This is a genomic window from Paenibacillus sp. NPDC056933 (assembly GCF_042674385.1).
Taxonomy (GTDB): domain Bacteria; phylum Bacillota; class Bacilli; order Paenibacillales; family Paenibacillaceae; genus Paenibacillus.
Genome location: NZ_JBHUQN010000006.1, coordinates 115,054 through 172,724, shown reverse-complemented (window position 1 = coordinate 172,724; position 57,671 = coordinate 115,054). Strand labels below are relative to the sequence as shown.

Below are 57,671 nucleotides of genomic sequence, written 5' to 3'. Positions count from 1 at the left end.
AGAACGTTTGATATTCCAGCCTCTTCCCGAGATCAAGCAGTATAGAATGGAAGGCATTCAGCGTAACCATATTCGTATGGTTGGCGGTGAATACGATCTTGGGGTGAGTGGGGATCGTTATGAGTTGCATGCTGTATTTAAAGCCGAAGAGGCTAGGCAATTCGGGTTGAAGCTTCGAATCGGTGAAGGGGAAGAAACGGTTATCTCCTATGATGTGGAGCAGCGCCGACTGTGCCTGGATCGGGAGCATGCCGGGCAAGGACCTGGGGGCGAACGGGCTGCGGCAGTGGAACTTCGTGATGGGAAGCTGGAACTTCATATTTTTGTTGACATCAGCTCGATCGAAGTGTTCATCCAGCAGGGAGAGCAGGTCATGACTGCTCGCATATACCCTGGGCCGAATTCAACTGGCATCAAGGCGTTCTCTTCAGGAGTCTGTACACTGGTCGAACTTTGCAAATGGGATTTGCGAGTCCAAGATTAAACTAAAAATAACCTTGACCTTGAAGTATACTTCAAGGTTTATTCTGTGTTTATCACAGAGATAGTGGAGGTTGACTCATGAGAATTTTGGAATGGATGTTGGTACTTGTAAGTTTGGCAACTGCGTTATTTATGTGGGTAGCCCCCAGAAATCGGACGTCTGTAATCAGTTCGTTGATGGCACTGGTGTTGGCGGTTCTTTTACATGGTCTCATAGATCATTTTCGGGTACAGATGTTACCGACCTATATCGTTGCATCTTTGCTTTTCATTGTCGGGATTGTTCGATACATGAAGTTGAGCCGCAGAGGAGGTTATGTTCGGGATACGCATCTGAATATGAACAAGCAGATTCCCCGGTATCGTTCATGGAAGAAAGCGGCTTTGGCATCCATTCCGGTGCTCGCTCTCAGTGCAGGTACAATCGTGCTGACGTCATATTTTCCTGCATTCACAATGCCTGAACCGACAGGTTCATACGCCATAGGAACTTTTTCGCAGCAGCTAACGGATGATTCCCGGGAAGAGACCAAAACGGCTGAAGCAGGAGATAAGCGGGAACTCATGATCAACGTCTGGTATCCTGTAGATCAGGACACAGCCAAAGGAATGCCAGTAGATCATTATCCTGCCGAATTGGGAGAGGCCATTAGCCTGGTATTTGGCATTCCACCGATGGTGTTCAGTTACCTGGATACGATTCCCACGCATGTGGTTAAAGGCGCTGAGCTGTCTGCCGCACAGAGCAAATATCCAGTATTACTGTTCTCGCCTGGAGTGCGCTCAGCACGTTTTCAAAGTATGACCACCATTGAAGAATTGGTAAGCCACGGCTACATTGTTGTTGGGATTGACCATCCTTATACGTCTGCTCAAGTGAAATTTCTGGATGGACATGCTGCTTCATATGAGCCAGATCCTGACTATCCAACGTCAGAGGAACTATATCAACATAATATAGAAGGTGTTGGCATTCGTGCAGCTGACGCAAGTTTTGTACTGGATACGCTCACCCAGTGGAATAAACATGATCCGAATCAACTGCTCGAAGGCAAGCTTGATCTGAATCATGTTGGTATCTTTGGTCACTCCTACGGCGGAGCGACAACAGCGGAAGCGCTGGCGCAGGATGGCCGTTTCAAAGCAGGACTCAGTTTGGAAGGCGGATTCTGGGGGACCGTATCCACGACAGCCATGAAACAGCCGTTTATGTACATCATGTCGGGTGGAACAGCCAAAAGTCTGGACCCAAACGTCACTTCCAAGGATAAAGTGTTCTATCCCGAGTTTGAACCCGATCTGGATCGGGTGATGACAAGCAGTCTCAATGATACCTATTACTTGACCGTGGATGGTTTCTTCCATCAGAGTTTCACGGATATTTCATTAATTTCACCTCAATTGTTTGCAAAGGGCATGACGCCGGAGCATAATGTGGACATTACAAGATCGTATACATTGGCATTCTTTGACCGTTACTTGAAGGGGGAAGAGGAGCAGCCTTTACTGGAAGGGCCGTCAGCCCGTTTCCCAGAGGCCACCTATGATACCAAGTATACGAAGCTGCGAGGCAATCAGGCGAAATAATGTGTAGAAGGATGGAGGAGTAGGCATGAAAACCATGACAAGAGGAGAGTTGGCCAAATGTACGGGTGTAAGTATGGCAACCCTTCGTTATTATGAGGACAGCGGGATTTTGCCTGCTCCCCGTCGTTCGTCCAACGGATACCGTTTGTATACTGAGGATTACCTGGTCAAAATCAAATTTATTAAGGATGCCCAATCCTTGGGTTACTCCTTAAAGGAAATACAGGATACATTGCAGCTGCTCAGTCAGGAGGACATGGAGAGTGAAGCACTAAAGACACTCGTACGTGACCGAATCGCTGAGATTCAGCTGCATATCGATAACCTGCAGCAGATGCAGACGCTTCTTGCCGGCTTGCTCCAGACACCAGAGCACGATATTCACAATTACATTCAATCTTTTCGGATCAACAAGGAAGATGGGAATGCATGATGTAACCTGTAACCAATAAACACCTTCAAAGATTTTCTCTGACACGCCTGGCGTGAGAGATATCCTTGAAGGTGTTTTTTTTCAACCATCCCAAAAATGATTCAAAACAAGCCTGCTTCACGCAGAAATTGTTGCACAATATCCGTCTGATACCTGATCCGGTCCGAACGGCTCAGACTCCAGCAGGTCTCTACTGTAACCGAGCGTACTTGAAGCAGGCGAGCTGCGGCTGTTCGTGCTGAACCGGGCAACTCGTGCTGCTTCAGGGTGAAGTGCCTGTCACGAATGGGAATCGACCGATTCATTCGCGCTATGATTCGTTTGCATACCGGAACAGCCCGGCTGCCTGGATTGGTAATCAAGGTTTGTCCCAATACCCGTGAACTGCGTTGGGATAATCCATTCGCTTCATGCAGGTCCAGCCACCAGGCAGGTCCATATTGACGGGCAAGCCGAAAGACAGCGGAAGCAAGCGGATGTTTGGCTTTGCCAGAGAGATGCCGCGGGAACGTGCGGTTTAAATCAGGTTTACCTCGACTGTTGTTACGATAAGCCTTCTGATTCACCCGTGGAACAATAATGAGTAGTCCGCGTACCACGTGTCGTCGCCCTGCCATGCAGTCATTAACCAGCTTCTGCGCAGCGGCCATGCTTGCGGTTTCATTTCCGTGAATTCCGGATGTAATCATAATGACGGGTCCGGGCTTCGTGCCTCGAACGAGGTAATAGGGAGTTGCGTGTGCACTGGATGCTGCAAGTGTGTGTTTGGTAACAAGCATGACACTTCACCTCCAATATTACAGTACGTCCTGTCCTTTCTGCATGTAACGGCATTCGAACAGGCCCTCATCCAGATCTGAAGAAAATAGGCCAGTCAATATACCCGATGAATAATATCCTCGAAATCCGGTTCTTTCATCTCAACATCTTCAATCTCGCCCCATTGCTCGAGCTGCTTCAGAATGTCCATCGTGCTCCACTCTTTTCGGTTCACTTCGACGGTGACGACTTGGCCTTCGGTACCTGTAATTTGAATTGCGGATGATATGGCATCCGGTATATTAAACGAACCGCGATATGTCACCCGGATAAACGTTGGCAGACCGATCGTGTCGCGCAGGGAGGGGATTGAGCCGTCATATGTAAGTTGACCGTGATTGATCACCATCACCCGGCTGCATAACTGCTCAATGTCGTCCATGTCATGAGTGGTCAGCAAAATCGTTTTGCCAAACTCTTCATTTAAAGTACGAAGGAATTGACGAATGTTTCGCTTCGCGTTCACATCCAGTCCAATGGTCGGTTCATCGAGAAAAAGCAGTTCCGGGTCATGCAGCATGGAAGCTGCAAGATCGGCACGCATCCGCTGTCCAAGCGAGAGCTTGCGGACAGGCGTAGCCCAGAATGATTCCAGATCCAGCAGCTCTGCGAACTGGTCCAGTCGTTTCTTTTTATCCTCGGCACGTACGCCGTACATCTCGGCCAAAATATCATACGAATCCTTCACGGGCAGATCCCACCAGAGCTGACTGCGCTGTCCGAACACTACCCCCAGGCGCCCAACTGTACGTCTCCTTTCCTGATGTGGATTCATGCCACCGAGCAATACCTCACCCGAGGTGGGATGAAGGATACCCGTCAGCATTTTGATCGTGGTGGATTTGCCAGCCCCATTCGGGCCGATATATCCAACAAACTCTCCTTTGCCAATATCAAAGCTGATGTCTTGAACCGCTTTCTTGGATAGATACTCACGGGAGAACAAGGTGCGAATCCCGGAGAACCGGCCCTCACGTACCACAGGGGTTTTGAATTCCTTTTGCAGATGCCGCGCAGTAATCATAGTCATGACGATATTTTCCTCCTTAGCTACCTGTACTTTGATATTTGGTTAAACCGAATTTCCAGAAACGCAGACTTGCGGCCAGACTCAGAACGGCTACAACAACAATCACAATAAGAACCCATGCACCTAATTCGCCGCGAAGCAGATAGAGTGACGGAACATAGTTAACGAAACCCACCGGGATGACGGTCAGCAGAATGCCAGACATCCATTTGGGATATAACGTCAGCGGATATTGAGCAGCCGTACGCGCCGCATCCTCGGTAATCGTCTGCAGCTCTTCAATGCGTGTGGTCCAGAATCCAAGCGTTGCCGTGGCAAGCCCAATCGAAAAAAGAATAATGGCACCGGTCAGGATGACGAGCAGAGATAAGGGGATGACAGTCCAGCCGATCTGTCCGCTATGCATCATGCCTGCCAGAGACCAACAGAGAATAAACCCGCCTTGTAACACTTCACCAACCATGATGCGGAAATTTTGGGGCAGTAAGGCCAGCAATACGGGCATAGGACGGGTTAACAGTTGATCGAGTTCGCCGTCGACCAAATATTTTTCCAAATGATGCACTTCGTTGCCAAACGTTCGATATAACGTCTTGGATAGGGTCATGATCGCGAAGAGGTAACCAATTTCATGAAGGGACCAGCCTTTAATGGCTCCGAATTTATGCAGCACCAGGGCAACCATCAGAAACTCGGAGATTTGAATCAATGCGGCCAGAACGGAGGCCATGATGAAATTGAACTTGTATTGCATCCGACTGCGGATGCTAGTTCGAATGAGCATTTTATATAAAGTAAACCAGGAAGTGATTTTCATCCGCCCTGCACCTCCACTTTACGGCGCAGTACCTGGGTGATCGCCAGACAGACGAACGTCATGAGGACGCACCAAATCAAGGTTCCCCATAACAAGGAGCCGTTTTCGTAACCCAGATAGATGCGGGTCGGGACATAGAGCAGGAAGGGATAGGGCGATAGCCAGGCAATTCGCTCCAGCCAGTTCGGCAGCCATTCCAGCGGGATGAAGAAACCAGCGAGCAGATTCATCATGGCGTGATTGCCCCAATGCAGCCAGGAGGACTCCGTGGTCCACATCGCGGTGGCGCCAATAATGTAATTCATACAGATGGATAAATAGGATGCGCCGGCAAGACCAAGTGCGGCAAATAGCAGGGTTGAAGCTTCTGAGGGCCATTGCAGAGAGAATACGATGGAGAATAGCAGGTAAATCGGAATGCTTTTGTACACGAACTGGTAGGCGATCTGGCCCCATTCACGTGCCATCAGGTGGGTGAACAAATGAACCGGCCTCATGAGATCAAGCGCGATCTGTCCTGTCCTGACCGTGAGTGGAATGCCAAGTCCATTGGTGAGAAATCCCGAGATCCAGAGAGAGGATTGCGTAAACGCAATGTAACTGACCATCCCCTGTGTCCCGTATTCTCCGAGAGAGTGGTCGGCCCCGATGCCGATCCAGAGACAGGCATACATGTAACCGAACATGGCGCTTGCCAGGTTATGTACCATGTGGGCCCCGCGGTATTGCAGGTTCCGGGAATAGGCTTTGGAAGCCAGAGTGAAATAAAGCATGTGACACCTCCGATAAGTTGGTTGAACGGCGGTCCCGTTCACTTCAGTCAAGGCGAAAAAGAGAGAAGGACAACAGCATACCAATTTATTCCTTCACAGGCAAGACATTTTTTTGGGATATACCGGAAGAAATACAGCTGTTCAACAATGCGCCACAAGACAGCGGTTTGTCCGTTCCTTTATAATTGGGGAGAAGAACGCAAACGTTTACAATATGAACTATTCAAATTTTAAATAATCCGCCGGGCATGTGCCTGACGATTGAGGATACAGCTTCAACAATCCGGCAAGAGAGAAGGTTGGAATGAGGAAAATTGCATGGGTCACGGACAGTACGAGCACACTCGATCCCCTATTTGCTGAGCAGAATCATGTTTACATCGTACCTTTGCGCATCGTATTTGGTGAGGAATGTTACCGGGAGACGGAAGACATTTCGTCGGAATTGTTCTATGCGAAACTGAGTGAGGCTTCACGCGCAAGCAGTTCACAGCCGCCGATTGGTGAGTTTATTGAATTGTATGAGTCGTTGAAAGGCCAGTACGATGAGATCATTGCCATTCATTGCTCCACTGCACTTAGCGGAACGCTGCACACATCGATGCAGGCGGCAGAAATTGCAGGTGTGACCGTTACTGCCATTGATTCCAGAGCAGGCGCTTATCCGCTGCGGGAGATGATTTTGCAAGGGCTGGAATGGCAGAAGCAAGGCTATACTGCATCCGAAATCAAACTTCATATCGAACAGATGATTGATAACATGTCCTTTTACCTCATTCCGGCCAGTCTCCAGCATCTTCATCGTAGTGGTCGTGTGTCGGGTACGCAGCTTATCCTTAGTCAATTGTTGAAAATTCATCTGCTCTTGCGATTTGAAGAGGGCAAAGTGGTCGTGAATGAGAAAATTCGTACGTTCAAACGGGCTAAACAGCGCATGCTGGATGTGCTCAAGGTGGATATGGGGAAAGTAAAGCAAGTATGCATCATGCATGCCAACAATCAGGAAGAAGCTGTTACAATTAAACAGCAGATTGCAGATTTGCTTCCCCGCCTGAAGACGGAAATTATGCCTTTTATCCCTGTGGTAGGCATTCATGCAGGTGCGGGGACGATTGGACTGTGCTGGATACGAAGCGAGACGGTATAAGGTTGTAAATAAGACCTGACAGGAGGTTCACTTTGAAACATGAAGTGGCTCATCCTGCCGGGTTTTTCGTATTTCATTGCCAATTGATGCAAACTGTGAGGTAATAAAGGAAAACATTCATGTTGGAGGGAATCTGGTGTCAAGTTATCGCTTGCTGCTTGTTGAAGATGATCGCTCAATTAGTGAAATGATCGGTCCTTATTTGGAAAAAGAGGGTTATGACATCTCTTATGCATATGACGGATTGGAGGCGGAACGTCAATTCAGTCAATCACACTCTGAGTATGACTTGGTCATTCTCGATCTGATGCTGCCACACAAAAATGGTATGGAAGTGCTCCAGACGATCCGTGCCACCAGTCTGGTGCCTGTGCTCATCCTGTCCGCAAAGGACGGAGAGGTGGATAAAGCCCTTGGACTTGGGTTCGGCGCGGATGATTACTTAAGCAAACCCTTCTCGTTGATCGAGCTGACCGCTCGGATCAAGGCGGCTATTCGTCGTGCCAACTATACCGCACAGCCTGCAACTACAGCCGCTCCCAAGGCGCAGCGCATTCACATTGGTGGACTTGTGGTCGATACGGAAACGTATGAGGTTGAGCGTGATGGCATACCTGTAAAGCTTACTTCCAAGGAATTTGGTATTCTCAAAATGTTTGTCACCCACCCTGGCAAAGTATTTACCAAGGCTCAAATCTACGCTTCTGTCTGGAACGATCATTATTACGGAGACGAGAATATCATTAATGTTCATATGCGCCGTCTGCGCGAAAAGCTGGAAGTTGACCCATCCAACCCACGGTATATCAAGACATTGTGGGGCATCGGTTATAAGCTGGAGGTGGACCCGGCGTGACGCTGATCTTGGCCTTTTCTACCGGAATATTGGCTCTTGTCGTCATATTATTAAGCGTAAGGCTGCATAAACGGAGTATCCATCTAACCTACATACACGAGAAACTGAACGCTATCATAGATAAAGGAACGTTTGAACGCCTGCTCGTATTTAACAGTGATCCCCAAATTAGCAAGCTACTTAAAGACATGAATCAGCTGCTGGATCATGCCCATCGGGCTGAGGCGGGTTATGCCAATCAGGAGAAGGAGATGCGCAACATGCTCTCCAACATCTCACATGATCTGAAGACGCCGCTTACGGTCGTGCTGGGTTATAGTGAAACGCTACTGCACAGCACTTCCCTAACAGATCAGGAACGGATAATCATGACTGGAAAAATCCAGGATAAGGCGCAGGAGGTAATGCGTCTGATTCACTCCTTTTTTGACTTGGCGAAACTGGAGTCTGGGGATACTGAGCTTGCACTGACCAAGGTCAATGTAAGCGAATTGTGTCGCATAAAGATGCTCTCTTTTTATGACATGTTAACGAATCTGGGTCTGCAAGTGGAACTGTCGATTCCGGAAAATGATGTCTTCGTGAAAGGTAATGAGGAAGCACTGGATCGTGTGTTGGATAATCTGATCACCAATGCCATGAAATATGGAGCAGATGGCAAGGTACTTGGTCTTTCACTGGATTATTCAATAGGGGAGCAGGTGACACTTAGCATCTGGGACCGAGGCAAGGGCATTCCTGAACAGGAGCACAGCCGTGTATTTGAACGCATGTATACACTGGAGGATTCCCGTAATCGTCTCTATCAGGGCAGTGGTCTCGGGCTGACTATTACCAAGCGGCTGGTGGAGCGGATGAATGGAAGTATTGAGTTACATAGTGTACCTTACGAACGGACTGTTTTCAAAGTTGCGCTAAACGCTTGTTAGGTCAATTGTATACCTTCACCTGATAAGCTTAAGGTTTTTGTAAGATTTGATTAATAAAAAAGAAGACTTTTCTCTTTACAATACAGATATAAGAACCCGTCAGGGATGAACGTAAAGGAGAATAAAGAACATGACATATATTGCGCGGACGATAGATGTGACCAAGACATATGCAGGGACAGAGGTTGTATCGAACGTCAATATGAGTATCAAGCAAGGGGAGATTTACGGGTTTCTTGGTCCGAATGGAGCGGGGAAAACGACCATGATGAAAATGCTGACCAACCTGGTCAAACCGACCGTAGGCGAGATTGAATTGTTCGGAGAAAAGCTCACCCCTACTTCTTATGAATTGCTGAAACGAATGGGCAGCATCATTGAATATCCTTTCTTCTACGATAAGTTGTCCGCCAGGGAAAATCTGGAGCTTCATTGTGAATACATGGGATTCTATAACAAAAAGATCATTGATAACATGATGGAAAATGTAGGTCTCAAGGACACAGGCAAGAAGCCAGTCCGCGACTTTTCGCTGGGGATGAAACAGCGTCTAGGCATTGCTCGTGCGCTTATCACAACACCGGAACTGCTTATTTTGGATGAACCGATCAATGGACTCGATCCCGTAGGCATCAAGGAGATGCGTGATTTGTTCAAACGTCTCAGTTCTGAATATCGGATTACCCTGTTAATCTCCAGTCATATCCTTGGCGAGATTGAACAGGTTGCGGACACCGTTGGGGTTATTCGGGGGGGACGTCTGGTCGAGGAGGTATCCATGGACAGCATCCGCGGGAGCCACAGCGAGTACATTGAGCTGCAAGCACTGGATCCACGTAAAGCGGCCTATGTGATTGAACATCAGCTGGGGTTGAAAAATTATAAAATGGTCGATGACCACACGGTACGCATCTATGATCAGGGTCTCGCTCCATCGCAATTGACAGGCAAACTAATCCAGCATGGTGTTGAGATCGAATCCATTTTCAAGCGGGCACATTCATTGGAAGAACACTTCATGACCTTAATGAAAGGGGATGGAGACGTTGCTTAAACTGATCAAGTTGGAATTGCGCAAACATCGGTTTGCCGGTTATATAGGAGGCGCGGCTATCGCCAATATTGCCATCCTGCTGTTTCTGATCATGATCGGGGTGGAGGACTTCGGAGCAGAGGACTACGCTTTCTTGAATTATTCGGTGTCCTTCATTCTGATTGATACGTTTGCCCGGGCTACCTTTATTATCTTTGGAGGCGCTCTGATATCGAAGCTGATCATTAGCGAGTATCGAAACAAAACGATGAATGTCATGTTTACCTATCCCATCAAACGTCACAAAATTATCGCGGCCAAATTGATCATTATTTTTTTGTTCATCTTTTTCAATATTCTGTTTACCGATTTGTTAATGGGGGCGATCCTGCTGACGACAGATCACTTCTATTCTTTTATTTCTGACACATTAACGGTGAATGAAGCGCTCACGCTGTTGGTAAAATACACGAGTAGTTCTCTCTCGGCTGCTGCCATGGCTCTCATTCCTCTATTGTTCGGGATGCGTAAGCACTCTGCCACGGCAACACTGGTATCGTCCATTTTTCTTGTGCTCGTGGTGTGTTCCGGCGTCAATGGACCCAGCGTTTCAATTAATTCCATTATCGTGATTCCATTAACTCTCGGTGCCATTGGACTGTGGATTGCTTCGATGTCCATGATCAATCTGGAGACGAAAGACGTGAACTGAATTCTCCTGCAAACCATACTCCGTATGGCTTCAGATGACATTGACATCCGCTCGTACAAGGGATAGGATAATGTCAACTGAAGGATGAAGGAGAATGCAACTACCATGACGATTCCAAAAACATTAACAATCGCAGGTTCAGATACGAGTGGCGGTGCTGGGATTCAAGCAGATTTGAAAACTTTTCAGGAGCTTGGTGTGTATGGCATGACTGTGCTGACTACCGTTGTGGCGATGGAGCCTGACACGTGGGATCACCAGGTCTTTCCTGTAGAATTAAATGTTGTAGAGGCTCAGCTGCGCACCGTTCTTGATGGTATCGGTTTTGATGCAATGAAGACGGGCATGCTGGGTTCTGTAGACATCATTGAATTGGTTGCGAAGCATATCCGTCGCAGTGGATTGCCACAGATCGTTATTGATCCGGTCATGGTCTGCAAAGGTACGGACGAAGTGCTGCAACCTGAAAATACGGAAGCAATGATCGAATTCCTGTTGCCAGGTGCCGATCTTGTTACACCAAATTTGTTTGAAGCATCACAGCTCGCGAAAAGTGGACCGATTCGCTCCAAGGAGCAGATGGAATCGGCGGCAGCTGCCATTCATGATCACGGGGCGAAGCATGTCCTGATCAAGGACAGAGGTGTTATTAACCCTGGCAAAGCGATGGATCTTCTCTATGACGGAACAAACTACGAATGGTTTGAAGCCGATGTTGTTGGCTCCGGATATACACATGGTGCGGGCTGCACCACATCTGCAGCAATTACTGCAGGTTTGGCGCGTGGTCTTACTGTGAAAGAGGCTGTTCGTGAAGGCAAGGCCTTCGTGACCAAAGCGATTGCCGGCGGATTTCCGCTGAACCGCTTTGTAGGCCCAACGTTGCATGTGGCACACCGCCTGGAGCAATTACGCTAAGCGGTGGTGCGTAATTGCAGCGTGTAATCGCGGAGAAAAACGTGGTTTCAACCGGAAGAAGTCGTCAATGAGCAGGGGATTGCTCATTGACGACTTCTTTTTTTGTGCGAAAATGTATGGGATTTAGTAACTTTTGGTATATATTAATCGTATATAAGATGGAGTTCATTCCAGAACATGGATGGACACATGGACGACACATGGAATCGGTATGTTAACATCAGGATGCTAAAAGGAGAGTCGGCCATGGTCAGAACAGTGCTTTTGGTGGAAGACGAAAGCCGCATTCGTGAGATTGTGGCCGATTATTTCATAAAAGAACAATGGAACGTGATTGAAGCAGAACATGGGATAGAGGCACTGGAACTGTTGGCCCTGCATGAAGTGGATCTGGTCATTCTGGATGTGTTGATGCCGGAAATGGATGGGTGGACGCTATGTGGGCATATTCGTTCCCAGTCGACCGTACCTATTATAATGCTGACTGCCCGATCGGAAGATGATGACAAGATTCATGGCTTTCAGCTCGGTGTGGATGATTATGTGACGAAGCCGTTCAGCCCTCGCGTGCTGGTGGCACGTGCAGAGACATTAATGAAGCGGGTAGAAGGTGCAGTTAGCAAGGAGCAGAGCGTGATCCGATTTGGTTGCGTAACGCTTGATCCTTGGGCACGGCGGCTTGAGAAGGATGGAGCTGAAGTGGAGCTTGCCCCCAAAGAATATGATCTGCTGCTGTATTTAACGCGAAATCAAGGCATTGTATTGTCCCGCGAGGCCATTCTCAACCGGGTCTGGGGATACGACTTTGAGGGGGATTCACGCGTGGTGGATACCCATATCAAGAAACTTCGGAGCAAGCTTGGGGAAGAAGCCAAGTGTATCCGAACCGTTATCGGTACCGGTTACCGATTCGAGGCTGAGGCATGAGACGTAACGGTGTAACGATGAAACTGTTTCTGGTCATGGCCGGATTCCTGCTTCTTCTCTATGGAACAACGGTGATTGCCCAACTGGTATGGTTCCCGGACTTCTATCAGCATCAGAAGATTAGCAGTATTAAGAAAAAATTGACGAAATTTGAACAACAATATTCGAATGGACATTGGAATGATGTGCAGCTGGCCAAGGAGACTGGGAAGTTCATGCGGCAGAATCAGTCGCATCTGGTCATCCTGACGAACACGGGCAAGCTGGTCAACGACCCGTTTCACATTACATTGCTCCGGGAGGATGGCACACAGGTGAAAGTATCCCTGTCGCTGTTCATCAATAGTGAGAACGCTGGCTGGATCGCTTCTCATCTGAAGTATGGGAAGGAGTTGACTGTGACGGGTCCAGCCAGTGGCCTGAAGGAACCCATGGTATATCCATTCAAAATCAAAGATGCCCAATCCTCTGTTTGGGGAACAGAAGGTTTCCAAGAATGGGCTGAACCGGCTCAGGAATGGTCTGGAGTTTTGACTGAAGTTGTCCTCCCCAATTTGGCAACATGGAGCCAAAGACAGGGACTGCTTGTGCAGGCACTGGACAGCCGTTTTCCCTTGTCTACGGAAGACCAGCTGAGTCTCGCTAATGGGAAAATGATCAATGAAGAATGGACCGATAGCTGGAGTGGTGTACGAAATGTGCTCACCATTGCCCCGGTGCACAGCACCGGACCCCAGCAGCAACTTATTTTTTCACTGACGTCCTTACAGGAAATGAGGGAGGCAAGTGAAGCCACCCAATTATTCTATGCCTATTTCGGTATTGCTGCATGTGTATTAATTGTATTTCTTTCACTGCTTTTATCTCGAATTGTCACCAAACCGTTGCTTGCACTGAACCATGTTGCCAAAAAGATGTCTACCCTCGATTTCACGGTGAAATCGCCCATACGCCGCAATGACGAGATAGGCAGTCTGTCCAATAGCCTCAATGCGCTGTCAACAACATTGGGTCAGACACTGGAAGAGCTTAGACAGGCGAACAGTCAGATGCGCACCGATATGGAAATGAAGCAGCGGATTGAACAGCGGCAGCGGGAGTTCTTTGCCGATGCATCCCATGAGCTCAAAACGCCAATCAGTATCATCAAAGGGTACTCCGAGGGGTTGAAAGATGGGGTTAGTGAGGGCAAACGTGAGCGTTACATCGAGATTATTGCCGATGAAGCGGTCAAAATGGAGACGATGGTCGAAGAGATGCTGGATCTGGTACGGCTGGAATCCCAAGCGATTAAGCTGAACACGGATGCAGTGGCTCTTGGAGATATGATTGAAGATATTGCCGGACGTCTGGGTCCACAACTGAAGGAAAAGGAACTGGATGTCGTATTGGTCTCCACTACGGAACAGACCGTTGAGGGAGACCGTAGCAAGTTAGAGCAAGTCATCTATAATATGATGATGAATGCTATACGTCATGCCATTCCTAAGACCGATATTATGATTGAGATCAGCAGGCCCGAAGGGCAGGTTCGAATCTCCATTGAGAATCAGGGTGAGCAAATTTCGGAAGCGGAGCGCCAGTACATCTGGGAAAGATTTTACCGTGTGGAACGCTCACGCAATCGCAAAATGGGAGGGACCGGACTCGGCCTGGCCATCGCGAAGCAGATTCTCGATTTGCATGGATGCAGTTATGGCGTGGAGAACACGCCGGACGGAGTCCGTTTTTATATTATTTTTCCTAATGAATAGTACGAAAGGGAGTCAAGTCTATGAAATCTTTACCGTCCATATTAACGTTGGGCAATCTAACTTCAGGCATGTTGGCTGTCATAATGGCTATTCATGGCGAGTTTGCTCTGGCTGTTACGATGATCTGGGTTGCCATGTTCTTTGATTTGTTTGACGGGTTTGCTGCCCGTAAATTGCATTGTGAGGGTGAATTCGGCAAAGCACTGGATTCGCTGGCTGATGTCGTTTCGTTCGGGACCGCACCCGTGCTGATCCTTTATTTGAACTCCATGAACGAAGTAAATGCGCTGGGTATGGCGCTGACCGCATTATTCCCGGTATGTGGTGCATTGCGTCTTGCACGATACAATTGCCAGAAGACGGCAAGCCATGGGTTTGTTGGCATGCCGATTACGTTTGCAGGTGGTCTTATGTCCTTTTTCGCGCTCTGGAGTCCTTATTTCACTCATGGTGTAGCCTATCTTGTCATTGTTGTATTATCCGGTCTAATGGTTAGCCAAATCCGATTCCCATCTCTAAAACAAGTGCTAGCCCCCCATGAGAAGGATATTGTGGAACCGAAATAAGGAGCGAGTCAGTATGGAATTTGCTAGAGAATTTATTGGTCAATATGGTTATTTCGCAATCTACGGACTGTTGGCTCTTGGCGTGATTGGCATGCCTATTCCGGATGAGGTGATGATGACCTTTGTCGGTTATCTCGCCTCCATCTCGGTGCTTAACTATTCGGTGTCTATCGTTGTCAGTTTTGGCGGAGCGTTTACTGGAGGACTTCTGAGTTACACGATTGGCAAGAAGGCCGGCCGGCCACTGGTGGAGAAGTATGGTAAATGGGTCGGGGTCAATGCCAAACGGTTGGGAAGGGTGGAGTCCTGGTTTTTGAAATATGGGTATTGGTCCATCATACTGGGATATTTCATTCCAGGCATTCGACATCTAATGTGTTGCTTCTCCGGGATCAGCCGCATGGCTATAGGACGATACGTTCTTGTCTCCAGCATTGGGGCGTTTATATGGTGTGTTGTGTTTATATCGATCGGTTTTTACGTAGGTGTGTTAACTTAAAATGGGACAGCCTGTTATGAACAGGCGAGGATAAAGACCTCTTTTTAATGGAGTGGTCTTTTTTTGTTGGTGTTTGTGTAGGTCCTTAAAGAATACCGACTTTAACGGACATCAACGAAAATCAACCAACCAACCAACCAACCAACCAACCTGAAACAGCTTTTAGAAGAACTGTAACGAATTCATCCTATGAGAGACAGCTATAACGTTCTTTTTAATGGACTACAGATGATAACCCACCTGAACGAATTTTTAACGAACTGGAATGTGCTTATTAATGAGTTATTGGCGATGTTAAAATTCTAACGAACCACATCATTCTTATTTCAGGAAAAGTTGGATATATAGTCGCAAAAGATTCGATTTCTTAGAAATAACGTGTCTTGAATTCGTTAGAAAACGGGCGTGACGAATTTCGGTGAAATAGAGTGTCCTAGGTTCGTAACGCATATGTTCGATATCTTTGTTTGCCACTTGCGACGTGTAGTACCTGTTGATTGACCAAGCTGTGCAGAATTCTTCGAGCATGCTGATCTGTGATCCGCAGGTGGGTTGCTAGTTCTGATGGGGTAAAGGGACGCATGATGCGTCTGGTATAACGAATACACTCTGCTTCGAGCCAATTGAAGGATGACGGTGTATCTGTGGCAACGAATTTCCCCATAAAAGAAAGCACAAGTTGTTGGCAACGTTTAGGTTCCTCCTTTATGGAAAGATAATCTATCGGTAAAAATGTCCAATCATCAAGTGTCAGCAAACAATGCCGCCAGCATAGATCTTTAAAGTGACGTACATCGAGATCGCGGGCGTGCGGCCCATATCCTTGTATTTCAATTGCTCCCTTAACGCCGTTACCTGGAAAATAAGCCAGATCAAGATATCGATAGCCGTTATGAAAATCCTGAACCTCCCATTCTGGTTGCAAATGGTTGAAGTTCCTGACAACCGGAAACCAAATCGAACGTAGAAATTCCAAAGTACCATGTTCGAGTCCATTTTCTATTCTTGAACGCACTCTAAGGTTAGTTTCCTTCTCCAGAAGCGAGTGCATCCACTCCTCATAAGCCTGTTCAAATCCAATATTCATCGTAATCAGTTCCTCCCTATGGTCGAACGAATATTATAAAAAGCAAAAAGCCGCTCTGAACATTTACGACCTTCTTGAATTGAAGGTGAAAAATGTGCCAAAGCGGCGTGTGCTTCACGACCTGAAATTATTCTCTAAGGACAAGTATAACGTTAAAGGAAGATTAATTTCAATACCGTTTAAAGCTTGGACTCTTCAATACCTCATGGTTTGAGTACAGTATTATATCGATATTTCATGTGGTACTTTCAGTTTCTGGTTATTCAGGCATATCTCAAACATCTTAAACAATTCGGGATACTGTGAACTGCGTTGTACTACATCTGCACCTACATCTGCATTAATAACCCGTACCCTGTATTCTTAACGTTCTTACTAGTTAATGACGTTACCTATTCAAATGAGCTTCCTCAATGCCTTTTTCAACCTGAGGTTCCCCTTTTTTGCGTGCAAAAGTGATTTTGAGTAGTGGTGGCGTAACTAGCGTTGTAACGATAACCATAATGACCACACTGGTGAAATACTCAGGGTCGAGTAATCCGGAAGCAAGTCCGGTGGAGGCGATAATGAGAGCCACTTCCCCTCGGGAAATCATGCCTGCACCAATGGCGAGGGAGGATGAGCGATCAAATCCGGTCAGACGCGCACCTGCTCCTCCGCCCAGAAGCTTGGTTACAATGGCGATGAGACTGATGACGATAATGAACCAGATTTGTGAACCCACGCCGTCAAAAGTTACGTTCAAACCGATGCTTACAAAGAATACCGGAACAAAAATGCTGTAAGCGATCGGTTCAACTTTGGTTTCGACCTCATGTTTGAAGTTCGTCTGGGAGATGGCGATACCTGCCGCAAAGGCCCCGATAATACCTGCAACACCCATCCATTCCGCAAAGTACGAAAAGCCAAAACAGATGATTAATCCGGCTGTAATAACGGTTTCCGTCACCTTCAGCGGAGCCATCCACTTCATGATGCGTGGAACAAGGAACCAGCTTGCAGCGATAATAATAACAAAGAATAGCAGTTTCTTGCCGATGAGCAGCGAGATTGAAGTATCGGTTGCCCCTGTTCCGAGCAAACTCATCATGACAGCGAGGATGACAACAACCAGTACATCATCGACGACAGCTGCTCCAAGAATCGTTGTACCCTCACGAGAGCTGAGCTGATTCATGTCTTTTAACGTTTGAACCGAGATGCTGACCGAAGTGGCACAGAACAACAGTCCAAAGAACAAAGCATGTGTCTGCGACATGCCGAATGCAGCGGCAGCTCCATAACCTCCGATGAATGGCAGAATGATACCACCCACGGCAACAGCAAAAGCTGCCTTCCAATTTTTCTTCAATTGCTCCAGATCCGTTTCGAGTCCAGCAATGAACATGAGCAGTAATACCCCAATTTCGGACATATAGTGGATGAAATCATTCGGTTGAACCCAGCCGAGCAGGGCAGGTCCAAGAATAACACCGACGATCAATTTGCCCAATACCGATGGCTGACCGAGTCTTACCGATAAATCCCCAGCCAACTTGGTGAAAATAAGAATAAGTGCAAGTACCAAAACAAATTCCATAATTGTTCTCCCTTCCAGTAATAGCGTTTATAGGGTAACCAGCCCAAGGGAAGATCATTCCAGCCTTAAACACAGAAAAAGGCATAAAGCGGCGCTTGTTATTGTGCCGCTTTATGCCTTAAAAAAAGACAAGGAGGGCCCTTGGTGACAGGCTCCTCCAGTTCAACGCGTATGTGATTAATTGCATTAATTATACCACATATACAGGATGGGGTAAACCAGGTGGGGTGAGCTTTTAATGAAAATGGCCTCAAAGGGGCATTTTAAGGGTACTTGGCGAGGCTTTTTGTTCAGAGTGTTGTCACTTAACAGTCGAGAAATGGCAAGATATAATGAGATAGAACATAGAAGTTAGGATATGAGGAGGATTTTTCATTGGGCAAACATGACAAAGGGGACCCAAACATTCAATCCAATCAGATTGCCCCGACTAGTAATAAAAATTTTGCAGGTATCATTATTACCATTTCCATTCTCGCCAATGTCATTATTTTATTGTTGTTCTTTGCACCGTCTATCGGATACAAAGGCGATGTGGCCTTTGACATTACCGTGTTGCCACGGTTTAATGCCGTGTTCAACAGCTTCACTTTCATTTTCCTGCTTGCGGCCTTGATTGCCATTATCAAGCGGAATGTGAAACTGCACAAACGTTTCATCCTTGCTGCATTTACGACGACCCTGTTATTCCTTGTTACGTATTTATCGTTTCACTATCTGTCTCCGGAAACGTCCAAATACGGTGGAGAAGGCATCATTCGTTCCATCTATTTCTTTATTCTGATTACGCATAGCATTTTGGCAGCCATCATTGTGCCACTCGCTCTGTTCACTCTGGTATGGGGCTGGACAAATCAATTGAAGAAACACCGGAAAATTGCCCGTTGGACGATGCCGATTTGGCTGTATGTTAGCTCCACGGGTGTAGTTGTATATCTGATGATGGCACCATACTATTAATTTCACATATCATGGGCATATCCGGCTCGCCTTGCGGGTAATGGTTTCATGGAAGGAGGGTTCACGTTTATGTACAGAGTCGTATTAATTCGCCATGGACAGAGTATGTGGAATGTAGAGAACCGTTTTACCGGTTGGACGGATGTGGATCTGACGACCGATGGATACGGAGAGGCGCGTAAAGCGGGAAAAATCCTGAAGGAACAGGGTTTTGATTTTGATTATGCTTATGCTTCGGTACTCAAACGCTCGATTCGAACACTGGATATTGCACTCGATGAGATGGACCGGATGTGGATTCCTATTACGAAGACGTGGAAGCTGAACGAGCGCCACTATGGTGCCTTGCAAGGACTGAACAAACAGCAGACTGCCCTGAAGTATGGCGAGGAGCAAGTGATGGAGTGGAGACGCTCCATTAGCGTATCTCCCCCGGCGCTGGACGAAACAGATGATCGTTATGTACAGGACCAGGACAAGTATCAACGGCTAGGCTGTACCATTCCGCGTACGGAGAATTTGATGGATACATCCAAGCGGGTACTGGAATATTGGAACACAGAGATCAAACCGATGGTATCGGCAGGCAAAAGAGTACTGATCTCCGCGCACGGTAATACGCTCCGTTCACTCGTCATGCATTTGGACCAGATGTCCGAAGCGGACGTAATGGCGCTTAATATCCCTACAGGCATTCCGCTGGTCTATGAACTGGATGAAGATCTGCACCCGATCGGACATTTTTACCTCACTGCGGACGGCTCCACGTACAAACATGAGGAAATGACTCATGTTGCACCACCGTCCGATTAATCGAACATTTTTCTGACCGAACAGGGTTGAGCATGGGTCAGCAGTAGTAACAATGGGTTCAACGTATACAACACGTTAGAAGATGGCTCCTGAATTCTCAGGTGGCCATTTTTTATGTTGTAATAGCCATTCTTTAATTTTTGCGATTGCATCTGACGTTTCGTTTCTCTCCTACAGGGTAATCTCAAGCAAGACACGATGTACATTAATCCTGAAGGAGGAACAACATATGTCTAAAAAAAGTGGAATTATTGTAACAGCCATTGGAGCAGGTGTGACTTATTTGATGAGGAACAAACAAGCAAGGGATAAGCTGTTCAGTACTGTATCGGGAATCATGAAAAGCTCAAGTTCATCTTCAAGCCCGTCTTATGGAAGCCAAAAAGGTTCACGAGTGGATTTAAAATAGATATTGGCTTAGGAGTCACTTTGCATAGAAGCCCGGAACTGGAAAGGTCCCGGGTTTTTGTGTGCGCTCATATGACATGCGATTTTTGCCTGCAAGAATGATACAATGGAAACTTGCAGAACGTATGGAAGGGGATGTACAACCTATGAAGAAAAATCGACTGGGTTCGTCCGAACTCATGGTTGGCGAGATTGGACTCGGCTGTATGTCGCTTGGAACCGAAGAAAAGCCTGCTGTAGCCTTGATCCATGAAGCATTGGATCACGGTGTTAATCTCCTGGATACCGCTGATCTGTATGATGCAGGACGCAATGAGGAAATCGTGGGCCAGGCCATTCAGGGACGCCGGGATCAGGTGATTGTGGCTACGAAGGTCGGCAATCGTCGCATACCCGGGAAAGAAGGCTGGTCATGGGACCCGTCCAAAGCCTATATCAAACAAGCTGTCCGTGACAGTCTGAAACGGCTGCAGACGGATTATATTGATCTGTATCAGCTGCATGGCGGCACAATGGATGATCCAATCGAAGAGACGATCGAAGCCTTTGAGGAACTGAAGCAGGAAGGTCTTATCCGTTATTATGGCATATCCTCCATTCGTCCCAATGTGATTCGGGAATATGTACGGAGGGCATCCATTGTCAGCGTGATGAATCAATACAGCGTAGCAGATCGCCGGGCCGAGGAAGAAGTATTGCCTCTATTGGAGCAAAAGGGCATTAGTGTTATCGCTCGTGGACCCGTGGCAAGTGGGGTTCTCGCCGATTCGGGTGCTGCCAAGGCAGATAAAGGCTATCTGGATTATGCGCCAGAGGAATTGCACACCATCCGCCAAGGATTGAGCCGTCTGGTTACAGATCATCGCAGCATGGCTCAAACGGCCATTCGTTATGCACTGGCACATCCGGCTGTTGCTGCTGTCGTGCCAGGGGCCAGTTCGAAGGAACAGTTGTTGCATAATATTGCGGCCTCGGAAACAACAGTGCTTACGGCTGAGGAAATTAACGAAATACGGGAGCTCATTCCCGCCAATGTCTACAAGCAGCACCGTTAAACGTTTGTCAGCCTATTTTCAATTGTAACTATAAGAGGTACAATGAAGATCAATCATAAAGAAATCATTAAGGGAGAGAAGACATATGGAAAGAATTCAAAGTGAACAACAATATCGCGATACAATCAATTCTGACGGTCTTACCGTCATTAAATTTGATACAACCTGGTGTTCGGATTGCAAAAACCTGGATCGTTTTATCGGGGACGTTATCGACCAGCATGCGGATAAAACCTTCTATGCCCTGGATGCAGAAGAATTCCTGCCATTTGCTGAAGAGAACGGCGTACGTGGTATTCCAAGTCTGCTGGTATTCCAGCATGGCAAAAAAATCGCACATTTGCACAGCAAATGGGCTAAAACGCCTACTCAAATCTCCGAGTACCTGGAGACACTTGAGTCCAAGGTATAAACTCTAATATCTGCATAGGCTAGATCTATTTGAACACCTTCCATCCATGCATGTGAAGGTGTTTTTTGCTGTTAATTTGAAAAAAACTCGTTAGAAGGCTTGTTTAGAATTTGTTCAGTCCATCTCAGTATAATGTATATTACAATCTGAATATTGGAGTGAAAGAGATCATTATGAGTAAAACGATTTTTGAAGAAATGCATCAACTCAGCCACAATGACGACCAGAGATACCGATTGTTAATGAGAGGAGTGAAAAAACGGCTGGAGGAGCAAAAACAAAGAAGATGCAATCTGATTGAAAAGATTAAATATTATCAGAGTTATAGAAATCAGTATAGAAACATTCAAGTTAAAGAGTGGTTCTGAGTCAGGTATACTTTTATAGAGTAAAAAAAGCTAGTCTGTCGTACATAATTCATATTGCTTATTCCAAAGCACAAGAAAAAACCAAAGCCGATGGCAATTCAGTTCCAAAAGGAACTTGAGATTACCATCGGCTTTGGTTTACATGTCTTAAAGATCTGACTACATCATTAAAATGATAAAGAATACGGCTGCCAGCACAAAGCGATAGACTGCAAAGACGGTCAGACTCAGTTTTTTCAAAATGGACAGGAACGTCTTGATGGCAAGCATGGCTACGATAAATGCAGCTATAAATCCAATGGCGAAGATGGGGAAGTCACTGGTGTTCAGGTGATCGATACTTTTGTACAGATCATATCCTGTGGCTCCAATCATAATCGGCACAGATACCAGGAATGTAAATTCCGCCGCAGCAACCCGGCTTACCCCTGCAAACAGTCCACCGGAGATCGTCGAACCGGAACGGGAGAAGCCTGGCCATAATGCGAGAATCTGAAAAAGACCCACAACAAATGCCTGTTTATACGTAATATCGTCTACATCATGGGTTGTGATGCGCTCACTACGGTGGCTCCATCGTTCAGCGACAATCATTAGAATACCACCAATGACAAGACTGTACAGCACCGTCTGTGCACCAAAAAGATGCGCCTTGATCCAATCACGGAATACAAGTCCAATGACTACGGCTGGAACCATCGCCAAAAAGATATGAATGAGGTTCAGACGGGAGGTGTAGCTCCTTTTGCCTCCGGTGAAGCGGAACATATCAATGAATTTGTTCCAGTACAGCACCACGACAGCAAGTACAGCTCCGAGTTGCACAACCACCTCAAACGTTTTGACTGACTCGTTGTCCTCTGATAATCCCAGCAAGTGAGCGGTCAGAATCATGTGTCCAGTCGAGGACACGGGCAAAAACTCAGTCAAACCTTCGATGATGCCCATAATAATTGATGATATAAAGTCCAATTCTCTTCCTCCTTGAAATGCAGATGACAGCATACAGGCTGTCCTGCGTGACAATGCCCGTTCGTTTGAACAAGGCTATCACCTATTATGATATCAAATGCGTACAACTTCAACTTATGCTTGTAATGGATTGTTTAAAACCATATTGACAAAAACCTAGTTATCCCATAGGATATATATTAACTGACTGACTGATCAATCGGGAGGGTAAGCAGATGTCCAAAATCAACCATTTGGAACCCGGAGAAGAACGCCGGGACCAAATTATACGTATAGCGATGGAGCGTTTCGCGACCCAAGGCTATCATCAGACGAAAATTTCCGATATCGTCCGCGAAGCCGGCGTAGCACAAGGCACCTTTTACTGGCATTTCAAGAGTAAAGAGGCCATTGCCTCGGAGATTGTATTAACCGGCAGGGAGAAGCTGCTTGAAGCGATTGGACAAGGTTACCGCAAGGATGCCGGGTCGGTTGAGGATATGGTGAGAGCTTCGGAACGGCTGTTTACCGACTTATTCTCCTTTGCAGAGGACAATCGTTATTTTATGGAATTGTTGCTTAAAGGTATTGTGTCGGAGGATTCGGTACGCCGTCTGGTCGAGGAGACACGGGGGGCGGTGGAGCAGGCGTTTCGCCACAACATGCAGCGGGCTATTGAGCTGGGCATGCTGCCGAAGTCCATGGATGTACCACTTCGCGCTGCGCTGCTGGTTAGCATGATTGAAGGCATGATTACCCGCTGGCTGTTTGGCTCGGAGGAGCTTCACAGCGAGTTCTCATCAATGTCAGCGACAACACTCGCTGCGGAGGCGGCAAGCTTTGAGTTTTACGGACTGCTCGGTACATAGAGGAGGTGCTGGCTCCGCAGGTTTATTTTCAGATAACAGGATTAAATATTCACATGATTAAGCCAGCAGCAGGGAATAATGGATACAACTGCAGCTTAAGGACGCAAGACACAAGAAACGGAAGTTTCAACAAGACATGACTACATGCATGAGAGGAAGTTAACGACATGAACAAAACATATGGAATGAAATCTCGCAAAGGCTGGACTTTAACAGCCCTGCTGCTAATGACGGTACTGGTACTGAGCGCTTGTGGCAGTAAAGCGACGGACAATGGAAGCAGTAATGGAGCACAGGCAAACAATGAACTGGAACAGATTAAATCCGCTGGTACCATGAAAGTCGGCATGATGGGAACCTATCCTCCATACAACTTCCTGAATGACAAGAAAGAAATGGACGGCTTCGATGCCGATATCGCGCGCGAGGTTGCCAAGCGTCTTGGTGTAAAGGTTGAGTTTGTATCTCAGGAGTTCTCCGGGCTCACACCAAGTCTGCAATCCAAAAAGCTGGATGCGATTATCAGCCAGATGACGATTACCGATGACCGCAAAAAAGTATTGGATTTCAGCGATCCCTATATTACGAACGACGTAAAAATCATCGTGAAAAAAGAAAATAATAATATCACCAAGCTGGAAGACTTCAAAGGAAAAACGATCGGTGTAGGCCTCGGCACGAATGATGAGACATATCTGCGTAACGAAGTGCTGCCAAAAGTCGGTGATTTCACCATCAAGACCTATGACGATGTCATCACATCATTGAAAGATCTGGACGCTGGACGGATCGACGCAACAATCAACAACCTGTATGCACTGAAACCGATTGTAGATGCGAACGGCTTCAACATCAAAGCAGTCGGCGAACCCATCAAGAGTGACCAAGCGGGCATCGCTGTTCGCAAAAACAACCCGGAACTTGTGGCTGCACTGAATGATGCACTGAAAGGCATGAAGGACGACGGTACGTACAATACCATCTTCAAAAAATGGTTTGGTGAAGAGCCTGCGCAATAATGAACCGGCAGGGCGAAGGGAAGTTTGATGTATGGAACTTGTATTTGAAAATATCCCCTTCTTTCTGAAGGGGGCTTACTATACGCTATATGTAACTGTGATCTCCATGTTTTTTGCCTTTATCATCGGAGTGCTCGTCGCTATCGCTCGTCTGAAAGGACCGATTTGGCTAAGGTTGATCGCCCGATTCTATGTATCCATCATGCGGGGGACCCCGCTGTTGGTGCAATTATTCGTTATTTATTATGGGTTGGTCGATTATGGAGTGACCTTGGGCTCGCTCACGGCGGCCTGTCTCGGTCTTAGTCTTAATGCGGGTGCATTTCTGTCTGAAACGTTCCGGGGAGCCATTCAGGCTGTACCGAAAGGGCAGACGGAGGCTGCTTATGCTACAGGCATGACACCGGCTCAGACCATGAGAAGGATTGTATTCCCTCAAGCAGTGCGCATTGCGATTCCGCCGATGGGCAACACGTTTATCGGGATGCTGAAAGAGACATCACTTGTGGCAGCCCTCGGGGTTACGGAGTTGCTGCGCTCGGCACAGCTGCTGGTAGCGCAATATTATGTTAACATGCCGTTTTATCTGGCGATTGGCGTGATCTACTGGATCATGAGTATCGGCTTCTCGGCCATTCTGGAACAAGTGGAGCGCCGGCTGGCCCGGGCTTACTGATAGGAGGGGAGAACCGATGATTACAACAACAGGATTGACCAAACGTTTTGGGGAAAATGAAGTTCTCACAAATATAGATCTGCATGTCGATGCGAAGGATATCGTTGTTCTACTGGGACCCAGTGGTTCAGGCAAGAGTACGTTGCTGCGCTGTCTGAACGGACTGGAAGAGCTATCCGGCGGGAAGATCGAAGTGAACGGTGTTGTCGTAGACAGTGCCGATGCACAGCGAGTTCAGCGGGCACGGGTGCTGGAGATCCGTCGCCAGACGGGCATGGTATTCCAGCAGTTCAACCTGTACCCGCACAAGACAGTGCTGGGCAATGTGATGGAAGGTCTCATGACAGTGAAAAAAATCAAGCGGGATGAAGCAGCCGAACGCGGCCGGATTCTGTTGGATCGGGTCGGCCTGTCAGACAAGCAGGATGCATATCCATCCCGTTTGTCTGGTGGACAGCAGCAGCGCGTAGCGATCGCCCGCGCGCTTGCCATGGAGCCTGAAGTGATGCTGTTTGACGAACCTACCTCAGCCCTTGATCCCGAACTGGTGGGGGAAGTGCTCTCCGTAATGAAGGAGCTGGCACAGGAAGGGATGACGATGCTGGTCGTTACACATGAGTTGAAGTTTGCCCGGAATGTGGCTAATAAAATTGTCTTTATGGCGGATGGATCGATCGTGGAAGAAGCAAGTCCGCAGGCCTTTTTTGAACACCCGACCCAGGAGCGGACACGCAAATTTTTGCAGCAAATTACTGAATTCTAAGAAAGAAGGATAAACATCATGAATGTAACAACCGTATGGAAAGGCAAACGCGCGTTTACTTCCGAAGGACCCTCCGGTTACGCAGTTGGCATGGATGCCACAGCTGCCTATGGCGGTGACAGCAAGGGTGCTACACCCATGGAATTGTTATTGGCAGGTCTCGGAGGCTGCATGGGGATCGATATCACAATGATTCTGGACGCCTTCCTGGACAAAATTACAGGAATCGAGATTGAAGCACAAGGTACACGTAGTGAAGGTATGCCGAAAGGTTTTACTGCCATTGACCTGATCTTCAAGGTGGACGGCGATATCCCGGACTACCGGATCTGGAAAGCCATCCAGATGGCAGAAGAGAAGTATTGTGCAGTTTCCGCTTCACTTAGCGCAGATATACATCCCAAGTTGATTTTGAATGGGGTAGACACACCACGTCCATAACGGCACATGAGTAAATGGTATACTGAAGAGGCACTTCCAATCGCGGGAGTGCCTTTTTTGGCTTTTTTAACACCTTAACGGGTAACAGTCAGTGAGTAACAGTCAGTAAACAGGTCAGGCTGGATGTTGAGCAACGTCCCAGATGCCCATAACTTCCGTGATGGCCTGATCAAGCGTTGCAAAAGGGACGCCGTCCCGCGCTTGTGTAGAAATGCCTTGCATAAAGGTATCAAATACAGTGGTCAGCATGGCGACATTCGTGGAAGCAGGAATTTCACCTAGATCCACAGCACGTTGGATGCAATCCTGCAGGCGATTGCGAGTCAGCTTTCTTTTCTCGGCGGCAATGTCACGGATATGCTGGTTCCTGGAAGAACATGTGCTGGCTGACAGCACAATTAAACAGCCCGTTGGATGTGCATTGTCTGTTTGCATTTTGGCGGTACTTCTTAAAGTTGTTTCAATCGCTTCTCTTGGAGACAGCGTGAGATCCGAGAAGCTTTCCGTGACACGTCCAAACGTACCCATATATCGTTCTACCGCTTCTTTATACAGAGCTTCTTTGGATTCAAAGGCTGCATAGAAGCTGGCTGCTGAAATCCCCCCCATCGCTGCTCGAAGCTGAAGTAATGAGGTGGCCTCAAACCCTTGCTCCCAAAAGAGCATCATCGCCTGCAACAGGGCTTCATCCCGATCAAAAATACGCGGGCGTCCAGTTCTTGCCATAAGAGATTCCCCCCTTGTTTTTCTTAATTATATACTAATCGATCCAAAAGTCATTGACAAGGTTAGGCGAGCTGAATAATATAAGGAATGATCGATCCATAATTCGTTTGCTTGTTCTATTCTACCTTAAAAGGAGCTGCACAGATGTCTGATACATCTTCTCATCGTTTTCCGTGGTTAGGGCTGCTGGCTTTGGCCATGGCAGGTTTCATTGCTATTATGACCGAAACTCTTCCTGCGGGATTGCTGCCGCAAATCAAAGAAGGGCTGCAGGTCTCTGAGGCAGGGGCTGGGCAACTTGTCACCTTTTATGCTGTTGGGTCGCTGGTTGCCGCCATACCTGTGGCAGTGATGACAGGGGGCTGGCGAAGACGTCCGCTTTTACTTTTGTCGATTATCGGCTTTCTTGTTTTCAACACCATTACAGCCCTCTCGTCCAACTATGTACTGACACTTGCCGCTCGCTTTTTCGCAGGTGTCGCTGCCGGTGTCTCCTGGGGCCTGATTGGCAGTTATGCACTGCGCATGGTGCCTGAACATCTCAAGGGCAGGGGCATGGCTGTGGCTATGATTGGAACACCGATTGCTTTATCGTTCGGTGTTCCGGCGGGTACGCTGCTGGGTTCTTTTATGGGCTGGCGCTCGGTATTCTGGCTGATGTCATTGCTGGCATTTGTACTGATTTTCTGGGTGCTCTGGAAAGTCCCCGATTATCCAGGGCAGTCAGCTGATAAGCGCGTCTCTGCAATACAGGTGCTGTTCACCCCTGGTGTAATTTCCATTTTGGCTGTCGTTTTGGCTTGGATGCTAGCTCATAATATTCTGTACACCTATATTGCTCCTTTCCTCGCCGATGTCGGTCTGGAATCAAAGGTTGGACTCATGTTACTTCTATTTGGCCTGATGGCATTGGTGGGCATTTGGATTACAGGTATCCTCATTGATCGGTGGTTGCGTATGCTGGTTCTCATCAGTCTTGCGGGCTTTGCGCTGATCTCGCTTGTATTGGGTCTTTGGAGTGAGCACGCTGCCGTTGTCTTTGGTTCTGTTGCGTTGTGGGGTCTGACATTTGGTGGCGCTGCTACACTGTTGCAGACCGCACTTGCCCAAGCTGCCGGGGAGCAGGGAGTGGATATCGTTATGCCGATTAATACCACCGTTTGGAATCTGGCTATTGCGATTGGCGGAATGGCGGGAGGTGTTCTTCTGAATCAATGGGGGACATCTTCCTTTAGCTGGGCCATTTTGGTTTTATCACTGGCGGCACTAATTGTTGCATGGCGTGCCAAAGGATATGGATTTCGCCCATTCCGGAGCCGTTAAGCTTCTTGTTTAAGCTTCTGCACATACAGCCTTTTTTGGAGCCCTCTTGCAGGGCTTTTGCTGTTATGTGGTATGATAAATTGGAAGCACAGGAACAGAATATCCTGCTCCCTATATGTAAGCGCTTATAAGAGACGGAAGGTGCAGATATGTTAAAAAGGCTGATACGAACATCCAACAACCTCAAAATAAAGCATAAATTGCTCATATCCTATGTACTTGTCGTCATGATTCCTGTACTGATTATCGGACTTGCCGTGACTGGATACTTTCGTAAGCAGGCGCTCGATAACGCGATTGGCCAGACAATCAATAACGTGGACAGAATCAAGAGTCAGACCGCCACACTGCTCCGTGTGCCAACGGATATTTCCAATATTCTGATGTTCAACAATGAGCTGAAGGAGATCGTGAATAAACGATATCAAAGCGTTGTGGAGCTGACCTCAGCCTACCTCGCCTACAAAGATTTTCAGGAATACAAGCGTCTGTACCGTGAGGTCGCAGGTATCCGATTTTACTCGACCAATCCGACGCTGATCAACAATCTTGAATTCATTCCGGTGGACGAACAGACCAAAGAGAGCTATTGGTATCAGAAGGCACTCACCACAACCAGCATTGGCTGGTTTTACATCCCGGACAAGGGGGATAATCCTGTGCATAAGCTCAGTCTGGTCCGCAAAGTACCTTTTGCCGAATATCGGTCCGAGGGCGTGCTGATGATTGTGATCAATCAGGAAGAGCTGAATGGACTGTTACGTCAGGAGCCGTTCGAGACGTTGATTACGGACGAGCAGGGTTATGTGGTTGCGGCCAAAAATACGGATCTGGTGGGTAAAACGCTGAATGAATTGAATTTTGGCGTGGATTTGCAAAATCAGGCAAAAGGGACCATTGAAGCTGATTTTCAGGGGGAGCCTTCCAACATTGTCATTGATGAGTTGGGTCCTGGATCAAGCATGAACAGCCTGAAGATCATTTCGGTGTTTGCTACCAAAAATATTGTCAAAGATGCCAATACCATTAGTTTGATCGGCATGCTTTTCATTACACTTGTGCTGGTCATTGCATTGCTGCTGGTATACATTATTTCATTTCTCACATCGAACCGATTGCTGCGTCTCAGTAAACATCTGAACAAGCTTGCGCTGGGTGACCTGAATGTCACCTCCCGTATTGACGGAAATGATGAGATCGGGCAGCTGTCGAGGCAGTTCAATTACATGGTGAAAAGTATTAACGAACTGATGACTCAAGTGGTGGAAGCGACCGAACAGAACAATCAATTGGAAATCGCGCAGAAAGAGATTAAACTGAAAATGATGGCAAGCCAGATCAATCCTCATTTTTTGTTCAACGCACTGGAGTCGATCCGTATGAAGGCCCATATCAAAGGGGAAGCGGAAATTGCCAATATTGTCAGGCTTTTGGGCAAGCTGATGCGCAAGAGTCTTGAGATTGGCAGCGGTAAAACGACCTTCAGGGCCGAACTGGAGATGGTACGTTCCTATCTGGAAATTCAGAAATTCCGTTACGGCGACCGACTTGCTTTCCAAATCCATATCGATCCGGAGGTGGAAAAGATGTACATCCCTCCGTTGATCATTCAGCCTTTGGTGGAGAATGCCATCGTGCACGGTTTGGAAAATAAAGAAGGCACGGTCAATGTCAGTATAAATATTTATTTGCAGGAAGAGCTGGTCCAGGTGCGTGTCGATGACGATGGAGCAGGCATTGCGCCGGAACGTCTGAGTGAAGTGAGACAGTTCATCAGTGGACCGGAAGAACAGGAGAAGAGCCGGATTGGCATGCGTAATGTACATCAACGCTTGACGTTGACCTACGGTGAGCCATACGGGTTACAGATTACGAGTGTGTACGGGGAAGGAACAGAGGTTTCTTTCACCTTGCCAGCAGGAGGGGACCAGCGTGTATAAAGTGTTTTTGGTAGATGATGAACCGAGCATACGTGAAGGACTGACAACCATTATTGAGTGGGAAAAATATGGCTTCCAGGTGGTTGGTACAGCTGCCAGCGGGCGTGAGGCTATCACCCGCTTTGAGGAGCTGGAACCGGATCTGACAATTATTGACATTCGCATGCCCGGCATGACCGGATTGGATGTCATTGAAGAAGTCCGACATCATCATCCGGGTTCGCACTTTTTGATTCTCAGTGGATATGCCGATTTTGATTATGCGAAGAAAGCCATCAGTTTTGGAGTGGATGGGTATCTGCTCAAACCGGTGGACGAAGAGGAAATCATCTGTGAGTTGGAACGAATCGCTGCGATGTTGACACGGGAACGAGAGACTCTGGCTCGCCATGCTGGTGAGGATACCGCCTATCGTGAGCATCAGATCGAGGCTTTGCTGTTTGATCGTCTGGAAGGTACAGGAACCGTCGAAGCCAATGCACTTGGGTTGAACTGGGCGGAGTATCAAATTGTGCTGATGGAGATGCATGCTGCACCTGATTTACAGCGTGGAAGTGTAGTGAAACGCAAACTGGCGGAAGCTTTTGACCAGAAGGATCGGGGGATCGTATTTTCGTTTCACTCCGGGCTGGGTCTACTATGCAAAGAACCGATTCTAACCGTGCAATCTGCCCAGAATTTCTATGAAGAGCTTGAAGGATTGTTGGAAGAATGGACTATTCACATGTATGCGGCAGCAGGTAAACCAGTGAGCTCCATCACAGACGTAGCCCAATCTTATAATCAGGCAAACAGTGTATTGGGCGGACGTTTTCTGTTCGCGGAAAAACGAGTTATGTTGTGGGACGAAAGGGAGAAGGACTTAGATGTGATTGGATCATCGGTTGACACTGGGGACAAAGAACGTGATGAACCGGATGAAGCAGAATTGGCGGACAAGCTGTATTATGCGCTAGATATCCGGAGCAATGACTCCGTAATGCGGGTGCTTACCGAGATGGAAGAACGCTTCGTTCCATATCATCAGACAGAACAGGCGATTAAGACGGCGTTCTCGCAAGTATTTTCACTGGCTATTAACAAACTGGCGGCAACCAATCAGCATATGCAATCCATTATGCAGGAACATTCGGTTCTTATTACAGAGGTATATCATCAATTAACGTTGCTGGATCTCAAAGTCATGGCAGCTGAACATCTGAACAGGCTAATTCAACGGATGGGTGGCGGCAGCAAGGATACGGTACTGAAACAGATGATTGAATTCATTCGACGAAACCCTGGGGAGAATCTGAAACTGGAGGTACTTGCTGAGGTATTCAACTACAATAGCAGTTATCTGGGCAAGTTGTTTAAAAACCATACCGGGGAGTATTTCAACGCGTTTCTGGACAAGGTTCGGATGGAGAAGGCGAAGGAACTGCTCGACGAAGGATTAAAGGTACACCAGGTAGCCGCGAGAGTGGGTTATGCCAACGTGGACTACTTCCACGGCAAATTCAAGAAGTACGTAGGTGAATCACCATCGGCTTATAAACAAGCCCAAGAGCATGCCAGGTTGCAGCAATCCAAGGAACAGTCCAAAGAGGTTAAGGAAGAGTAATGATCATGATTCGATCGGGACTAATTCTATATCATTCAGGGATTTATTTGCTCCATTGGACGAGGTTAACCTGAACACTAAAAATAAAACGTTTTCGTAATCGAGAGATTCGTACAACCTAAAATCCAGATATAGTCCATCGACTTCCTGTTATAAGCAATGGTGTCCACCTGCCTGACATTTTAAACTGAATGTACCTATATCCGTATAAGGAGGGACAGCAGGTGAATATGTCCGATAAAAATGCTCTCCGTCACACGTTTAACTTGAATGGAACATGGCAATTTCGCCTGGATTCGAAGGCTGTGGAGTACTCGCCTAAGCAATATCATCCTTCCCAGTGTGATGAACAGATGAACTGGGAAGAGATTCAGATCCCAGGTTCATGGGAGGAACAGGGATATGGTGCCGAGCCTGTATATCAAAGGATCGATACATGGACGAAAGTTCGTGAGTATGAGGGTGCAGCGTGGTATACCCTGGATGTGCATATTCCGGTTGGTGATCCGGGCTGCCGATATGTATTCAGACTGAAGGGAGTTCGCTGGACGACCGACCTCTGGATCAATGGATGTTATGCTGGACAACAGGATAGTCTTTTGACCCATCAGGTATGGGACATAACCTCATTTATGAAGGAAGGGGATATGAATCGAATTGACCTGCGTGTGGATAATACGATGAAGTATCCTTTGGCTGGCAGTCATATTCATTCGTTACACACAGCTACGACTTGGGGCGGTATTACAGGTGGAGCATTTCTGGACCGTCTGCCTCCACGCCGAATTGAACGAGTACAACTACAACCGGAGGGTTTAAAAGGCACATTATCCGTTCATTGTGTTGTAAGCGCTCCCTTAGAACAGTCAGGTGAAACACTGCAATTGCATATGGATATTCAGCATCCTTCCGGAAAGTGGCTTCCCCGCTACAGCTGTGACGTGAAACTGGACAATCAGAACGTATCTGCATCTGTTGAGGCCACTGGTGATATGAGTGAAGTAATCCGCGAAGTACAGGATTGGCAATTAGAGATAGGTAAAGGAAAGGACATTGCACTGTGGTCGGATGAATCCCCCGCATTATACAGGGCAGTGATGAGTCTGCATAATGGTGAGCAAGAGCTGGATCGGATGGAAGAGACATTTGGAGTGCGTTCTTTTGCTGCTAAGGGACAACAGTTTGAATTAAACGACACACCGGTGTTTTTGCGCGGTTATGTGGATTGTTGTATTTTTCCGCTCACGGGGTACCCGGTCTGGAATAAGGAGCATTATATTCAACAGTTTCGAATCGCCAAATCGTATGGTTTTAACCATGTACGTCTGCATGGATGGAGCGCGCCAGAACCTTTCTGGGATGCTGCTGACGAAGAGGGCATGCTGGTACAGGCAGAACTGCCGCATTGGTCGCGATTATTCGAGCAACGTGATCAGTTCGCACCTGCCAAAGTGTTGTCCTATCTGATACAAGAACTGGAAGGGCTACTGCAGGCGCTGCACAAACATCCGTCTTTTGTCATGTTCTCCATGGGCAATGAACTCATTGGTCCGAATGGTCATCCTGAATTGAATGAATTGGTACAGCGGGCGAGGCGTTTGGACCCGACACGGTTGTATACCGATAATACAGGCTTTGGTCAACTTACGGCTCAAGGGCGGGAAGCCGACTATTACATCCAATCCTTGAACTGGCATCCGCCTCTCGAGTCCGAGCTGTCTGCTATACCGGATACGACCCTGGACTATCATGCTGTAACCCGACTTGCGGATCGTCCAGTTGTAGGACATGAGCACGCACAGTTTACGATGTATGTTCGTCCCCAGGAACGACAGAAGTATACAGGGGTTCTGCGTCCGAGCTGGCTGCAGCCGATTGAAGAGTCGTTGTCACGCAAGGGACTGACAGCAGATTTGGAGAACTTCCAGCAGGCCAGTGGAATACATCTGGTTCGTTCATTAAAAGAAGCCATGGAACGTGTACGCCGTACTGAAGGTGCTGCTGGTGTACAGCTGCTGGATATTCGCGATTTTCCCGGGCAGGGTCATGCAACCACAGGTATTCTGGATGTATTCTGGGACAGCAAGGACATTATTGAACCTGCAGCATTCAGGCAATACAATGCAAATGTGGTGGTGCTGTTGTGTTGCAGCGAGCGCACATTCTATGCTGGAGAGTCCATATGTATTGAAGCACGTATATCTCACTACGGGCAGACAGCGATACGCGATGCGAGTATTCATTGGCGGCTTGTCAGCGAAGATGTGATTCTGGACGAAGGGGAATGGCGCTGCGGGGAGCTGAGTTGTGGCGAGATACACGACGCAGGCAGACTGAAGACTCATGCTCCGCCAGTAGGGGCAGCCTCCTTTTACATAGAAGCAGAGCTGAGAGCGGGGGATTCAGAGTGCATTGCCACCAATATGTGGCATGGATGGTCGTTTCCTTTATATCAGACGAACACCACTTCCAATCGGATCTGGAACAGCATTGACGAGCTGCAACCCTATCTCCTCGGAGCTAATCATAATCAGGTTGACCATCTGGATGGCAATGCATTATTGAAGAATCGAGAGCAAGAACTGGTCGTTGTACATTCGCTTACGCCGAACGCCATCGACTATCTGATCAATGGCGGCAATGTCTGGCTTCATACAAACTCGAACGATTTGTATGACCGGGTGGAGACCAAGTATCTACCTGTATTCTGGAATTATCTCATGTTTGCAACTCAGCCGGGAGCTACGATGGGCATGCATTTACAGGATTCAATACCTTTGCTCGGCTCCTTCCCGCATGATCGGGCTTCGGATTGGCACTGGTACCATCTGGTGAATGGTACACCAGCAATATGTCTGGATACATTAGATGGTGTACAGCCACTCATTGAAGTGATCGATCATTTTCACCGAGGGAAGCGTCTTACCTATGCCTTTGAGGCAAAGGTGGGAAAGGGAAAATTACTCGTATCCTCATTGCCATTTACGAATATATCATTAATGAAACGACCCGAGGTAGCTTACTTGTTTCAGGAGATGATCTCATATCTGCTCGGAGATCAATTTCATCCCGATTCTTCCATATCTGTAGGCGAACTGCTGGGTATTGTGAAGTTAAATACCATCCGTTTTGCCCTCTAAATCCAAGGACCTCTGAGGTCCTTTTTCTTTTGCAATTTTTATGAAGTAACCGATTTCTATAAAACGTTTTCGCATATTCCCATTTTGAAATATATTTCCCTTTTATTTTCAATTATTAATAAGAGATGGCGTCAAAATCACTGATTCGGAAGAAATAATATCGGATTATAAGGGGGGATATCTAATTTTTATATGATTTTCTCTAAAATCCAGATGGTATTTTGAAAACGCTCTATCGGGTATGATTAATTTATAAAACAGAGGAGGGGGAACGGAGATGGAAACGCTAACAAAAAAATCCGCTTCCGCGAAAAGAAGCAGTGACCCCAAGCCGCCAACACAGAAACGGCGGAACAGAATTTGGGACAGCATGAAACAGCAAAAGTATCTCTATCTCATGTCATTGCCATTCGTAGTTTGGGTTTTTGTATTTAACTATCTGCCACTATGGGGATGGACGATGGCTTTCCAAAATTATAAACCAGCCAGATCGTTTGGCGATCAACAGTGGGTTGGTTTTAAACACTTTGTAGAATTGTTCAGTGATGATCGTTTCTATCTGGTACTTCGGAATACGCTTGCAATGAGCTTGATGGGACTGGTTGTCGGTTTTATCGTGCCTATTTTCTTTGCGATTCTCTTGAATGAGATGAGGGGCATGTTCTTTAAGCGTGCAGTGCAAACCGTATCCTATCTGCCTCACTTTGTATCCTGGGTCGTTGTGGCAGGGATTATTACCAAGATGCTCTCCACTGATGGAGGGATTATCAATGACATTTTGGTAAACCTAAACATTATCGACCAGCCGATCCAATTCATGGCCAAGGGGAACCTGTTCTGGTACATTGTAACCGCTTCAGATATGTGGAAAGAAACGGGCTGGAATGCCATTATCTATCTTGCAGCCATTACAGGTATCGACCAAGAGCTTTATGAAGCATCCCGTGTGGATGGAGCGAACCGTTGGAGACAAATGTGGCACATTACGCTGCCAGGCATACGGACCACGATTTCCGTACTTTTCATCATGTCGATCGGGCATCTGATCAGTATTGGTTTCGAGAAGCAATTTTTGCTGCAAAACAGTCTGGTATTAGACTACTCGGAAGTACTGGATCTATATGCGCTTAATTATGGTTTGAATATGGGACGATTCTCGTATGGTACCGCCATAGGCATATTTAACTCCGTTGTCAGTATCATTCTTCTGTTTACAGCGAACGGATTATTCAAAAAATTCACCAAAGAAAGCATCATGTAGGGAGGGGACGACATTATGGCGAACAAAGCATTCAATGCTACTCGGGGCGATAAGCTGTTCGATATATTCAACATCCTCGCGATGACCCTGGTGCTGATTGTAACACTGTATCCATTTCTGAACGTACTGGCTATCTCGCTCAATAACTCGACAGATACCGTCCGTGGCGGAATTTACTTGTGGCCTCGCGAATTCACATTGCAAAACTACAAAACGATTTTCCAATATGACGGATTGCTGCAAGGTTTGCAGATTTCCATTCTGCGTACCATTGTTGGTACTGTGCTCGGCTTGATCAGTTCCTCGATGATCGCATTTACACTGAGTCGTCCGGACTTCAAGCTGAGAAAATTTGTATCCACTACACTTGCACTCACGATGTATTTCTCTGGTGGATTGATTCCGGTATACATCCTGATGCGTGACCTGCATCTGATTGGTACATTCTGGGTATACGTATTGCCAGGTATGATCAGTGCATTTAACGTATTCATCATCCGTTCATTCATTGATGGCCTGCCGTATGCCTTGCAGGAATCCGCGAAGCTGGATGGTGCGAACGACTTTAAAATCTATTACAAAATCATTTTGCCACTCTGTAAACCGGTGCTGGCAACCATCGCGTTGTTCCTGGCTGTAGGCCAGTGGAATGCCTGGTTCGATACGTACCTGTACAACGGCTCAAAAGCGCATCTGACCACGCTCCAGTACGAGCTGATGAAAGTACTGCAAAGTACGCAGCAAGGCTCAGGTGCCGGACGAAATGCCAATGACATGGCACAGCAGATGACGCAGATTTCACCGGAATCCATCAAAATGGCGATCACGATCGTTGTTACGGTTCCAATCCTGATTGTGTATCCATTCCTGCAAAAATATTTTGTGGGTGGTATGACATTGGGTGCAGTAAAAGCATAAGCAAGTTTGTACAGGTTGCCACATAGAGCGACCGTACATTAAAAAAAAGCATCAGGATGCCCGAAGCGCAGCCAGTTGGTCTGCGCTTCACCGTATAGGGCTGCGGAGCGGTATCCATGAAGCTATAGACAGGGACAAAAAGTTCCGGATAAGACAGACATATGAATCAGGGAGGATTACCATTATGGCAAGGTTCAAAATGAAGATTGCACTGGCTCCAGTGCTTGCGATGTCTTTACTTGCAGGCTGCGGTGGAGGAAATAGCGGCGAAACGTCGTTTAAGGACACAAGCGGTGACACGTCTCCGATTACATTCAGCTTTTTTAGCGTGGATCCCAGTCCGAACTGGAACGGCATGAAAGATGAGGTAGGCCAAGTACTAACGGAGAAAACAGGTGTAACCCTCAATGGTGAATTTGCCGTCAGCGGCGGTCAGGATAAAGTATCTTTAATGGCAGCGAGTGGAGATTATCCCGATATCGTGTCACCCAAAGGAGAGCTGAGCAAGCTCGTGGATGCCGGAGCCATGTTGGATCTGACAGATCTGATCGATCAATATGCTCCCAATCTGAAGAAGCTGTATGGTAATTACATGGACCGGTTGAAATACAGCAATGAAGATCAGGCAATTTATGTACTGCCGACGTACTATGCGGTAGATCAGAAGTACTTTGATGCAGGCGGCGGATTTGGTATTCAGCATCGTGTATTGAAAGAGCTTGGATACCCTGAGGTACGTACGCTCCAGGATTATGAAAATGTGTTGAAGGCATATAAGGAGAAACATCCAACGATTGATGGTCAGCCAACGATTCCGTTATCCTTGGACGCAGATGACTGGAGAATCATGATTACCGTAACGAATCCGGCCTTCCAGGCAACAGGCGCTCCGGATGACGGTGAATACTACATCAATCCAGAGACGTATGAAGCCATGCTTCACTACAAACGTCCAGAGGAAAAAGAGTATTTCCGTTGGTTGAACCATATGTACAGCGAAGGATTGCTTGATCAGGACAGCTTCGTACAAAAAACAGATCAATACAAATCCAAAATCGCAAGCGGACGTGTACTTGGTGTCATTGACCAGGATTGGGGATACTCTGATGCAGAGAATGCTTTGAAATCTGCCGGCAAGGATGAAGCGACCTATTCTCACTTCCCTGTAACATTGTCCAAAGACATCAAAGATCATTCCTATCAGGATCCTGGCTTTGTATCCGGCTGGGGTGTAGGCATTACAACAACGAACCCGGACCCGGTTCGTACAATCAAATTCTTTGATTACCTGGCTTCTGAAGAAGGCCAAGTGCTGATGAACTGGGGTATTGAAGGCAAACAGTACGAAGTGAAGGATGGCAAACGTGTGATCCCTGCTGATGTGCTGGATCAAAAAATAAACAATGCGGCCGTATTCCAGAAGGAAACAGGTATTGGTCTCTACACCAATATGACTGGTCACAACGGAGATGGTGTGAAGGATTCAACGGATAACTATTATACAACGAACTTCCCTGAACAGATTGTAGCGGCCTATTCCGATGTGGAGAAAGAAACACTCAAAGCATACGGCGCAACAACATGGAAAGATCTGTTCCCTAGTGAAGATGAATTTCCGGTTAAACCATGGGGAGCAGCGTACAATATGCCGACGCCTGGCGACTCGGACTACAATGTTATTTTCCAAAAAACACAAGATATTATCCGTAAACGGGTTCCAGAAGCGATACTCAGTTCCCCTGATCAATTCGATTCCATCTATGATGGGATGATTGCCGAACTGAATAAAGCTGGAGCGGAGAAAATGGAACAGCAATACACTGAACTGGTACAAAACCGTGTGAAATTGTGGAGCGGTGAAGCGAGCAAGTAATTCGTTTTAGCAAGTTGAATTTTTTGAGAAGAAGAACCCAGGCATCTGGGTTCTTTTTATACCTAAAACGTTTTCCGAAAAACGTTTTATATTTTACAAATTCACTATTGACAAGGGATTGGAGAGGTATTATTATTCAATTATGAAAGCACTTTCATTACTGATGTATCAAGCATGTACACGAATCTCTTCAGTCAAAAAGAACCAAGGATTGGTTACTCGAAATGCTGAATAGAGTGCTTGATTTTCACTTCATTTAGAAAACGCTTTTTATGTTATAAAACCAAACGTTTTACAATCAGTATCACCCGATTGCGGTATGTGCAGGTCAGCCTGTTCTACAATAGATAGCTTCATTTTATCCATAAGGGGGATTACACATGAAGGGCAAAACACCAAAAACATTCGCAATGCTTCTGTTAGCCAGCGCTCTTGCTATTACAGCGGGTTGCAGCGGTGGCGGAGGAACTACGGCTTCAGAGACACCAACGGACACAGGGGATACCACCAGTCCAATTACCTTTACGTTCTTTGGTGCTGACGCAAGTCCAAACTGGAACAACATGAAGGACGCAGTCGGCCAGGAGATTACCAAACAAACAGGTGTTACAATTGAGGCCGAGTATGATGTGAATAATGGCGGCGACCAGAAGATACCTTTGATGGCTGCCAGCGGTGATTACCCTGATATCATCTATCCTAAAGGTAACTTGTCTAAGCTTGTGGATGCAGGCGCAATGCTTGACCTGACCGATCTGATTGAGAAACATGCACCCAATTTGAAGAAAATCTATGGGGACCAGATGAATCGCCTGAAATATAGTCTGGAAGATCAATCCATTTACACGATCCCGACCAACATGGGTGTAGATAATGTGGCGTTTGATGCAACAGGCGGATTCGAAATCCAGCAGAAGGTATTGAAGGAGCTCGGATACCCCGAAGTGAAGACGTTGGAGGATTACGAGAAAGTTCTGAAAGAATATTATAAGAAGCATCCAACCATTGATGGTCAGCCAACCATCCCGTTGACGCTGAATGCCGATGACTGGAAGATTATGATTACGGTAACGAATCCAGCTTTCCAGGCAACGGGTGGACCGGATGACGGAGAATATTACATTAACCCTGAAACCTATGAAGCGATGCTGCACTACAAACGTCCAGAGGAGAAGGAATATTTCCGCTGGTTGAACAAAATGTACAATGAAGGAATTCTCGATAAAGATGCCTTTGTACAGAAGGATGATCAATACAAATCCAAAATTGCGAGTGGTCGCGTACTGGGTCTGATTGACCAGGAATGGAACTATGGCGAAGCGGAGAACGCTTTGAAATCTGTGAATAATGGGGAGAATACGTACGCTCACTTCTCTGTATCCCTGAACAAGGACATCGTGGACCACACGTTCCAGCCAACCGGATTTGACGGATATGGCATCGGTATTTCCACAACGGCGAAAGATCCGGTACGGATTATCAAATTCATGGATTGGCTTGCTTCAGATGAAGGCCAGGTGTTGAGAAACTGGGGAATCGAAGGTAAACACTACAACGTTGAAAATGGCAAACGTGTCATTCCTGCAGATGTGCAGGACCGCAAAGTCAATGACAACTCGGCGTTCACCAAAGAAACAGGTATCGGGATGTACAACATTTTCAGCGCAAGATATGGAGATGGGGTAAAAGATCCTACGGATAACTACTATACAACGAACTTCCCAGAACAGATCCAGGCAGGGTATACTGCTGCTGAGAAGGAAACGTTGAAAGCATATGGTATTACAACATGGAAAGATTTCTACCCTTCTGAAGAAGAGTTGAAGCTGAAAGATTGGGGCGCCGCTTATAATATGCCAGTACCTTCGGATACGGATTACAACGTAACCTTCCAGAAAACACAGGATATTGTCCGTAAACGGATTCCTGAAGCCATTTTGGCCAAACCTGCCGACTTCGACAAAGTTTATGATAATCTCTTGGCTGAACTGGACAAAGCAGGTGCGGTAGACATGGAGAAACAATATACCATTTGGATTAAAGAACGTGTAGCTCTGTGGACAGGTAAAGACGTGAAGTAATACTGAAAACAAGTCATAATCTGTGATCATTTTCATTGCAAGAAAGGTCCTTCAAAAGGGGCCTTTTTTGTTGTTGACGAAAGAAGTCGAATGGCATATAATCTATGATGTAAGCACTTTCAGTAAGCGTTTTAAATAACTTTCCGAAAACGTTTTACGGATGTTAGAAGAAAGTTGTTGTGAGTTAGGTCTTGATTAAAAAGTGTACAAAATTATTTTTGGTAAGCGCATACAGAAATGCGTCTTGCAGCGGTATCCTCAGGCTTAAAGCCTGTTATACAGATAAAACCTTCATAAATAATAGGGGGACTAGACAATGAGAGGCAAAATGAAAGGCAATACACCCAAGACGTTTGCAATGTTAATGCTCGCAAGTGCAATGCTGGTAACAGCTGGCTGCGGAAATTCAGGAAGTAAAGAAACCTCGGAATCCAGTGGAACCGAACCGGTTACCATCACATTCTTTGGTGCGGATGCAAGTCCAACCTGGAACAAGATGCAGGATGCAGTCGGTAAAGAGATTACCAAGAAAACAGGCGTTACAATTGAGGCTGAGTACGATGTTAACAATGGTGGCGACCAAAAGATTGCGCTTATGGCTGCAAGCGGTGATTTTCCTGATATTGTTTTTCCTAAAGGTAACTTGTCAAAACTTGTAGATGCAGGCGCGATGCTTGACCTGACGGATCTGATTGAGGAGCATGCTCCAAACCTGAAAAAAATATATGGGGACCAGATGAACCGACTGAAATACAGTTTGGAGGATCAGGCCATTTATACCATCCCAACCAATATGGGTGTGGATAATGTTGCGTTTGACGCAACAGGTGGATTTGAAATTCAGCAAAAGGTATTGAAAGAGCTTGGATACCCTGAAGTGAAAACGCTTGAGGATTACGAGAATGTATTGAAAGAGTATGTGAAAAAACACCCGACAATTGATGGTCAACCGACCATTCCATTGACGCTGAATGCCGATGATTGGAAAATTATGATTACGGTAACAAACCCGGCCTTCCAAGCTACGGGAGCTCCGGATGATGGAGAATATTATATCAATCCTGAAACATATGAAGCGATGCTTCACTACAAACGTCCAGAGGAGAAAGAATACTTCCGCTGGTTGAACAAAATGTACAATGAAGGACTGCTGGACAAGGATACATTTGTCCAAAAGGACGACCAATATAAGTCCAAAATCGCAAGTGGCCGTGTGCTCGGTCTGATTGACCAGGAATGGAATTATCAAGAAGCAGAAAATGCACTCAAATCAGCGGGCAAAGATGACAGCACATATGCTCACTTCTCTGTATCCCTGAACAAGGATACCGTGGACCATACGTTCCAGCCAACCGGATTTGACGGATATGGAATCGGGATCACAACTTCTGCCAAAGATCCGGTTCGTATTATCAAATTCATGGACTGGCTCGCTTCGGACGAAGGCCAGGTATTAAGAAACTGGGGCATTGAAGGCCAACACTACAACGTAGAGAATGGTCAACGGGTGATCCCTCAAGATATTCAAGATCGCAAAACCAATGACAATTCTAACTTCACCAAGGAAACAGGAATCGGAATGTACAACGTGTTCAGTGCGAGATACGGTGATGGCGTGAAAGATTCCACAGATAACTATTACACAACGAACTTCCCTGAGCAGATCCAGGCTGGCTATACTGCTGCAGAGAAAGAGACGTTGAAAGCATATGGCATTACAACATGGAAAGAATTCTATCCATCTGAAGATGATTTGCAGCTGAAAGACTGGGGCGCAGCATACAACATGCCAGTACCTTCAGGTACAGATTATGAGGTAACGTTCCGAAAAACACAGGATATTGTACGTAAACGTATCCCTGAAGCAGTTCTGTCCAAACCGGAAGACTTCGATAAAGTATATGATGCTTTCCTGACTGAGCTGGACAATGCGGGTGCAGTGGAAATGGAGAAACAGTACACGGTTTGGGTTAAGGATCGTGTGTCCCTGTGGACAGGTAAAGACGTAAAATAACGCAAGTTTAAGTAAATAGGCGGATATACAGAAAAAGGCCCTGAGATAGGGTCTTTTTTGCTAACCATGTGATGTTTAACATTGACGCATATTTCGAAATCCAATATAATTTTCTTACTGTAAGCACTTTCAGTTTAACATGTATTAAGTATGAATGGGAAAGAGCATAAGTCCAATAAAAATCGCAAGATATCTTATTTTTTTAGTCATCGAAAACGTTTTATTTATTTCTGATTAATACAACAATTACGAACAGGAGTTTATCTATGTCCCCATTCAATAAAACAACAAAAGAAAATCGCCTGTGGTATCGCCAACCGGCAACCCGATGGGAAGAAGCGCTGCCGATTGGGAATGGTCGCCTTGGCGGCATGGTGTACGGCGGAGCAGCGGATGAACAAATCCAGCTTAATGAGGATACATTGTGGTCCGGCTATCCACGTGACACCATTCAGTACAGCAGCCAGCGGTACCTGAAGCAGACCCGTGAATTGATCATGTCCGGACAATACAGCGAAGCGGAAGAACTGCTGAACCGCGAAATGCTGGGCCGTGATGTGGAAGCTTATCAGCCAATGGGTCACTTGAAGTTGCAGCACGCTGAACTGGATAAGATCTCATATGATGAATTCGAGCGGGAGCTTAATCTCCACACGGGAATTACAACAACGAAGTATTCATATGAAGGGATTCGTTATGTGCGTGAAGTTTATGCCAGCGCACCGGATGATCTGATGGTCTGTACGATTACTGCTGATCGGGAGGGGGCTGTAGACATCAGCGTTATGTTGGATAGTCCACATCCTTATCGCGTTCAGACATCGGGCGATGCACTTACACTGTTCAGTCGCTGTCCGAGTCATGTTGAATCGAATTATTTCAGAGATCATCCGGAGTCTGTCATCTATGAAGAAGATCGGGGAACGGCTTATGCTGTGCGATTAGCTGCGACTGCCATAGGCAAGCTGGCCAAGATATCGGTTATAGATGGGAAACTCCAGGTTCAGGGAGCGGATCAGGTTACTTTTTATTTGGCAGCAGTGACTTCCTTTGAAAGCTATGATGTGATGCCCGTGAAAGAGGGTGCGTTGCTGGAAGAGGAATGCAGCGATGTGATCACAAAAGCCATAACTCATGGCCCGGAAGTACTTCGTGAACGACATGTGAAAGCCCATGCTGCCTTATTCACACGCGTTACCATTGATCTCGGCTCATCGGCCAATGCAGAATTGCCTACCGACGAACGGCTAATCGCTTATCAGACGGGAGCGAATGATCCCGGCCTGGAGGCCCTTTATTTTCAATATGGAAGATATCTGTTAATGGGCAGTTCACGGCCGGGAAGCCAACCTGCCAATCTGCAGGGAATCTGGAACCATCAGGTGGAGCCGCCCTGGCACAGTGATTACACGCTCAACATTAATACCGAGATGAATTACTGGCCGGCAGAAGTATGCAATCTGAGTGAATGCCATGAACCGCTGTTTGGCTTGTTGGAGGATTTAAGCCATACGGGGAGAAGAACGGCACGCATTTTGTACGGAGCGCGCGGTTGGACAGCTCATCATAATGTGGATATCTGGAGAACATCCACGCCTACAGGCGGAGACGCAAGCTGGGCGTTCTGGCCGATGGGAGGTGTGTGGCTGACTTCACATCTATGGGAGCATTATCTGTTTACCCATGATCGGCAATTCCTCGCGGAACGTGCGTATCCAATCATGAAGGAAGCAGCCCTCTTCTGTCTGGACTGGCTGGTGGAGGGGCCGGACGGATATCTGGTTACAGCTCCATCGACCTCTCCAGAGAACAAGTTCCTCACCGAAGAAGGTGAGGCTCGCAGCATTTCCATGGCTTCAACGATGGATATGACATTGATTCGTGAATTGTTCGATCGATGCATTGAGGCAACCAGACTGCTGAATGTGGATCCGCAATTGGCGAATGAGTGGAGTGAAGCACGGAGCAAGCTTTATCCATTCCGAATCGGAAGTGAGGGGCAATTGCAGGAATGGTTTAAGGATTTTGCCGAGTCCGAACCAGGGCATCGTCACGTCTCTCATCTGTATGGTCTTTATCCGGGAGAGCAGATCAACCGGTTACATACGCCTGAATTGACGGAAGCTGCACGGGTGTCACTCGAACGTCGGATCTCACAAGGCGGCGGGCATACGGGATGGAGCTGTGCCTGGCTAATCAATCTGTATGCGAGATTGCTGGATAGCAACCTGGCACATCAGTTTGTACGCACGCTGCTGGCCCGATCCACCCATCCCAATCTGTTCGATGACCATCCACCATTTCAGATCGATGGCAACTTTGGAGGTACTGCGGGCATTGCCGAGATGCTGTTACAAAGCCATTTGGGAGAGATACATCTGCTGCCGACGCTGCCTGAACAATGGGCTCACGGCAGTGTGGAGGGGCTACGTGCGCGAGGGGCATACACAGTGGCCATCCAATGGACGGAAGGCAGACTGGCAAGTGCAGAGATTAAGGCTGATCTGAGTGGCCCTGTGATCATTCGCAGTGCATATCCATTGCGAGTGGAAGGAAACGAGCAGGCCACAGCACAGCTAACACCTCAGGATGATTATGTAGTGATTTTAACTATGACCGCAGGACAGACGATCCGCGTGTCATCATGAGACGGAGGAGAAACCCATGACCATTTTTCAATTTCCATCAGATTTCCGCTGGGGAACAGCAACAGCTTCTTATCAAATAGAAGGCGCAGCGCAAGAAGGGGGACGCGGGGTATCCATCTGGGATACGTTTGCCCGTACGCCTGGTAAAGTATTTAATGGAGACAATGGTGATGTGGCTTGTGATAGCTACCACCGCTATGAGGAAGACATCGAGCTGATGAAAAAGCTTGGGATCAATACCTACCGGTTCTCCGTTGCATGGCCGCGTATTATCCCGGATGGAGACGGAGAGATCAATCGCGAGGGATTGGATTTTTATCATCGATTCGTCGATAAGCTGCTCGAAGCAGGGATTGAACCATTTTGCACATTGTATCACTGGGATCTGCCACAGACACTTGAAGACATCGGAGGCTGGGGGAATCGCAGAACAGTGGATGCCTTTGTAAAATATGCAGAGGTGATCTTCAAGGAATTCTCCGGCAAAATTAATTTCTGGCTGACTTTCAATGAACCATGGTGTATTGCATTCTTGTCCAATCTGCTTGGTATTCATGCCCCAGGAAACAAAGATTTGCAAACGTCAATCAATGTCGCACATGGGCTGCTTGTTGCGCACGGAAAAGCAGTACAATCCTTCCGTCGCCTGGGAACAACAGGACAGATCGGAATTGCGCCAAACGTATGCTGGGCTGAGCCGTACAGCAAATCTCCAGAGGATCAGGCTGCCTGCGACCGTTCTATTGCACTCAATACGGATTGGTTCCTTGATCCGATCTATAAAGGTTCATATCCGCAATTTCTGGTGGACTGGTTTGCGGAAGCGGGGGCTACCGTGCCCATTCAGGAAGGCGATATGGAGATCATTTCGCAACCGATTGACCTGCTGGGCATTAACTATTACACGATGGGCATCAATCGTTTCAACCCGGAAGCTGGGGTTTTGAAATCAGAAGAAGTGGACATGGGGCTGACCAAGACGGATATCGGCTGGCCAGTCGAGTCACGCGGCTTGTATGAGTTCATGCATTACTTGCAAAAGTATGGAAATGTGGATGTCTATATTACAGAGAACGGCGCGTGCATTAACGATGATTTGGAAAACGGCAAAATCAATGATGATCGCCGGATTGCATATTATGAGCAGCATTTGGCCCAGATCCATCGAATTATCAATGATGGGATTAACTTGAAAGGGTACATGGCTTGGTCGCTGATGGACAACTTTGAGTGGGCGGAAGGATACCGCATGCGATTTGGTCTGGTACATGTGGACTATCGTTCGCTGGTAAGAACACCAAAGGAAAGCTTCTACTGGTATCAGAGTGTCATCAGAAATAATTGGCTGGAAACACGTAATTAGGCTATATCTTCCATGTTCTGTTGAAGGAGACGGTTGTTTCGGGAAATCCGATACGCCGTCTTTTTTTGTTTTATTATTTAAGGTGCGACACACATGTTCATGAAGGTTTCATAAGGATCGACTGATCCTTGTTATGAAGAAGCCATTTTTGGGTTATAAGAAGTAAGGAAGAAACAATCAGGTTCTTGTCAACAGTTAAAATACAAATAAAGTGTCCAAATTGCGAAATAAATTTGAACATTTGTTGACTAAAAATCATACTGATGTGGTATATTGGTATAAGGAAAGCACTTACAAAAAGGGAAAAGGAAGTGTTTACTATGGCATCGAAGACAGCAATGGTAAGCCAATTGGAGCGCAAAGACAAAAATATGCGGCGCGCAGTGTTAACGATGACAGTTCTGGCCTGGATTGCTCTGATTACGGGAGTAGTCATGTGCCTGATCAATCTGAATGATTTTAATGATCGCAACCTCGGCTTAATGGTGGGTATTGGATTTTTGGTCGGCAGTGTATTTATTTATGTCATTGCCAAATCGATTGGACTTGTTCATACACGCCGGGAAGACGAAGGCGCCGATTAAATAATCTTGCGATAATTCGTCTATAATAAGACTGGATGAGCTCCCGGAATCCAGTCAATAAAGCCCTTTGCGGATTCGTTGATACTGTTCAACGGGACTGCAAAGGGTTTTATTTTGTGTCTTGAAGTGTAAAGATTACAATGAGGAAATATCAAGTGTGCGAGTGATTTGTGAGAAAAAATTCACACATTTGAGATGCAAAATCGACAAATTTGTTAACAAGAACAAAAAACTTGCTCATTTCTGATATCTTTAGATGGAAGAGAGTAGTATACTGTTTTTTCAGTATGAGCGAATTTAAGGAGAGGGGATCAAGATGAACAAGAAACCTAGGTCGCTAATTCGGATAATCATTCCGGTTGTCCTGACGTTGGTTACAATTGCATTGATTGTCTGGCCAATGCTGGCAGGCGGACAGTACGTTGTTCTGGATCCGAAGGGGCCCATTGGCTCTTCGCAGAGAGATTTGATTGTCATTTCGACAATTCTTTGTGCAGTTGTTATTGTGCCTGTATTGATTTTGTCTGCTGTAATTGTATGGCGTTACCGCGACAAACCGGACAATAAAGCTGCATATGAGCCTAACTGGGCTCACAGCACCAAAGCGGAGGCTATTTGGTGGACTGTTCCGATTATTATTATTGGTTTGCTTGCGATTGTAACCATTCGCTACACCTATGATCTGGAACCTTCGAAACCACTGGCTTCTGAGAAAGCACCGGTGACCATTCAAGTATCTTCACTGGACTGGAAATGGCTGTTTATGTATCCGGAGCAAGGTATTGCAACGGTCAACACGTTGAATATCCCGGCAGACCGGCCCGTAAAATTTGAGCTCACCGCGGATTCACCAATGAACTCGTTCTGGATCCCACAGCTAGGTGGACAAATTTATACAATGTCGGGTATGGCGATGACCTTGTACTTGCAAGCTGATCATGAAGGTCAATATTGGGGTTCAGGTGCTAACTTTACGGGGGAACACTTCGCCCAAATGCGTTTTGATGTGAATGCTACATCGGAGGAAGACTTCGATAAATGGGTGAATGATGTGAAACAGCAATCCCAGCCGTTGACACAAGAGACGTACAACACGCTGGCAGAACCGGGAACAAGCAATGTTGCTTATTATTCTTCTTTCCCAGAAGGTTTGTTCCAGGATATCGTGACCAAGTACGTGATTGATGGTCAAGGTGCTCACAGCAAGCATGGCGGAAGCGCGGATGAAGCTTCAGGCGCCAAAGAAAGTACAACGGGTACGACGCACGAAAGTATGTCCAATCATGATATGGATAAAAGTGCTAACTAAAGATTTGAAAGGAGGCCCCCAATGTTAGAGAGACTTAAGGAGTTTGCATCTGAATTTTTCGTAACCGGTGATCCGCTGATTTATGGTGCGGACGTGGCGATCGGAATTACGATGATTACCATCGTAGCGGTGCTGACTTATTTCAAAAAATGGGGCTGGCTCTGGCGTAACTGGTTAACTACCGTCGATCATAAAAAGATCGGTATTATGTATATTATTGCTTCCATAATCATGCTGTTCCGTGGTGGTGTGGATGCACTGATGATGCGTCTTCAGCTAGCTATGCCAAACATGGATTTCTTACATCCCGAGCATTATAATCAGGTCTTTACGACTCATGGTACAATCATGATCCTTTTCATGGCGATGCCATTTATGTTCGGTTTGTTTAACGTTATTGTACCGCTTCAAATAGGAGCAAGGGACGTTGCGTTCCCGTTCCTGAATGCGCTAAGCTTCTGGTTATTTTTCCTGGGAGCAATGCTGTTTAACCTGTCCTTCGTTATCGGTGGTTCACCGGACGCAGGCTGGCTCAGTTATCCACCTTTATCGGAGCTATCGCATAGCCCGGGGGTGGGACAGAACTTCTATATATGGGGTATTCAGATTTCGGGTATCGGTTCCCTGGCTACCGGTATCAACTTCCTGGTTACCATCATTAAAATGCGTGCGCCAGGCATGAAATGGATGAAAATGCCGATGTTTACATGGTCGGTATTCTCCACTTGTATTATCATTCTGTTTGCATTCCCAATCTTGACCGTGACACTTGCACTGCTCTTCCTCGACAGGTTTGCCGGGGCGCATTTCTTCACGCTTGATCTGGGCGGTAATCCGATGATGTATATCAACTTGATCTGGATGTGGGGTCACCCTGAGGTATACATTGTAGTCTTGCCGGCATTCGGTGTGTTCTCCGAGATTGTAAGTACCTTCTCGAGGAAAAAACTGTTTGGTTACAAATCGATGGTATTTGCGATGCTGATCATTAGCTTCCTGTCCTTCTTTACATGGGCGCATCACTTCTTCACGATGGGTTCGGGAGCGGACGTTAATGCATTCTTTGCCATAACCACGATGTTGATTGCTATTCCAACAGGGGTTAAAATCTTTAACTGGCTGTTTACGATGTATCGGGGAAGGATACGAATGGCGACCCCGATGATGTGGACATTAGCCTTTATCCCGTGCTTTATTGTCGGGGGGATGACAGGGGTTATGTTGTCCGTAGCTCCTGCTGACTTCCAGTTCCACAACAGTTACTTCCTGATTGCCCACTTCCACCAAGTATTGATCGGTGGCGTAGTATTTGGATACTTCGCAGGTCTGTACTACTGGTGGCCTAAAATGTTCGGTTTCCAACTCGAAGAGAAACTGGGCAAATGGGCATTCTGGACTTGGAATATTGGTTTCTATGTCTGCTTCATGCCGCAGTACGCTGTCGGTTTGATGGGTATGACACGTCGTCTGAGCACTTACGGCTGGGATACCGGCTGGTGGGAGCTGAACTTCGTATCCACAATCGGGGCATTCCTGATGGGTGTCGGATTCTTGTTCCAGGTTGCACAAATCGCAGACGGTATTCGCAAATACAAATCACTCAAAGCTTCGGCTGATCCATGGGATGGACGTACGCTCGAGTGGTCGATTCCTTCACCAGCTCCTGAATACAACTTCGCCATTACACCGCGCGGAGATGATGTTGATGAGTGGTGGGAAGAGAAAGAACGTCGTGCCAAAGGCATTTATCCACCAGAACAGCCGCTTGAGCCGATTCATATGCCTAAAAATTCCGCGATTCCGTTCGTTATGTCGATCTTCTGGTTTATCGCTGGTTTCGGCTTTGTATTCGGATGGCTATGGATGGCGATTCTTGGACTCGCCGGCGTAGGGATCTGCATGATCGCCCGTTCATTCTCATACGATACGGATTATTACATTCCGGTCGACGAAATTAAGCGTACCGAAGCGTCGTTAAGGGGGTCGGTATAATGGCTCAAGCAGCCGCTAAGCACGGTGAAAATCATGCACATGGTCATGATCATGGCCACCATGATCCACAAGAATTGAAGGTACTCGGATTCTGGTTCTTCCTGATTTCCGACGTTATCCTGTTCTCTGTATTGTTCGCAACCTTTATTGTGTTGCGTGACAATACGGCGGGCGGACCTGTATTGTCTGAATTAATCAAAATGCCTGGCGTTATTGCCGAGACATTTATCTTGCTGACAAGTTCATTTACAAGTGGACTTGCGGTCCTGGCAATGAACCAGGGTAAAGTCAAACAACTGATCAGCTGGCTGGCAGTTACAGCTGTTCTGGGTGCGGGCTTTATCGCCCTGGAAGTAACGGAATTTATTGAGTTGATTCACGAAGGTTTCAGTTATACGACGAGTGCTGCTTCCGGCGCATTCTTCACCCTTGTGGGTACTCACGGACTCCACGTATCGCTCGGTCTGATCTGGATGATTGGTTTGATGCTCCAACTGAAAAAACGTGGAATTACCGATGTAACTCGAGGTAAAATCAACGTAATCAGCTTGTATTGGCACTTCTTGGACGTCGTCTGGATTTTCCTTCTGTCGATCGTCTATCTGATGGGGGTGATGTAGATGGCAGAACATAACTCACATGAATCCCATGGCCATGAGCAGCATGGTTCACTCAAGTCCTATGTCATCGGCTTCATTCTGTCCGTCGTCCTCACAATCATCCCACTTGTGGTGGTTCTGAATGACATGATGGGCAGAACAGGAACAGTAGCTGTTGTCTTGGTAACAGCAGCATTTCAGTTTGTGGTTCAACTCTTCTTCTTCATGCATATCCGTGAAACGGAAAAGCCACGCTGGAATGTAATGGCTCTGATTTTTGGTCTGTTGATGATGTTGACCATCGTGATTGGTTCAATTTGGATCATGTTGAACAATACAGTTGCACATTAATTTTAGAATGAAAAACTCCCGACCTTGGCTTATAAAGGTCGGGAGTTTTTTTGTCATAAAATATAGAGTTTACATATTGAAACCAAATATTGCCGTATGATGCTCCATATAGATAATAAAAATCATGTCGAAAAAAGTCTTGATTTTTTTTCATGAATCCGTATACTCAGGAATATAAGTAATCCGAAACGTTTTGGAGGAAAGCAATTGGCTACAATTAAAGACATATCACAAATGACGGGATTTTCGATTACGACCGTATCCAGAGCCCTGAACGGATATTCGGACGTCAGCGAGAGTACACGCAAGCTGATTAAAGAAGCCGCCGAAACCTTGAGCTACAGTCCAAACGGGCTGGCCAGAGGACTGGTCATGAAGGAAACCAAAACGCTGGGATTGCTCGTATCAGGCATGACGTATAAGAACATCGATAATAACTTTGTATTCGAAGTGCTATGCGGTATTAATGATAGCGCTGCCAACTCGGATTATGATCTGATTTTGTTCAGCACGAATACGGCGAAGCAAAAGATGAAAACGTACACCCAGCTATGCAGGGAGCGAAAAGTGGATGGTGTCATTCTTCAAGGTGTGAAAACGGATGATCCCTATTTGCAGGAAGTGTTGGACAGTGACATCCCCTGTGTACTAATTGATGTCCCGATTCATAGTCAGTACGTAGGCTTTGTGTCAACAAATCACAAGGAAAGTGCACAGATGGCGGTAGAGCATCTGATTGGTTTGGGTCATCGACAGATTGCCATGGTGAATGGATATCCGGAAGCTTTTGTTTCCAAAGAGCGATATGAGGGATATTCCGATGCAATGAGCAACGCCGGGTTAAGTTTGAAAACCGAATGGGTTGTTAACGGGAACTTCACGGAAGAGGAAGCACAGCAACAAGCTACTGAAGTATTGAGGGCATATCCGGAAATTACTGCATTTTTCTGTGCAAGCGACATGATGGCTCTGGGTGTAATGAAGGCCGCGAAAGAATTGGGGATCGCCATACCGGATGAATTGTCTGTAGTGGGCTTCGACGATATTCCAACCGCTGCTTATTTCCAGCCACCACTTACCACCATCGGACAGAACATGTACCAACTGGGTAATGAAGCTGCAAATCTGCTGATGGGCATGTTGAAATCGGAGGATAGTCCCAAATTTAATATTTTGAAAAATGAATTGGTTATGAGATCCTCAACAGCTAAGCCGCGCCGTTAGTTTACAATGTGCAGAAGGATTCAAATGGGCTTTTAAAATGATTGGCCGGAAACAAGTACCGGAATGTTTTTTATAATCCGAAACGTTTCGGTTATTATTTTCATTCTAATCCAAAACGTTTCGGATACATCAAAAGATAGATATAGGGGGAATACAAATTGCTGAAATACGATGCGGGGATAGGGGAATGGAACAACTGGTTGGTCACAGAAACCGGGTTTGATCCCGCTCATCAAGGAAAGGGCGAAGCGGTTCTTTCTCTTGGTAACGGATACATGGGGCTGCGTTCCGCCACAGATGAGAGTTATGTGGGACAAGTACGAAACTGGTTCGTGGCGGGGACCTTTAACAAATTTGACGAGCATGAGGTAACCGAGCTTCCCAATGCTGCGGATGTAACTGAACTGGCGATCACGCTTAATGGTGTTACGTTCAATTTGGAAAAAGGAAGAACGATCAGTTACAGTCGTCAACTGAATCTCAAGAACGGTGAGTTGACTCGTAATGTGGTATGGCAAAGCCCAACAGGGGAAAGCTTTGAACTTCAATTCCGTCGCTTTGTTTCCTTGAGCAACCGCCATCTGGTTGGTTCATCCGTTAGCATCAAGCCACTGGATGGTCAGGCACGTGTTCACATTGCATCTGGTATTAATGGACAATGGACGAACTCGGGTGCGCAGCATTTCACGGAAGGCGAAAAACGCATATTTGAAAAGACTTATATTCAAATGACGTCAACGACGACACAATCGGCTGTTGATTTTGTAACCAATACGGTACACCGCTGGCAGCTGAATGGTGCAAAGGTTGAGCCGGAATTGCGTCAAACGATGGGGCGCCGCAAGGTAGGCATCGAAGGCACAGTAACCGTGGAGGCCGGACAATCGGTAACTCTGGAAAAAATCTCGAATGTGCATACCAGCCGCGATCTCGTTTACAACAACAGTGAGTATTCACTGGAGAAAATGCGTGAAACGGCGCTGACAGAGCTGAAGCAAGAATCGCAAAAAGGGTATGATCAGCTATTTCGTGAAAGCGCTAACGCTTGGGCGAATACCTGGTCCATGTACAACATTGAAGTGGACAGCACAAGCGGATATGACCAGCTTGCCATCCGTTTCGCCATCTATCATCTCGTCATTATGACACCTGCACATGATAATCGCATGGGAATCGGAGCAAAAGGATTAAGTGGCGAAGGGTACAAGGGACATTCCTTTTGGGATACGGAAATCTTCATCCTTCCATTCTTCATCTACAGCAATCCCCAAATCGCAAGATCCTTGCTGGAATATCGATATCAGGGGTTGGATGGAGCCAGAAGCAAGGCCAAGGAGAACGGATTCGAAGGAGCCATGTATCCGTGGGAAGCTGCCTGGATCGAAGATGGCGAAGTTACACCGGTATGGGGAGATGTAGATATCGTAACCGGAGAACAGACGATGATCTGGTCCGGCTTTATTGAACAGCACATTACCTCCGACATCGCTTATGCCGTTTGGCATTATGTGCAATCGACAGGCGATGAAGCGTTCATGGATCAATATGGCTACGAGATTATTTTTGACACAGCAACGTTCTGGGCCAGCCGTCTGGAGTGGGATGAGGCCAAGGGCCGTTACCACATTAATGAGGTTGTTGGACCGGATGAGTATAAGGAACATGTGGACAATAATGCATTCACTAATCATATGGCTCACTTCAATATGGAACTGGCCATTCAATATTATGAAAAGCTTCAGCAGGAAAAACCTGAGTTGCTCAAGGCATTGTCTGGGAAGCTTGACCTGACCTCCGCTCGGGAAGCGTGGAACAAGCTGGATCAGATGTATCTGCCAGGGCCCAATGAACAAGGACTTATTCCACAGGATGATACCTACTTGCAGAAGAAAGTCATTGATCTTACCCCTTACAAAAATCAGACGAAAGTCGCCAGCATCTTCAATGACTACAACCTGGATCAGGTTGGTGAAATACAAATTTCGAAGCAGGCTGACATCATGATGCTGTTCTTCCTGCTTGAGAATAAATTTGAACCCGCTATCAAACGTGCCAACTACGACTACTATGAGGAAAAAACATTGCATGATTCCTCATTGTCCCTGTCGACGCACAGTATCCTTGCCAGTGACTTCGGTAATCGTCCGCTCGCATATGATCTGTTCCGCCGGGCGTCCGAGATTGATCTGGGACCACATATGCACTCTTCGGATGCAGGCATCCATTCAGCTTCTCTGGGTGGAATATGGGAATGTGTTGTGATGGGATTTGCCGGAGTTCGCATGTTGGATGGCCAGCTTCATCTCGATCCGAAGCTTCCGGAGTCCTGGAGCAGACTGAAATTCCCGCTCTATTGGCATAATCAGCTGCTGCATATCACAATCACGCCAGAGGGCATTCTAATCGAAAGTGATGCAGAGGAAGAAATTACACTCCTTCTCTCAGGCCAGCCGGTTACTTTCAGCGAACGGTTTCAAACCTTGGTTTAATATAAATCCATGTGGGAGGTCAATCAAATGAAAAAAGGGTCCGCAAGTTTGGTCATGATGTTGATTCTGGTATTCGTGTTATCTGCGTGTTCTTCGGGTGGAAGCAACAGTGCGGAAGGCGGAAAAGGAGAAAAGGTAAAACTCACCTTCTCCGTGTGGGGAGATGTCAACTCCGGTGCGGATGAAGTGAAGCTTGCAGAAGAGTTCAATGCTGCACACCCGGATATCGAAGTGAAGTTTGAGCCCATTCCAAGTGAAGGTTATGGAACAAAACTCACCACATCCCTGGCAGCAGGCCAGGCACCAGACGTATTCCTGGTTGGTGAAGGCGACTACTACAAATACGTTGATAAAGGTGTAATTGAGCCGCTTGATGATTATTTGAGCAAAGACACTTCGTTTAATCTGGATATTTTCCAAAAGGATCTTATTGAAAATATGAAAATCGAAGGCAAACAATACTACTTGCCTAAAGATTTTAATCCACTTGCTCTGTGGTACAACAAACGCATGTTTGATGAAGCGGGAATCCCTTATCCAACAGATGAATGGACTTGGGATGACATGATTGCAACTGCACAAAAACTGACGAAAAAAGATGGAAATAAATATACTCAATTCGGATTCAACGCAGGCAAATGGGAATATCCGATCTATACGTATCTGTGGGATTACGGTACAGACATCGCAAATGAGGATGGAACAGCTGCAGAAGGTTACATGAACAGTGAAAAAACGATAGCGGCAATGGAGCAATATGTTTCCTGGTCTCAAGGAGACAGCCGTGTTTCCCCGACTCCACTGGATTCCGAAACACTTGGCGGAGATTCATCGATGTTCATGACAGACAAGCTCGCCATGATGATTACAGGTCGCTGGATCAAGGGAGATCTCGACAAATCCGATGTTCAATATGGTTCTGCACTAATTCCACAAAATACGGACGGCACACGTTCCAGCATCATCGCAAGTGCGGGTTGGGCCATTAATGCAGCGGGCAAAAATAAAGAAGCGGCATACGAACTGGTGAAATGGCTCTCGGGTACTGATGCACAGAAGCTTCGCTCTGCGAACGGTAAAGTATTGCCGGCTACTGTGAAAGAATTGGACGAAGTCAAAGCCAAGGAAGTAGCAGACAAACCGGTCATCGAAATGATGGATTATGCTAAAAAACCGGTAACCATGCGCTCTTCAAACGGACCAGTGTTCGTTGAAGAATTCACCAAGGCGCTGGAAAAAGTGCTGCTTGGCAAACAGGATGTCAAAGGCGCTCTGGATGAAGCTGCGAAGAACGTAGACAGCAAAATCAAGTAAAAACCATGCGGGTGAGTCGGCGGCCATGCTGATTCACCCTCTTCATCAAGGAGGCAGCTATGCGTAATTCTAAATCCGAGCGTGCCGGGTACTGGTTCATATTGCCCTGGCTTATAGGTTTGTTGCTCTTTACCATTGGTCCAATGTTGTTTTCTTTGCTGCTGGCTTTTAGCAAATGGGATATTATTACCGGCGTACAATCGATTGAATGGGTCGGCCTGGATAACTTCAAAAC

Annotated in this window: 51 protein-coding genes (2 of these 51 only partly in view); 43 read left to right on the top strand and 8 right to left on the bottom strand. The window is 46.7% G+C overall.

Translation table 11 applies throughout. The features are described 5' to 3' along the window. From ACFTRD_RS28840 to ACFTRD_RS28830, 3 genes are all read left to right on the top strand, one after another. On the top strand, window positions 1-484 hold the end of the coding sequence (locus tag ACFTRD_RS28840) for a glycoside hydrolase family 32 protein (protein WP_379385987.1). 1,043 nt of this gene lie to the left of the window's left edge; the window shows 484 of its 1,527 coding nt (coding positions 1,044-1,527); the start codon falls outside the window, past its left edge; it ends in the stop codon at window positions 482-484. A 77-nt stretch (window positions 485-561) separates the two neighbouring features. Next, complete coding sequence (locus tag ACFTRD_RS28835; RefSeq protein ID WP_379385985.1) at window positions 562-2,070, top strand: alpha/beta hydrolase family protein; 1,509 nt, start codon at window positions 562-564, stop codon at window positions 2,068-2,070. Window positions 2,071-2,095: 25 nt separating this feature from the next. Beyond that, a complete protein-coding gene (locus tag ACFTRD_RS28830; protein WP_379385983.1) occupies window positions 2,096-2,503 on the top strand; it encodes a MerR family transcriptional regulator in 408 nt (135 codons plus the stop codon). Between the two features lie 101 nt (window positions 2,504-2,604). Here the strand turns inward: ACFTRD_RS28830 and ACFTRD_RS28825 are convergent, their stop codons facing one another. The 4 genes from ACFTRD_RS28825 to ACFTRD_RS28810 all read right to left on the bottom strand — a co-directional run bounded on the left by ACFTRD_RS28825 (window position 2,605) and on the right by ACFTRD_RS28810 (window position 5,942). Then, the gene (locus ACFTRD_RS28825) at window positions 2,605-3,282 is read right to left on the bottom strand and encodes a M14 family metallopeptidase (RefSeq protein WP_379385981.1); all 678 of its coding nucleotides are present in this window, start codon (window positions 3,280-3,282) and stop codon (window positions 2,605-2,607) included. A gap of 95 nt (window positions 3,283-3,377) precedes the next feature. After that, window positions 3,378-4,346, bottom strand: a complete 969-nt coding sequence (locus tag ACFTRD_RS28820; RefSeq protein WP_379386137.1) for an ABC transporter ATP-binding protein — start codon at window positions 4,344-4,346, stop codon at window positions 3,378-3,380. Window positions 4,347-4,368: 22 nt separating this feature from the next. Then, the gene (locus ACFTRD_RS28815) at window positions 4,369-5,169 is read right to left on the bottom strand and encodes an ABC transporter permease (RefSeq protein WP_379385979.1); all 801 of its coding nucleotides are present in this window, start codon (window positions 5,167-5,169) and stop codon (window positions 4,369-4,371) included. Further along, a complete protein-coding gene (locus ACFTRD_RS28810) occupies window positions 5,166-5,942 on the bottom strand; it encodes an ABC transporter permease (RefSeq protein ID WP_379385977.1) in 777 nt (258 codons plus the stop codon). Before ACFTRD_RS28810 ends, ACFTRD_RS28815 begins: the two co-directional genes overlap by 4 nt. A 304-nt stretch (window positions 5,943-6,246) precedes the next feature. Here ACFTRD_RS28810 and ACFTRD_RS28805 point away from each other — a divergent pair, with 304 nt between their 5' ends. The 10 genes from ACFTRD_RS28805 (at window position 6,247) to ACFTRD_RS28760 (ending at window position 15,283) form a co-directional block, all read left to right on the top strand. After that, window positions 6,247-7,089, top strand: coding sequence for a DegV family protein (locus tag ACFTRD_RS28805; RefSeq protein WP_379385975.1), 843 nt, complete (start codon window positions 6,247-6,249; stop codon window positions 7,087-7,089). Between the two features lie 136 nt (window positions 7,090-7,225). Next, on the top strand, window positions 7,226-7,945 hold the full coding sequence (locus tag ACFTRD_RS28800; protein ID WP_379385973.1) for a response regulator transcription factor: 720 nt from the start codon (window positions 7,226-7,228) through the stop codon (window positions 7,943-7,945). A 2-nt stretch (window positions 7,946-7,947) separates the two neighbouring features. Further along, a complete protein-coding gene (locus ACFTRD_RS28795) occupies window positions 7,948-8,874 on the top strand; it encodes a sensor histidine kinase (protein WP_379386135.1) in 927 nt (308 codons plus the stop codon). Between the two features lie 130 nt (window positions 8,875-9,004). Then, complete coding sequence (locus ACFTRD_RS28790) at window positions 9,005-9,928, top strand: ABC transporter ATP-binding protein (RefSeq protein WP_379385971.1); 924 nt, start codon at window positions 9,005-9,007, stop codon at window positions 9,926-9,928. Beyond that, the gene (locus ACFTRD_RS28785) at window positions 9,921-10,619 is read left to right on the top strand and encodes an ABC transporter permease (protein WP_379385969.1); all 699 of its coding nucleotides are present in this window, start codon (window positions 9,921-9,923) and stop codon (window positions 10,617-10,619) included. The genes ACFTRD_RS28790 and ACFTRD_RS28785 overlap by 8 nt, the downstream gene beginning before the upstream one ends. Window positions 10,620-10,724: 105 nt before the next feature. Further along, a complete protein-coding gene (gene thiD, locus ACFTRD_RS28780) occupies window positions 10,725-11,537 on the top strand; it encodes a bifunctional hydroxymethylpyrimidine kinase/phosphomethylpyrimidine kinase (protein ID WP_192270897.1) in 813 nt (270 codons plus the stop codon). A 246-nt stretch (window positions 11,538-11,783) separates the two neighbouring features. Beyond that, window positions 11,784-12,464: a response regulator transcription factor gene (locus tag ACFTRD_RS28775; protein WP_379385966.1), complete on the top strand. Its 681-nt coding sequence runs from the start codon at window positions 11,784-11,786 to the stop codon at window positions 12,462-12,464. Next, on the top strand, window positions 12,461-14,218 hold the full coding sequence (locus tag ACFTRD_RS28770; RefSeq protein ID WP_379385964.1) for a sensor histidine kinase: 1,758 nt from the start codon (window positions 12,461-12,463) through the stop codon (window positions 14,216-14,218). Before ACFTRD_RS28775 ends, ACFTRD_RS28770 begins: the two co-directional genes overlap by 4 nt. A gap of 20 nt (window positions 14,219-14,238) precedes the next feature. Then, window positions 14,239-14,784 (top strand): CDP-diacylglycerol--serine O-phosphatidyltransferase, encoded by a 546-nt coding sequence (gene pssA, locus ACFTRD_RS28765; protein WP_062325959.1) that lies wholly within the window; start codon window positions 14,239-14,241, stop codon window positions 14,782-14,784. A gap of 13 nt (window positions 14,785-14,797) precedes the next feature. After that, entirely contained in the window at window positions 14,798-15,283 is a 486-nt protein-coding gene (locus ACFTRD_RS28760; RefSeq protein WP_053780148.1) for a DedA family protein, read from the top strand. 433 nt (window positions 15,284-15,716) lie between these two features. Here the strand turns inward: ACFTRD_RS28760 and ACFTRD_RS28755 are convergent, their stop codons facing one another. Both ACFTRD_RS28755 and ACFTRD_RS28750 read right to left on the bottom strand, forming a co-directional pair. Continuing rightward, the gene (locus tag ACFTRD_RS28755; protein ID WP_379385962.1) at window positions 15,717-16,370 is read right to left on the bottom strand and encodes a transcriptional regulator; all 654 of its coding nucleotides are present in this window, start codon (window positions 16,368-16,370) and stop codon (window positions 15,717-15,719) included. Between the two features lie 388 nt (window positions 16,371-16,758). Then, window positions 16,759-17,949 carry a cation:proton antiporter gene (locus ACFTRD_RS28750; protein ID WP_379385960.1) on the bottom strand — a complete coding sequence of 397 codons (1,191 nt, stop codon included), beginning with the start codon at window positions 17,947-17,949 and terminating at the stop codon, window positions 16,759-16,761. Between the two features lie 375 nt (window positions 17,950-18,324). Here ACFTRD_RS28750 and ACFTRD_RS28745 point away from each other — a divergent pair, with 375 nt between their 5' ends. The 5 genes from ACFTRD_RS28745 (at window position 18,325) to ACFTRD_RS28725 (ending at window position 21,597) form a co-directional block, all read left to right on the top strand. Then, entirely contained in the window at window positions 18,325-18,909 is a 585-nt protein-coding gene (locus ACFTRD_RS28745; protein ID WP_379385958.1) for a DUF420 domain-containing protein, read from the top strand. A 69-nt stretch (window positions 18,910-18,978) separates the two neighbouring features. Next, window positions 18,979-19,722 carry a 2,3-diphosphoglycerate-dependent phosphoglycerate mutase gene (gene gpmA / locus ACFTRD_RS28740; protein WP_379385956.1) on the top strand — a complete coding sequence of 248 codons (744 nt, stop codon included), beginning with the start codon at window positions 18,979-18,981 and terminating at the stop codon, window positions 19,720-19,722. A gap of 229 nt (window positions 19,723-19,951) precedes the next feature. Then, entirely contained in the window at window positions 19,952-20,131 is a 180-nt protein-coding gene (locus tag ACFTRD_RS28735; RefSeq protein ID WP_379385954.1) for a hypothetical protein, read from the top strand. 145 nt (window positions 20,132-20,276) lie between these two features. Further along, window positions 20,277-21,185 carry an aldo/keto reductase gene (locus ACFTRD_RS28730; RefSeq protein WP_379385952.1) on the top strand — a complete coding sequence of 303 codons (909 nt, stop codon included), beginning with the start codon at window positions 20,277-20,279 and terminating at the stop codon, window positions 21,183-21,185. Between the two features lie 85 nt (window positions 21,186-21,270). Next, window positions 21,271-21,597 carry a thioredoxin family protein gene (locus tag ACFTRD_RS28725; RefSeq protein WP_379385950.1) on the top strand — a complete coding sequence of 109 codons (327 nt, stop codon included), beginning with the start codon at window positions 21,271-21,273 and terminating at the stop codon, window positions 21,595-21,597. A gap of 527 nt (window positions 21,598-22,124) precedes the next feature. On the opposite strand, the gene ACFTRD_RS28720 is transcribed toward ACFTRD_RS28725, so the two are convergent. Then, on the bottom strand, window positions 22,125-22,913 hold the full coding sequence (locus ACFTRD_RS28720; RefSeq protein ID WP_064641143.1) for an undecaprenyl-diphosphate phosphatase: 789 nt from the start codon (window positions 22,911-22,913) through the stop codon (window positions 22,125-22,127). A gap of 239 nt (window positions 22,914-23,152) precedes the next feature. On the opposite strand from ACFTRD_RS28720, the gene ACFTRD_RS28715 reads away from it, so the two are divergent. The 5 genes from ACFTRD_RS28715 (at window position 23,153) to ACFTRD_RS28695 (ending at window position 26,684) form a co-directional block, all read left to right on the top strand. Beyond that, a complete protein-coding gene (locus ACFTRD_RS28715) occupies window positions 23,153-23,785 on the top strand; it encodes a TetR/AcrR family transcriptional regulator (RefSeq protein WP_379385948.1) in 633 nt (210 codons plus the stop codon). Between the two features lie 185 nt (window positions 23,786-23,970). Further along, entirely contained in the window at window positions 23,971-24,804 is an 834-nt protein-coding gene (locus ACFTRD_RS28710) for a substrate-binding periplasmic protein (RefSeq protein WP_379386132.1), read from the top strand. A 31-nt stretch (window positions 24,805-24,835) separates the two neighbouring features. Then, window positions 24,836-25,480 (top strand): amino acid ABC transporter permease, encoded by a 645-nt coding sequence (locus tag ACFTRD_RS28705; protein ID WP_192270882.1) that lies wholly within the window; start codon window positions 24,836-24,838, stop codon window positions 25,478-25,480. A 16-nt stretch (window positions 25,481-25,496) separates the two neighbouring features. After that, the gene (locus ACFTRD_RS28700) at window positions 25,497-26,243 is read left to right on the top strand and encodes an amino acid ABC transporter ATP-binding protein (protein ID WP_379385945.1); all 747 of its coding nucleotides are present in this window, start codon (window positions 25,497-25,499) and stop codon (window positions 26,241-26,243) included. A gap of 18 nt (window positions 26,244-26,261) precedes the next feature. Further along, window positions 26,262-26,684, top strand: coding sequence for an OsmC family protein (locus tag ACFTRD_RS28695; protein WP_053780142.1), 423 nt, complete (start codon window positions 26,262-26,264; stop codon window positions 26,682-26,684). Window positions 26,685-26,798: 114 nt separating this feature from the next. Here ACFTRD_RS28695 and ACFTRD_RS28690 read toward each other — a convergent pair whose 3' ends face one another. Beyond that, window positions 26,799-27,410 carry a TetR/AcrR family transcriptional regulator gene (locus ACFTRD_RS28690; protein ID WP_379385943.1) on the bottom strand — a complete coding sequence of 204 codons (612 nt, stop codon included), beginning with the start codon at window positions 27,408-27,410 and terminating at the stop codon, window positions 26,799-26,801. A 144-nt stretch (window positions 27,411-27,554) separates the two neighbouring features. Here ACFTRD_RS28690 and ACFTRD_RS28685 point away from each other — a divergent pair, with 144 nt between their 5' ends. The 20 genes from ACFTRD_RS28685 to ACFTRD_RS28590 form a co-directional block, all read left to right on the top strand. Beyond that, a complete protein-coding gene (locus ACFTRD_RS28685) occupies window positions 27,555-28,733 on the top strand; it encodes an MFS transporter (RefSeq protein WP_379385941.1) in 1,179 nt (392 codons plus the stop codon). 149 nt (window positions 28,734-28,882) lie between these two features. Further along, window positions 28,883-30,673, top strand: coding sequence for a sensor histidine kinase (locus ACFTRD_RS28680; RefSeq protein ID WP_379385939.1), 1,791 nt, complete (start codon window positions 28,883-28,885; stop codon window positions 30,671-30,673). Then, complete coding sequence (locus ACFTRD_RS28675) at window positions 30,666-32,276, top strand: response regulator (RefSeq protein ID WP_379385937.1); 1,611 nt, start codon at window positions 30,666-30,668, stop codon at window positions 32,274-32,276. The genes ACFTRD_RS28680 and ACFTRD_RS28675 overlap by 8 nt, the downstream gene beginning before the upstream one ends. 230 nt (window positions 32,277-32,506) lie before the next feature. Further along, the gene (locus ACFTRD_RS28670) at window positions 32,507-35,416 is read left to right on the top strand and encodes a glycoside hydrolase family 2 protein (RefSeq protein ID WP_379386130.1); all 2,910 of its coding nucleotides are present in this window, start codon (window positions 32,507-32,509) and stop codon (window positions 35,414-35,416) included. Between the two features lie 277 nt (window positions 35,417-35,693). Then, window positions 35,694-36,677 carry an ABC transporter permease gene (locus ACFTRD_RS28665; protein ID WP_192270871.1) on the top strand — a complete coding sequence of 328 codons (984 nt, stop codon included), beginning with the start codon at window positions 35,694-35,696 and terminating at the stop codon, window positions 36,675-36,677. A 15-nt stretch (window positions 36,678-36,692) separates the two neighbouring features. Then, window positions 36,693-37,595: a carbohydrate ABC transporter permease gene (locus ACFTRD_RS28660; protein ID WP_192270869.1), complete on the top strand. Its 903-nt coding sequence runs from the start codon at window positions 36,693-36,695 to the stop codon at window positions 37,593-37,595. Between the two features lie 184 nt (window positions 37,596-37,779). After that, window positions 37,780-39,468 (top strand): ABC transporter substrate-binding protein, encoded by a 1,689-nt coding sequence (locus ACFTRD_RS28655; RefSeq protein WP_379385934.1) that lies wholly within the window; start codon window positions 37,780-37,782, stop codon window positions 39,466-39,468. A gap of 380 nt (window positions 39,469-39,848) precedes the next feature. Continuing rightward, a complete protein-coding gene (locus tag ACFTRD_RS28650; protein WP_379385933.1) occupies window positions 39,849-41,549 on the top strand; it encodes an ABC transporter substrate-binding protein in 1,701 nt (566 codons plus the stop codon). Window positions 41,550-41,865: 316 nt separating this feature from the next. After that, the gene (locus ACFTRD_RS28645) at window positions 41,866-43,563 is read left to right on the top strand and encodes an ABC transporter substrate-binding protein (protein WP_379385931.1); all 1,698 of its coding nucleotides are present in this window, start codon (window positions 41,866-41,868) and stop codon (window positions 43,561-43,563) included. A 266-nt stretch (window positions 43,564-43,829) separates the two neighbouring features. Next, the gene (locus tag ACFTRD_RS28640; protein WP_379385929.1) at window positions 43,830-46,211 is read left to right on the top strand and encodes a glycoside hydrolase family 95 protein; all 2,382 of its coding nucleotides are present in this window, start codon (window positions 43,830-43,832) and stop codon (window positions 46,209-46,211) included. A gap of 16 nt (window positions 46,212-46,227) precedes the next feature. Further along, the gene (locus ACFTRD_RS28635) at window positions 46,228-47,574 is read left to right on the top strand and encodes a GH1 family beta-glucosidase (protein WP_379385927.1); all 1,347 of its coding nucleotides are present in this window, start codon (window positions 46,228-46,230) and stop codon (window positions 47,572-47,574) included. Window positions 47,575-47,894: 320 nt separating this feature from the next. Then, entirely contained in the window at window positions 47,895-48,158 is a 264-nt protein-coding gene (locus tag ACFTRD_RS28630; RefSeq protein ID WP_024631414.1) for a hypothetical protein, read from the top strand. A 316-nt stretch (window positions 48,159-48,474) separates the two neighbouring features. Next, window positions 48,475-49,467, top strand: a complete 993-nt coding sequence (gene cyoA, locus ACFTRD_RS28625) for a ubiquinol oxidase subunit II (protein ID WP_379385925.1) — start codon at window positions 48,475-48,477, stop codon at window positions 49,465-49,467. A gap of 21 nt (window positions 49,468-49,488) precedes the next feature. After that, entirely contained in the window at window positions 49,489-51,459 is a 1,971-nt protein-coding gene (locus tag ACFTRD_RS28620; protein WP_192270856.1) for a cbb3-type cytochrome c oxidase subunit I, read from the top strand. Next, window positions 51,459-52,079, top strand: coding sequence for a cytochrome o ubiquinol oxidase subunit III (cyoC, locus tag ACFTRD_RS28615; protein WP_192270854.1), 621 nt, complete (start codon window positions 51,459-51,461; stop codon window positions 52,077-52,079). Before ACFTRD_RS28620 ends, cyoC begins: the two co-directional genes overlap by 1 nt. After that, window positions 52,080-52,409, top strand: coding sequence for a cytochrome o ubiquinol oxidase subunit IV (cyoD, locus tag ACFTRD_RS28610; protein WP_379385922.1), 330 nt, complete (start codon window positions 52,080-52,082; stop codon window positions 52,407-52,409). A 207-nt stretch (window positions 52,410-52,616) separates the two neighbouring features. Next, window positions 52,617-53,633, top strand: a complete 1,017-nt coding sequence (locus ACFTRD_RS28605; protein WP_379385919.1) for a LacI family DNA-binding transcriptional regulator — start codon at window positions 52,617-52,619, stop codon at window positions 53,631-53,633. Window positions 53,634-53,791: 158 nt separating this feature from the next. Next, window positions 53,792-56,122, top strand: a complete 2,331-nt coding sequence (locus ACFTRD_RS28600; protein ID WP_379385917.1) for a glycoside hydrolase family 65 protein — start codon at window positions 53,792-53,794, stop codon at window positions 56,120-56,122. 27 nt (window positions 56,123-56,149) lie between these two features. Next, window positions 56,150-57,436 carry an ABC transporter substrate-binding protein gene (locus tag ACFTRD_RS28595; protein WP_379385915.1) on the top strand — a complete coding sequence of 429 codons (1,287 nt, stop codon included), beginning with the start codon at window positions 56,150-56,152 and terminating at the stop codon, window positions 57,434-57,436. Window positions 57,437-57,495: 59 nt separating this feature from the next. Next, on the top strand, window positions 57,496-57,671 hold the beginning of the coding sequence (locus ACFTRD_RS28590; RefSeq protein WP_053780124.1) for a carbohydrate ABC transporter permease. 721 nt of this gene lie beyond the right edge of the window; 176 of the gene's 897 nt are visible here — the first part of the coding sequence; it begins with the start codon at window positions 57,496-57,498; its stop codon lies beyond the right edge, outside the window.

What these genes read in the sequence shown, in the direction of transcription:
- ACFTRD_RS28835 (WP_379385985.1), top strand. Translation starts at nt 562, where the DNA reads ATGAGAATTTTGGAATGGATGTTGGTACTTGTAAGTTTGGCAACTGCG.
- ACFTRD_RS28830 (WP_379385983.1), top strand. Translation starts at nt 2,096, where the DNA reads ATGAAAACCATGACAAGAGGAGAGTTGGCCAAATGTACGGGTGTAAGT.
- ACFTRD_RS28825 (WP_379385981.1), bottom strand. Translation starts at nt 3,282, where the DNA reads ATGCTTGTTACCAAACACACACTTGCAGCATCCAGTGCACACGCAACT.
- ACFTRD_RS28820 (WP_379386137.1), bottom strand. Translation starts at nt 4,346, where the DNA reads ATGATTACTGCGCGGCATCTGCAAAAGGAATTCAAAACCCCTGTGGTA.
- ACFTRD_RS28815 (WP_379385979.1), bottom strand. Translation starts at nt 5,169, where the DNA reads ATGAAAATCACTTCCTGGTTTACTTTATATAAAATGCTCATTCGAACT.
- ACFTRD_RS28810 (WP_379385977.1), bottom strand. Translation starts at nt 5,942, where the DNA reads ATGCTTTATTTCACTCTGGCTTCCAAAGCCTATTCCCGGAACCTGCAA.
- ACFTRD_RS28805 (WP_379385975.1), top strand. Translation starts at nt 6,247, where the DNA reads ATGAGGAAAATTGCATGGGTCACGGACAGTACGAGCACACTCGATCCC.
- ACFTRD_RS28790 (WP_379385971.1), top strand. Translation starts at nt 9,005, where the DNA reads ATGACATATATTGCGCGGACGATAGATGTGACCAAGACATATGCAGGG.
- thiD (WP_192270897.1), top strand. Translation starts at nt 10,725, where the DNA reads ATGACGATTCCAAAAACATTAACAATCGCAGGTTCAGATACGAGTGGC.
- ACFTRD_RS28775 (WP_379385966.1), top strand. Translation starts at nt 11,784, where the DNA reads ATGGTCAGAACAGTGCTTTTGGTGGAAGACGAAAGCCGCATTCGTGAG.
- ACFTRD_RS28770 (WP_379385964.1), top strand. Translation starts at nt 12,461, where the DNA reads ATGAGACGTAACGGTGTAACGATGAAACTGTTTCTGGTCATGGCCGGA.
- pssA (WP_062325959.1), top strand. Translation starts at nt 14,239, where the DNA reads ATGAAATCTTTACCGTCCATATTAACGTTGGGCAATCTAACTTCAGGC.
- ACFTRD_RS28760 (WP_053780148.1), top strand. Translation starts at nt 14,798, where the DNA reads ATGGAATTTGCTAGAGAATTTATTGGTCAATATGGTTATTTCGCAATC.
- ACFTRD_RS28755 (WP_379385962.1), bottom strand. Translation starts at nt 16,370, where the DNA reads ATGAATATTGGATTTGAACAGGCTTATGAGGAGTGGATGCACTCGCTT.
- ACFTRD_RS28750 (WP_379385960.1), bottom strand. Translation starts at nt 17,949, where the DNA reads ATGGAATTTGTTTTGGTACTTGCACTTATTCTTATTTTCACCAAGTTG.
- gpmA (WP_379385956.1), top strand. Translation starts at nt 18,979, where the DNA reads ATGTACAGAGTCGTATTAATTCGCCATGGACAGAGTATGTGGAATGTA.
- ACFTRD_RS28735 (WP_379385954.1), top strand. Translation starts at nt 19,952, where the DNA reads ATGTCTAAAAAAAGTGGAATTATTGTAACAGCCATTGGAGCAGGTGTG.
- ACFTRD_RS28730 (WP_379385952.1), top strand. Translation starts at nt 20,277, where the DNA reads ATGAAGAAAAATCGACTGGGTTCGTCCGAACTCATGGTTGGCGAGATT.
- ACFTRD_RS28725 (WP_379385950.1), top strand. Translation starts at nt 21,271, where the DNA reads ATGGAAAGAATTCAAAGTGAACAACAATATCGCGATACAATCAATTCT.
- ACFTRD_RS28720 (WP_064641143.1), bottom strand. Translation starts at nt 22,913, where the DNA reads ATGGGCATCATCGAAGGTTTGACTGAGTTTTTGCCCGTGTCCTCGACT.
- ACFTRD_RS28715 (WP_379385948.1), top strand. Translation starts at nt 23,153, where the DNA reads ATGTCCAAAATCAACCATTTGGAACCCGGAGAAGAACGCCGGGACCAA.
- ACFTRD_RS28710 (WP_379386132.1), top strand. Translation starts at nt 23,971, where the DNA reads ATGAAATCTCGCAAAGGCTGGACTTTAACAGCCCTGCTGCTAATGACG.
- ACFTRD_RS28705 (WP_192270882.1), top strand. Translation starts at nt 24,836, where the DNA reads ATGGAACTTGTATTTGAAAATATCCCCTTCTTTCTGAAGGGGGCTTAC.
- ACFTRD_RS28700 (WP_379385945.1), top strand. Translation starts at nt 25,497, where the DNA reads ATGATTACAACAACAGGATTGACCAAACGTTTTGGGGAAAATGAAGTT.
- ACFTRD_RS28695 (WP_053780142.1), top strand. Translation starts at nt 26,262, where the DNA reads ATGAATGTAACAACCGTATGGAAAGGCAAACGCGCGTTTACTTCCGAA.
- ACFTRD_RS28690 (WP_379385943.1), bottom strand. Translation starts at nt 27,410, where the DNA reads ATGGCAAGAACTGGACGCCCGCGTATTTTTGATCGGGATGAAGCCCTG.
- ACFTRD_RS28685 (WP_379385941.1), top strand. Translation starts at nt 27,555, where the DNA reads ATGTCTGATACATCTTCTCATCGTTTTCCGTGGTTAGGGCTGCTGGCT.
- ACFTRD_RS28680 (WP_379385939.1), top strand. Translation starts at nt 28,883, where the DNA reads ATGTTAAAAAGGCTGATACGAACATCCAACAACCTCAAAATAAAGCAT.
- ACFTRD_RS28670 (WP_379386130.1), top strand. Translation starts at nt 32,507, where the DNA reads ATGTCCGATAAAAATGCTCTCCGTCACACGTTTAACTTGAATGGAACA.
- ACFTRD_RS28665 (WP_192270871.1), top strand. Translation starts at nt 35,694, where the DNA reads ATGGAAACGCTAACAAAAAAATCCGCTTCCGCGAAAAGAAGCAGTGAC.
- ACFTRD_RS28660 (WP_192270869.1), top strand. Translation starts at nt 36,693, where the DNA reads ATGGCGAACAAAGCATTCAATGCTACTCGGGGCGATAAGCTGTTCGAT.
- ACFTRD_RS28655 (WP_379385934.1), top strand. Translation starts at nt 37,780, where the DNA reads ATGGCAAGGTTCAAAATGAAGATTGCACTGGCTCCAGTGCTTGCGATG.
- ACFTRD_RS28650 (WP_379385933.1), top strand. Translation starts at nt 39,849, where the DNA reads ATGAAGGGCAAAACACCAAAAACATTCGCAATGCTTCTGTTAGCCAGC.
- ACFTRD_RS28645 (WP_379385931.1), top strand. Translation starts at nt 41,866, where the DNA reads ATGAGAGGCAAAATGAAAGGCAATACACCCAAGACGTTTGCAATGTTA.
- ACFTRD_RS28640 (WP_379385929.1), top strand. Translation starts at nt 43,830, where the DNA reads ATGTCCCCATTCAATAAAACAACAAAAGAAAATCGCCTGTGGTATCGC.
- ACFTRD_RS28635 (WP_379385927.1), top strand. Translation starts at nt 46,228, where the DNA reads ATGACCATTTTTCAATTTCCATCAGATTTCCGCTGGGGAACAGCAACA.
- ACFTRD_RS28630 (WP_024631414.1), top strand. Translation starts at nt 47,895, where the DNA reads ATGGCATCGAAGACAGCAATGGTAAGCCAATTGGAGCGCAAAGACAAA.
- cyoA (WP_379385925.1), top strand. Translation starts at nt 48,475, where the DNA reads ATGAACAAGAAACCTAGGTCGCTAATTCGGATAATCATTCCGGTTGTC.
- ACFTRD_RS28620 (WP_192270856.1), top strand. Translation starts at nt 49,489, where the DNA reads ATGTTAGAGAGACTTAAGGAGTTTGCATCTGAATTTTTCGTAACCGGT.
- cyoC (WP_192270854.1), top strand. Translation starts at nt 51,459, where the DNA reads ATGGCTCAAGCAGCCGCTAAGCACGGTGAAAATCATGCACATGGTCAT.
- cyoD (WP_379385922.1), top strand. Translation starts at nt 52,080, where the DNA reads ATGGCAGAACATAACTCACATGAATCCCATGGCCATGAGCAGCATGGT.
- ACFTRD_RS28595 (WP_379385915.1), top strand. Translation starts at nt 56,150, where the DNA reads ATGAAAAAAGGGTCCGCAAGTTTGGTCATGATGTTGATTCTGGTATTC.